This window comes from Nonomuraea sp. KM90 (genome assembly GCF_052246675.1).
Lineage (GTDB): Bacteria > Actinomycetota > Actinomycetes > Streptosporangiales > Streptosporangiaceae > Nonomuraea.
Genome location: NZ_JBQQCB010000068.1, coordinates 1 through 56889, shown reverse-complemented (window position 1 = coordinate 56889; position 56889 = coordinate 1). Strand labels below are relative to the sequence as shown.

The following is a 56889-nucleotide window of genomic DNA, read 5'->3' as shown; positions in this document are numbered from 1 at the left end:
CATGTGTGAGCCACACCGCGCCGAGCGGCGGCACCCGCAGCGTCGTCGAGTACGGGAGCCCGTGCCACGGCTCGTCCCCGGCCACGACCGCCCCCATGTTGCCCACGCCGCTGCCCCAGTAGTCGTAGGCGTCGGTGTTGACGGTCTCCGTCCACTGGCCCGCGTAGGGCAGCCCGAGCCGGTAGTTCTCGTGCGGCCCGCCGCTGAAGTTGACCACGCACGCCACCGCGGACCCGTCGTTCGCGTAGCGGACGAAGGAGAACGTGTTCCCCGAGGCGTCGTCGGCGTCGATCCACCGGAACCCCTCGGGCCGGGCGTCCTGGTCCCACAGGGCGGGCGTCTCGCGGTAGATCCGGTTCAGGTCGCGTACCAGCCGCTGCACGCCCTGGTGCCCGTCGAACTCCAGCACCCACCAGTCCAGCCCGCGCTCCTCCGACCACTCCGAGCCCTGGCCGAACTCGCCGCCCATGAACAGCAGCTGCTTGCCCGGATGCGCCCACATGAACGCCAGCAGCGCCCGCAACTGCGCGAACCGCTGCCATTCGTCGCCCGGCATCTTGCCCAGCAGCGACCCCTTGCCGTGCACGACCTCGTCGTGGGACAGCGGCAGCACGTAGTTCTCGGAGTAGGCGTACAGCAGCGAGAACGTCAGCTGATGGTGGTGGTACTGGCGGAAGACCGGCTCGTGGCGCAGGTATTCGAGCGTGTCGTGCATCCAGCCCATGTTCCACTTGAAGCCGAACCCCAGCCCGCCGAGGTGCACCGGCCGCGACACCCCGGGCCAGGCGGTCGACTCCTCGGCCACGGTGATGATGCCGGGCGCCTCGCGGTAGCAGACCGAGTTCATCTCCTTGAGGAACTCGACCGCGTCGAGGTTCTCCCTGCCGCCGTAGACGTTGGGCGTCCACTCGCCCTCGCGCCGCGAGTAGTCCAGGTAGAGCATCGAGGCCACCGCGTCCACCCGCAGCCCGTCGATGTGGAACTCCTTCAGCCAGAACAGCGCGTTGGCGACCAGGAAGTTCCGCACCTCCCTGCGGCCGAAGTCGAAGACGTACGTCCCCCAGTCCGGGTGCTCGCCCCTGGCCGGGTCGGCGTGCTCGTAGAGCGGGGTGCCGTCGAAGCGGGCCAGCGCCCAGTCGTCCATCGGGAAGTGGGCCGGCACCCAGTCCAGCAGCACGCCGATGCCGCGCTGGTGCAGGCGGTCCACGAAGTGGCGGAACTCGTCGGGCGTGCCGAACCTCGCCGTCGGCGCGTAGTAGGACGTCACCTGGTAGCCCCACGACCCGCCGAACGGGTGCTCGGCCACCGGCAGCAGCTCGACGTGGGTGAAGCCCATGTCCGCGACGTACTCGGACAGCTCGTCGGCCAGCTCCACGTACGACAGCCCCGGCCGCCAGGAGCCCAGGTGCACCTCGTAGACGCTCATCGGCCCGGTCTGCGGCTGCTGCTCGCGCCGCTCGACCATCCAGGCGTCGTCCTGCCAGCTGTAGTCGGACTTGTCGATCACCGAGGCCGTCATCGGCGGCACCTCGGTCCGCCGCGCCATCGGGTCGGCCTTGTCCCGCCACACGCCGTCGGCGCCCAGCACCTGGTACTTGTACCGCTGGCCCGCCCCCAGCCCCGGCACGAACAGCTCCCACACCCCCGACCGGCCCAGCGACCGCATCGGGTAGGCGGTGCCGTCCCAGTGGTTGAAGTCGCCGACGACCCTGATGCCGCGCGCGTTCGGCGCCCAGACGGCGAACGCGGTGCCCTGGACGTCCTCGTGCTCCATCACGCGCGCGCCGAGCGCCTCCCACAGCCGCTCGTGCCGCCCCTCGCCGATGAGGTGCAGGTCCACCTCGCCGAGCGTGGGCCAGTGCCGGTAGGGGTCACGCACCTCGTACGGGTCCGCCCCGGCGTATTTGACGCTCAACGTGTAGCCGGGCACCTTGTCCAGGCCCGGAACCGTCACCTCGAACACCCCGTGTGCCTGGTGTTTCATGTCATGGGCAGAGCCGTCCTCCAGCACCACCCGCACCCGTTCGGCGAGCGGGCGCAGCGTGCGGAAGATCACCCCGCCGGAGCCGGGGTGCGCTCCGAGCACGGAGTGCGGATCGTGATGTGCCCCGCCCGCAAGGCGGTCGAGCTCTGTCCTCATCGGCATGCTCCCAACACTGCCCTATGATGCGCGTCCATCCCAGGCACTGCCCGCTTTCACCGCGACAATCACCGGATGTGCAAAATCCCGGGTTTATCACAAGAAGATGCCGGGGTGGCCAACAGATCCTTTCCGGGTTCTTGGCTCGCCATACTGGTTCGCTGCTCGCGTCCCCCTCCGGAAAGGCCCGCGCCGCCGCCGCCGTCGGCGTCGTCGCGGCGGTGATCGACCTCCGGTACGCGGGACTCGTCGACCGCATGATCACCGACATCGACTCCGTGTCCGAGGCGGAGATCGGCACCGGCGACCTCGTCTACGGCCTGTCCGGCGAAGCAGATCGTGGACGACATCTGGTCCGCCTCCACGCGCACCGGCGGCTCGACGGGCCTGATCAACGCCTGGTGGGCGGCCTGGCTCGTGGGCAGCACGGTGTCGAACGTGGCCGGGCGGCTGCTGTTCAACGCCGAGGAGCTGGACAGCCTGGCGGCGGCCGCGCGGTTCGACGTGGTGAGTATCGCGCTGATGCTGGTCGCGGCCGTGCTGGCGATCGGCGTCGTACGCAGGATCACCGACGTCCAGGAACAGCAGCGCTCGCTCCCGGCCCCGGTGCCGGGCGTCCCGGGCGGCTACCCGGCGTACTGACCGGTACTCGGCGAGGGCTGCCCGGCATCCCGCACGGCGTCCTCCAGCGGTCGCGCCGCCCCGTCGGCCATGGCCGCTGCCAGGGCATCCTCGCCCAGAGCGCGGGTCACCGACGCCGCGATCCGGTCCACGTCGCCCCGCTCGCCCGATGGCAGCGGGGCGCCCGCCGACTCCCTGAGGGCGGCGGCCCGGCCCAGCAGGCGTCCCGCCTCCTCGTGCCGCGCGTCGAGGGCGAGCGCGCCCGCCAGGCCCTCCAGCGCGAGCGCCGTCGCCCGGGGGTCGCCCACCTTGCGGGCCACCGCCAGCCCCTGGCGCTGCAGCTCCAGCGCGCCCGCGGCGTCGCCGCGCAGCTCGGCCACGAACCCCAGCTCGGCCAGGATCAGTGCCGCGCCCGGGTCGCCCGCCACGTCCTTGACCCAGTCCAGCCAGGCCCGCAGCCGCCGCTCCGCCTCGTCCAGCCGGCCCTGCCTGCGGGCCCCCAGCGCCAGGCCGAGCTCGGCGAACTCCTCGGCGGGGCGGTTCGACTGCGCCACCGCCAGCCGCCTGGCCCGCTCGTGGTAGTCGTCGGCCCGCGCGTGGTCGCCGGTCAGCATGGCGATACGGCCCAGGCGGGACAGCGCGTCGGAGACCGAGCTCCACAGGCCCAGCTCCTCGGCCATCCCCAGGACCTCAGTGCGCAGCGCCGCCGCCCGCTCGTAGTCGCCGGTGATCTCGGCCAGCGTGCCCAGGTTCTCCGTCGCCCGCAGCTCGCCCCACCGGTCGCCGATCCGCCCGAACAGGGTCAGGCTCTCCTCGGCGTGCTCGCGCAGGGTGGTCAGGTCGCCGCGCATGGCGGCGTACCGGCCCAGCACGGTGAGCGCGGCGGCCGTGCCCCACGTGTCCCCGAGCGCGCGGAACTCCGCCAGCGCCGTCGAGATCAGGTCCCTGCTCGCCGACAGGTCGTCGTACCCGAACAGCGCGAACCCGGCGAACCACCGAGCCCGCGCCCTCGTCCGCGGGTCCTCGATGGCCTCGAACAGCCCGCCGTCCAGCTCCACGAGCCGCCCGGCCAGCAGGGTGAGCCCGTGCAGCCACACCTGGGCCTCCGCCGCGCCCGGGGTCGAGGCGTCGGCGACGGACAGGGCGGACTCCAGCGCGCGGCGGCCCTCGCCCAGCCTGCCGCGCAGCACCCAGTACCAGGCCATGGCGTTGACCAGCCGGAGCGCCTCGCCCGGCGCCCGCTCGGCCACGGCCGTCTCCAGGGCCGTGCGCAGGTTGGCGTGCTCGGCGTCGAGGAGGGCGAGGGCGCCGCGCTGCCCGTGCCCGCGGAGGCCGGGCTCCACCCGCTCGGCCAGTCCGGCGTAGTGGCGGACGTGCCGGAGCCGCACCCCGGCCAGCTCGCCCGCCTCGGCCAGCCGCTCCTGGCAGTAGGCGGCGACCGACTCCAGCAGCCGGTATCGGGGCGCCGGCCGGCCTCCGGGGGCGGGGGCGCGTACCGGCGTGCGTACCACCAGGGAGCGGTCGACCAGGCGGGCCAGCAGGTCGAGCACGTCCAGGCCGGGTTCGGCGCAGACCTCCTCGGCCGCCTCCAGCGTGCAGCCGTCGGCGTGCACGGCCAGGCGCCGCAGCACCACCCGCTCGGCGTCCGTCAGCAGCTCCCAGCTCCAGTCGATCATCGCCCGCAACGTCTGCTGCCGGGCCGGCGCGCCGCGCAGCCCGGAGGCGAGCAGGCGGAAGCGGTCGTCGAGGCGCTCGGCCAGCTGCCTCGGGGTCAGCGCCCGCATCCTCGTGGCGGCCAGCTCCAGCGCGAGCGGGATGCCGTCCAGCCGCGCGCAGATCTCCTCGACGTCGGCGTCGGGCGCGATGCCCGCCCGCGCCGCGAACAGCTCCACGGCCGCCTCCCGCCCCAGCGGCGGCACGCTCCACAGCGCCTCGCCCTCGATCCGCAGCGACTCCTGGCTCGTGGCCAGGACACGCAGCTCGGGGGCGGCCCGCAGGAGCTGACCGGCCAGCGTGGCCACCTGCTCCACCACGTGCTCGCAGTTGTCCAGCACGAGCAGCGTCGGCTTGGCCCGCAGCACGCTGGGCAGGCGCTCCATGATGCAGCCCGGCGAGTCGTCACGCAGGCCCAGCACGCCCGCGATCGCCTCGGCCACCTCGACCGCCTGCGCCCCGGCGCCGAGCGAGGCCAGCTCCACCAGCCACACCCCGCCCTCGAAGCCCTCCGTCACAAGGGGCGCAGAGGCCGCGGCGAGGGCCAGGCGGGTCTTGCCCACGCCGCCGGGGCCCGTGAGGGTGACCAGGCGGTCGGTACGCAGCAGCGCCCGCACCTCGGCCACCGCCTCGTCCCGCCCGACGAGGGGTGTCAGCGGGGCGGGCAGGTTCGTACGGGGCCGAGCCGCCGGCGCGTCCAGGGCCGGGTCCTGCTCCAGGATCGCCTGGTGCAGCGCCGCCAGCTCCGGCCCGGGATCCAGCCCGAGCTCGTCCGCCAGCCGCCGCCGCAGCTCCCCGTAGCTGGCCAGCGCCTCGCTCTGCCGCCCCGCCCGGTAGAGAGCCCGTACGTGCACACCTCGCAGCCGCTCCCGCAGCGGATGCTCGGCCACCAGGTCCGCCAGCTCGGCCGCGAGCAGCCCGTGCTCGCCCAGCCCGAGCCGGGCCTCGGCCAGCTCCTCCACCGCCATCAGCCGCTGCTCGTCCAGCCGGGCCACCGCCGCCCGCGCGAACGGCTCGTCGGCGAACTCCGCGTACGCGCTCCCGCGCCAGAGACCGAGCGCCTCGCGCAGCAGCGAGGCGCGCGCCTGGAGGTCGTCGGCGCGCTGGGCCCGCCCGAGCAGCGCCTCGAACACCCCGGCGTCCACGGACCCGGGCTCGGCCCGCAGCACGTACCCGGGCGCCCGGTACGCCACCAGCTCCCGATCGCCCAGCGCCCTGCGCAGTTGCGACACCTTCACCCGCAGCGCGGCGGGCGCGTCGGCGGGCGGCCGGTGACCCCAGAGGTCCTCGATCAGCCGGTCGGCGGAGACCGGCCGCCCGGCGTGGATCAGCAGGCCGGCGAGCAGCGCCCGGACCTTGACCTCGATCACCTGGACCGGCTGCCCGTCGGGCGTCCACACCGCGATCGGCCCCAGCACCCCGAACCGCATCTGCCCATCCCCGCCCATAACCGACTCCGAACCAGACCATAACCGCCCACGGAGAAGGTGGACGCATCATCCTCCTGCACCAAGGAACACCAACAATGAACGCTGAAATGCCGGAAAACATCTCCGTTCTCGGCCTCGGGCTCATGGGCTCCGCGCTCGCCGGCAGCCTCCTGGCGGCCGGGCACCGCGTGACCGTGTGGAACCGTACGCCGGCCAAGGCCGAACCCCTGGTCGCCAAGGGTGCCACGCTCGCGGACACCCCGGCGCGGGCCGTCGAGGCGAGCTCCCTGGTCATCGTGTGCCTGCTCGACTACCCGTCCGTCGAGGGGGTGCTGGAGCAGGCGTCGCTGGAGGGGCGGGTCATCGCGAACCTCACCACCGGCCGGCCCGCCGAGGCCCGTGAGACGGCGTCGTGGGTGGCCGGGCGCGGTGGCGACTACCTCGACGGCGGCATCATGGCGGTGCCCCCGATGATCGCCCAGCCGGGCGCCCTCATCCTCTACAGCGGCTCCCAGCGGGCCTTCGACCGGTACGAGCCCGCGCTGGCCGCCATGGCCGAGCCCCGCTTCACCGGCGACGACCCCGGGATGGCGCCGCTGCTGGACCTGGCCATGCTGACCGGCATGTACGGCCAGATCGCCGGCCTCCTGGAGGCGGCGGCCCTGGTGACGTCGGCGAAGTTCCCGCTCGGGGAGTTCGTCGAGTCGCTGCTGGTCCCGTGGCTGAACGCGATGGCCGCCCAGCAGCCGGCCTGGGCCGCGAAGATGGAGTCCGGTGACCACAGCACGGAGGTCTCCAACCTGGAGGTCAACCGGGCGGGCCTGGAGAACCTGGTCCGCACGTTCCGCGAGCAGGGCGTCAAGCCGGACCTGCTGCTGCCCATGAAGGCCATCGTCGACCAGCGCACAGCTCGCGGTCTCGGCCACGAGGGCCTGTCCGGCCTCGTCGAGGAACTGCTCTGACCGTCCTCGCGGATGTGCCGCCGGGGGTCAGGCGGGGCGGGGGCGGAAGGCGGCCAGGGGGATCGGGAGCCAGGTGGGCCGGTTGCGGGCCTCGTAGACGACCTCGTAGACGGCCTTCGACAGCTCGAACGCCCGCAGCAGCGCCGCGTCCGCCCGCGTGATCACCCCGCCGCCCTCGGTGTACCCGTCGAGGAAGGCGGCCCGGTTGCGGTCGGCCCACTCCTGCGCCCGGGGCTCCAGCTCCGCGGCCTGGGAGTGGCCGGCCAGCAGGTGCCTGGCCGCGTAGTCGAACGAGCGCAGCATTCCCGCCACGTCCCGCAGCGGCGACGACAGCGCCCGCCGCTCGGCCAGCGGCTGCCCCGGCTCGCCCTCGAAGTCGAGCACCACCCAGTCCGTCGGCGTGCGCATCACCTGGCCGAGGTGGTAATCGCCGTGAACCCTTTGCACGGGCACCTCGTTGGTGAGCAGCTCCACCTGGTGGTAGGCGTCCTCGATGGCGTTCACGTGCTGCCGTAGCTCGGGCACCTCCGCCACGGCCCGGCCCAGCCGCCGCCTGAAGGACTCGGCCATCCGCTTGAGCTCGTGGATCTCGATGACGTCGGTGGGGAAGGCGGCGGCCAGCTCGTGGTGCACGCGGGCGGTGGCGCCGCCCAGCCGCAGCGCCTCGGCCGCGAAGTCCCCGCCCGCGTCGGACGCCGGCAGCTCGGGCAGCGAGGCGTACAGATCGCGCACGCTGGCCAGGGCGAGGTCCCAGCCGTCGTTCGCGGGGGTCAGGAACTCCTGCATGATCGCGAGCGTGGTGTCCGTGCCGTCGAGGTCGGTCTCGATCCACCCGTACGGCTGCGCGATGTGCGGCGCGTTCCTGGCGGCCAGGGCGGTGATGATCTCCAGCTCGGGGTTGACGCCCGGGATGAGCCGGCGGAAGAGCTTGCAGATGTACGCGTCCCCGAACACGATCGAGGTGTTGGACTGCTCCGCGCCGAGCACCAGGCTGCGCGGGGAGGTGTCGATGGTTACCCCGGGCACGTGGCGCATGCGCAGGCCGCTGCGTGTCTCGTCGTGGGCCATGCCGTCCAGGAGCCAGCTCGCGCGGTCGGAGTCGTGGACGGCGTCGTAGAGATAGGTGTCGCCGACCGTGCCGATGAGGGCGTGCGTCAGCCGGTCGGGGATCTCGTGTCGCTCGCCCAGCAGGACCTGGTACCGGTCACGCGAGCCCTCCTGCCAGACGGCGACGATCAGGTGTCTGAGACCGGGCGTCAGCTCGACGTCCGAATCGACCGACAGAGCGTCGATCGGGCGCCCCTTGCCACCGAACCAACGCTGGCGGCCGATCCACGTGGCAAGGAGCTCGTCAAGCACGTCCTACTCCTCCTGGATGATGGCCGGCGGGAGTGTGAACCAATAGAACCCATGCCCGGGAAGCGTCAAAAGATACGGAAGTTCGCCAATTGCCGGGAATGGTACGCCTCCCATGGTTTCCACGGGGGAGACGCCGACGAATCTGCGCAGGTCGAGCTCGACCGGCTGCGGGAAGCGTGACAGGTTGTTCACGCAGAGCATCCGGTCGTCGCCCAGTTCCCTGACGAACGCGAGCACGCTGGGGTTGGAGGAGTTGAGCTCCGCGTAACCGCCCAGCCCGAAGACCGGGTGCCGCTTGCGGATCTCGATCATGCGCCGGGTCCAGTGCAGCAGCGAGCCGGCGTTCTTCTGCTGGGCCTCGACGTTGATGCCCTGGTAGCCGTAGATCGGGTCCATGATGACCGGCAGGTAGAGCCGGCCGGGGTCGCAGTCGGAGAACCCGGCGTTGCGGTCGGGGTCCCACTGCATGGGCGTGCGGACGCCGTCACGGTCGCCGAGCCAGATGTTGTCGCCCATGCCGATCTCGTCGCCGTAGTACAGCACGGGGGAGCCGGGCAGCGACAGGAGCAGGGCGGTGAACAGCTCGATCTGGTTGCGGTCGTTCTCGAGCAGGGGCGCCAGGCGGCGGCGGATGCCGACGTTCGCCCGCATGCGGGGGTCCTTGGCGTACTCGGTGTACATGTAGTCGCGCTCTTCGTCCGTGACCATCTCGAGCGTGAGCTCGTCGTGGTTGCGGAGGAAGATGCCCCATTGGCAATGCTCCGGAATTTTCGGCGTTTGCGCCAAAATTTCGGAAATGGGGTAGCGCGATTCCCTGCGGACGGCCATGAAGATGCGGGGCATCAGTGGGAAATGGAAGGCCATATGGCATTCGTCCCCACCGCCGACCGGGTCGCCGAAATACTCCACCACGTCGGACGGCCACTGGTTCGCCTCGGCCAGCAGCACGCGGTCGGGGAACAGCCGGTCCACCTCGGTCCGGATCCGCTTCAGGTATTCGTGCGTCCTCGGCAGGTTCTCGCAGTTGGTGCCCTCTTCCTCGAAGAGGTAGGGCACCGCGTCCAGCCGGAACCCGTCGATGCCCAGGTCCAGCCAGAATCGCAGGACCTCGAGCATGGCCTCCTGCACCGCCGGGTTCTCGTAGTTGAGGTCCGGCTGGTGGTGGAAGAAACGGTGCCAGTAGTACTGGCCGCGCACGGGGTCGTAGGTCCAGTTGGACGTTTCCGTGTCGATGAAGATGATCCGGGCGTCCTGGTACTTCTCATCCGTGGACGACCAGACGTAGAAGTCGCCGAACGGCCCCTCGGGGTCGTGCCGGGACGCCTGGAACCAGGGGTGGGCGTCGCTGGTGTGGTTCATGACCAGGTCGGCGATGACGCGCATGCCCCGTTTGTGTGCCTCGTCCACGAGTTTCACGAAGTCTCCGAGATCCCCGAACTCGGGCAGGATCTTCATGAAGTCCGCGATGTCGTAGCCGCCGTCACGCAGTGGCGACTCGTACAGCGGCAGCAGCCAGAGGCAGTCGACGCCCAGCCATTGCAGGTAGTCGAGCTTGCTGATGAGACCTCTGATGTCGCCGGTCCCGTCGCCGTTGGAGTCGGCGAATCCCCTGATCAGGACCTCGTAGAAAACCGCCCGCTTGTACCAGTAGGGATCGCGCGGCTTTTCCTCGTCAAAGGTGTTGGGAATGGGTGTGGAGCTCATGAGCCGCCCCGCTGGGGGCTCATGAGGGAGGCGCTTTCACACACGTTGAAGACTCCCCGCTGAATTCAGTTCTACCGTGGCGCGGCTCGTACGGTGAGAATGTGGGCAGGCTGGATGTGGGGGTCGAGGCGTACATAGTTGCTCTGCCTCCAGCGGTACGATTCGCCTGACAATTCGTCGTCCACGACGAACTCCGCGGTCCAGTCGAGACCGATTGCAGGCAGGTCCAGATCAACAGTCGCCTCGTGGGTGTGGTGTGGATCCAGGTTGATGACCGCCAGAACGACGTCGCCCAGTCCGTGCCTTCGTGTGGCCGGGTCATAGGCGCCCGGGAGCCGTTTCGAGAAGCAAACGATGTCCGGTTGGTCGACCCTGTGGAACCGTAGATTACGCAATTCCTGCAGCGCAGGATGCGCTCTTCGGAACAAATTCAGGTGGGTGAGGAAGGGAGCCAGGCTCCTTCCTTCACGTTCGGCCGTAACCCAATCGCGAGGTTTGTACTGATATTTCTCACTATCTAGGTATTCCTCACTGCCGGGGCGTACTGGCACGTTCTCTCCGAGCTCGTAGCCGGAGTAGACGCCCCAGGTCGGCGAGGCGAGCGCGGCCAGGACCGCCCTGATCTTGAACGCCGGCACGCCGCCGTGCTGCAGGTACTCGTGCAGGATGTCGGGCGTGTTCACGAACAGGTTCGGTCGCAGGTAACAGGAAGTCTCCTGGGAGAGCTCCGTGAGGTAGGTCTCCACATCACCTTTGGAGTTCTTCCAGGTGTAGTACGTGTATGACTGATGGAAGCCGGTCTTGGCCAGCGTGCGCATCATCGCCGGCCTGGTGAACGCCTCCGACAGGAAGATCACGTCGGGGTCGGTCCGGTGGATGTCGGCCAGCAGCCGCTCCCAGAACGCCACCGGCTTGGTGTGCGGGTTGTCCACCCGGAAGATGCGCACCCCGTGGTCCATCCAGTGCCGCAGCACCCGCCTGACCTCGATGTAGATCCCCTCGGGATCCCGGTCGAAGTTGATCGGGTAGATGTCCTGGTATTTCTTGGGCGGGTTCTCGGCGTACGCGATCGACCCGTCGGCCCTGATCGTGAACCACTCGGGGTGTTCCTTCACCCACGGGTGGTCGGGAGAGCACTGCAGGGCGAAGTCGAGCGCGATCTCCATCCCCAGCGCTTTGGTCCGCTCGACGAACACGTCGAAGTCGTCCAGGGTGCCCAGATCGGGGTGCACGGCGTCGTGGCCGCCGTCCTCCGAGCCGATGGCCCACGGCGAGCCGGGCTCGTCGGGCTCGGGGCTGAGCGTGTTGTTGCGCCCCTTGCGGTAGGTGGTGCCGATCGGATGGATCGGTGGCAGGTAGACGACGTCGAAGCCCATCTTGGCGATGGCGGGCAGCCGCTTGGCAGCAGTCTGGAAATTTCCGGACTTGGAGATGCCCAGCTCGTTGACGATCGCGCCTTCGGACCTCGGGAAGAACTCGTACCAGGAGCCGTACAGCGCCCGGCGCCGGTCCACCCTGACCTTGTGCGACTTGGACCTGGTCACCAGCTCGCGGAACGGATGGGAGTCCAGCAGCGCGGCGGTCTCGGGAAGCTGGGCGATCGACAGCCGGGCCCGCGGGTCCAGGTCCTCGTCACGCAGCGTGGCCGAGATCGACAGCAGCGCCGCCCGGTGGCCGCAGGCGCTGTCGCCGTTGCCGTTGCCGGTGCCGTTCTGCTTGGACCTGCCGTTCTTGGCGCCGGTTTTCGCGCCGTTCTTCGCGGGCTGGCCGTTCGGGCAGTCCGCCGGGCGCACGGCCTTGGCCGCGCGCTCGAACAGCCGGGCGCCCTCCTCGCACATGAGATCGACGTCCATGCCGCGCGGGATCTTGATCTCGGCGTCGTGCAGCCACGTGCTGATCGGGTCGCTCCATGCCTCCACTCGGAACAGCCAGTCACCTTCGGCCGGCAGGCACACGTCCACGCCCCAGCGGTCAGTGCCGGGGGCGAGCTCGCGCATCGGTCTCAGGCGCCCGCGCTGCCCGTCGGGCGCGGTGAGCACCACGCCCGCGGCCACGGCGTCGTGGCCCTCTCTGAAGACGGTCGCCGAGACCTGGAAGGTCTCGCCGGCGACCGCCTTGGCGGGCCACTGCCCGCAGTCGACGACGGGGGAGATGTCCGTGATGGGAATTCGTCCGATCATCGCATTCAAGGGTTTGCGGCGGCACTCCCGGTGCCGCCGGAGGCTTTCCCTGGCAGGAACGATCCTTGCATGTAAATTGTGGACAGCAGCGGATAGACCTCCCGAGAGTGTCTGCGGGAGAGCCCAACAATGAGGAAAGTTGCCCCAATAGTCCCTCTTCATGCTTGTTCCCGGAAGGGGTTTGAAGGGGCTTCGTGGGGGTGAAGGACTCAGAGGTCCCTCCTAGCCCGTAGGGTGCAGAAACGTGAGAGCTATCCGCCGGTTTACCGTCCGCACCGTCCTGCCCGCGGAGCTGGCCGCCCTCGGCGAGCTCGTCCACAATCTCCGCTGGTCATGGCACCCGGAGACGATGGACCTCTTCGCGGAGGTCGACGCCGACCTCTGGGAGCAGGTCGGACACGACCCCGTGGCGCTGCTCGGCGCCGTCACGCCGGCCAGGCTGGCCGAGCTGGCGGCCGACCGCCGCTTCCTGCGGCGGCTCGCCGACGCCGCCGACGACCTGCGCGAATACATGACCTCGCCGCGGTGGTACCAGACGCTGCCCGACGGCGCGCGCGCCATCGCCTACTTCTCGCCCGAGTTCGGCATCGCCACGGCACTGCCGCAATACTCGGGCGGCCTGGGCATCCTCGCGGGCGACCACCTCAAGGCGGCCAGCGACCTAGGCGTGCCCATCCTGGCCGTCGGCCTGCTCTACCGGCACGGCTACTTCACCCAGTCGCTCTCGCCGGAGGGCTGGCAGCTGGAGCACTACCCGTCGCTCGACGCGGGCGGGCTGCCGCTGAGCCTGCTCAAGGACGCCGAGGGCACGCCCGTCAAGATCCGCCTGGCCCTGCCCGAGGAGCGCGTGCTGCACGCGCAGGTGTGGGTGGCACAGGTCGGACGGGTGCCGCTGCTCCTGCTCGACTCCGACGTGGCCGACAACGACACTGCCGCCAGAGACGTCACCGACCGGCTCTACGGCGGGGGCACCGACCACCGGCTCATGCAGGAGCTCCTGCTGGGGGTCGGCGGCGTACGCGCGATCAGGGCCTACTGCAAGATCACCGGCCACGCCGACCCGGAGGTCTTCCACACCAACGAGGGCCACGCCGGCTTCCTCGGCCTGGAGCGGATCCGGGAGCTGACCGAGGCGCGGATGTCGTTCGACGAGGCGCTGGAGGCGGTGCGGGCCGGCACGGTGTTCACCACGCACACCCCCGTTCCCGCGGGCATCGACCGCTTCCCGGTGGACATGATCGAGCGCCACTTCGGCGGCGCGAACGCCTGGCCGACCGTGCCGGTGGAGCGGATCCTCGCGCTGGGCGCGGAGTCCGACCCGCACCGGTTCAACATGGCCGTCATGGGCATGCGGCTGGCCCAGCGCGTCAACGGCGTGTCCAAGCTGCACGGCGAGGTCAGCCGGGAGATGTTCAAAAATCTCTGGCCGGGATTTGACCTGGACGAGGTGCCGATCGGGTCGATCACCAACGGCGTGCACGCGCCGACCTGGGTCGGCAGGGAGCTCATGGAGCTGGCCGGGCGCGAGCTGCCCTCGCTGCTGGAGCGGGCCCGCGGCTGGGAGGGCATCCAGAAGATCTCCGACGCCGACATCTGGCAGATCCGCGGCACGCTGCGCAAGCGGCTGGTCGACGGCGCCCGCGTACGCCTGCGCAGGTCCTGGCGCGAGCGCGGGGCCTCCGACGCCGAGCTGGGCTGGATCGACGACGCGCTCGACCCCGACGTGCTGACGATCGGGTTCGCGCGGCGCGTGCCGTCGTACAAGCGGCTCACGCTCATGCTGCGCGACCCCGAGCGGCTGACCGAGCTGCTGCTGTCGCCGGACAAACCGGTGCAGATCGTGATCGCCGGCAAGGCCCACCCCGCCGACGAGGGCGGCAAGAAGCTGATCCAGCAGATCGTCAAGTTCGCCGACCAGCAGAACGTCCGGCACCGCATCGTCTTCCTGCCCGACTACGACATGGCGCTCGGGCAGCTCATGGTCCAGGGCTGTGACGTCTGGCTGAACAACCCGCTGCGCCCGCTGGAGGCGTCCGGCACGTCGGGGATGAAGTCCGCGCTGAACGGCGGCCTCAACCTGTCGATCCGCGACGGCTGGTGGGACGAGTGGTACGACGGCACCAACGGCTGGGCCATCCCCACCGCCGACGGGGTGACCAACGCCGACCGGCGCGACGAGCTGGAGGCCGCCGCCCTCTACGACCTGATCGAGCACGAGGTGTCCGACCGGTTCTACGACCGCGCGATCGACGGCCTGCCGCGGCGCTGGATGGAGATGGTCAAGCACACACTAGCCTCGCTCGGGCCCAAGGTGCTGGCCGGGCGCATGCTGCGCGACTACGTGGTCACCCTGTACAACCCGGCCGCCGCCTCCGCCCGCGCGCTGAGCGCCGAGTCCTACGCGCCGGCCAAGGGGTTCGCCGCCTGGCGGGTCCGGGTGACCAGGGCCTGGCCGGGGGTGCGCGTCGAGCACGTCGAGGCGGCCGGCGTGGGGGACATGCCGGAGGTCGGGGCGGCCATCGAGCTGCACGCCACGATCGCGCTGGGCGACCTGGAGCCGGACGACGTGCTGGTCGAGGTCGCGTACGGCAAGGTCGGGCCGCACGACGAGCTGGTGCACCCGGCGTACGCCAAGCTGTTGGCGCAGTCGGTGGACGACGACCGGCGGGCACACTACACGGGCACGGTCCCGCTCGACCGCACGGGTGCCTTCGGCTACACCGTGCGGGTCGTCCCGTACCACCCGCTCCTCGCCACGCCCGCGGAGCTCGGGCTCATAGCCGTCCCCGAGGAACCTGCGGGTATGACGAACGGAACTCTGCGGTAAACAACCGGGCATAATCAGGGGGTGGACGACAGCGGGAACGGCCTGCGGGCTGACACTCTGGTGGCCACGGTCCGAGGTGTGCTGCCGTCCCTGACGCCGGCTGCCCAGACCGTCGCACGCCTCATCCTGGAGGACCCCGCGACGGTGGCCCGGAGCACCATCACGGAGCTCTCCGCCGCCTCAGGCACCAGCGAGGCCACGATCGTACGCACCGCCAGGCTGCTCGGCTTCGCGGGATACCCGCAGCTCAGGCTGGCCTTAGCCGCGGCCGCCGCGCAGCCTGACCGGCTGGTGCCCGGCGACCTGGCCCCCGACGACCCCCTGTCGGAGGTCATCCAGAAGGTGGCGCGGGCCGAGTCGGAGGCGATCAACGACACCATCGCCCAGCTCACCTCCGAGCGCCTCGGGCTGGTGGTGGACGCCATCGTCGGCGCCCGGCGGATCGACGCCTACGGAGTGAGCGCCTCCGGGCTGGTGGCCGAGGACGTCGCGCAGAAGCTGATGCGCATCGGCCTGTCCAGCCACGCCTTCCAGGACGCGCACCTGGCGCTGACCAGCGCGGTGCTGCTGAGGGCGGGCGACGTCGCCATCGGCATCAGCACCTCCGGCGAGACCCCCGACGTGATCGAGCCGCTGCGCCGGGCCAAGGAGGCCGGGGCCACCACGGTCGCGATCACCAACAACCCCCGCTCGTCCATCGCGGAGCTGGCCGAACACGTGCTGATCTCCGCCGGGCGCGAGACGGAGTTCCGTCCCGGCGCCCTGGCCAGCCGGATCAGCCAGCTCCTCGTCGTCGACTGCGTGTTCGTCGGCGTCGCCCAGCGCACGTTCGACGCCTCTCAGGAGGCGCTCGCGAGCACCAGGCGCGCCGTCAGGGAGTTCACCCGGAGAACGTCACCTGCACGTCGTCAGCCTTGACGAACATCACGCGGTGGCCGAACTGGATCTCCAGGTATCTGGTCTTGCCCCGCACCACCTTGTGGTCCTCCAGGTTGAAGGTGACCGCGCGGTAGTACTCGGTGGCGGCCGGACCCGCGAGGGTGTACTTCTCCCCGGCCGAGAACGTGTACTGCAGCGGGGTCACCGCCTGGTACGGGATCCCCTCCGGGTAGGCCTCCTGCTCCGGGTACGCCCGCCCGTACACCGGGACGGTCGCCTTGCCCGGCTTCGGGGTGACCACGAGCCCCATGGACGGGACGGCGGTCGGGGCGTCGGCCGGGTTGTGGAACCAGGCCTTCTGGCCGAGATACCAGATGGCCGTCCAGTCGCCCTGGCGGTCGGCCACGGCGAAGCGCTGTCCGGTGCTCGCGCGGGCGCTGTGGTCGTACACGCTGTAGAGGGAGTCGCCGGTCGGGTGCTTGCCGATGTCCTTGACCAGCGGCGCGTCCGGCCGCGGCTCCGTGCGGAGCCAGACGGTGCCGGAGGGGAGCGGCGGGCAGGCGGCTGACGGGTTCTTGCGGTCGCAGCCGTAGAAGTACGGCTTGTTCGTGGCGAAGTCCGGCTTTATCATGACCGATCCCGCCTGAGGCCCGCCGAACTGGTGCAGGGGCGCCCCCATGAGCTGGAAGTAGTGCGCCCAGTCCCAGAACGGCCCCGGGTCCTCGTGCATGCCGCGCACGGTCGTCGGGAGCGTGCCCGGGACGTTGTCGTGGCCCAGGATGTGGGCGCGGTCCAGCGGCACGCCGTGCTTGAGCGCCAGGTAGCGCACCAGGCGGGCCGACGAGCGGTACATCGCCTCGGTGTACCAGGTGCTGCCCTCGGCCAGGAAGCCCTCGTGCTCGAGACCGATGGACTTGGCGTTGACGTACCAGTTGCCGGCCTGCCAGCCGACGTCCTTGGTCTTGATGTGCTGGGCGATGTGGCCGTCGGAGGAGCGGATGGAGTAGTGCCAGCTCGCGCCGTAGTTGGGGTCCTGGTTGAGGCGGATGGAGGGCAGGAAATATCCCTCCATGTCATGGATGATGATGTAGTCGACCTTCTGGCTGAACGGCCGGTTCGCCAGGTCGTAGTGGCCGTAGTCGTTGTCCGGCAGCTCCTGGTAGGCGGCCGGGATCCACTCGCAGGAGATCGAGGCCGGGCACTCCACGCCGTCGGGGCGGGTGGGCCGCAGGCCGAGCTTCTCCAGCCACTTCTCGATCTTCTCCAGGCCGGGCACGGCCGTCAGGGCGACCCGCTCGCCGTCGTCCGTCGTCCGTGCGGCCCCTTCCTTGATCGTCGCGAAGACCTCGTCGGCGAAGAACTTGGCGGCCCCGGCCTCCTCGGCCCCGGAGTACCTGGCCACGGCCCCGTACCACTCGCCGGGGTCGTCGCTGAGCGGCGCGCCGAGCGCCTTCTGGTAGTCGGCCAGCAGCGCCGCGCCGCCCCGGATGTTGGCGGCGTCGTCCGTACGCAGCCGCTCGTGGCTCTCGCCGGTCAGCGCGGCGGCCCGCTCCATGGTGCGCAGCGAGGCCGGGATGTCCGTGGGCGCGGGCTGCTCGGCGGGCGGGGGCAGGGGGCGTCCGTCGTCGCCGCGGGCGTCCTCCTCGCCCTCGCTGTGGTGGTTGGCGGAGGTGAAGGCGGCGGCGTCGGTCAGGTGCATGGGGCCGAACCCGGCGTCGCTGGAGGGTTGGCCCGCGTGGGCGTCCCAGCGGGACTCGAGGTAGGAGACGCCCAGCAACACGCTCGCGGGCACCTGGAACTCCTCGGCGGCGGCCGCGAAGGCCTGCTGCCGGTCGGCGGGTTCCTGGGCGTGAGCTGCGCTCACATAGCTTAAGGGCAGCAGGGCGACCAGAGAGATCGCCAGCAGTCTGCGCATGAACCACTCCTCGGACTGGGGGGTGCGTCGTGCAGTTCAGCGTCTCAACATTTTCCTTCGCTGGCGAGATCTTTGCGAAGATATTCTTCACCCTTGGCGATCGGGTCGCGGCCGGTCCCCGTGCCACGAATGCCAGAGGTCCGCGTACCCGCCGCCGGCCGCGACCAGGTCCTCGTGCGTGCCCAGCTCGGTGATCCGCCCGTCCCGCATGACCGCCACCCGGTCCGCGTCGTGCGCCGTCTGGAGGCGGTGGGCGATGGCGATGACGGTACGCCCGCCGAGGACGGCGGCCAGGGCGCGCTCCGTGTGGCGGGCCGTTCCCGGGTCCAGCAGGGCGGTGGCCTCGTCGAGGATCAGAGTGTGGGGGTCGGCCAGCACGACCCGCGCCAGGGCCAGCTGCTGGGCCTGCGCGCCGTCCGGGCGGTGGGCGCCGTGGCCCAGGTCGGTGTCCAGGCCGTCCGGGAGGTCGTCGATCCAGTCGGCGCCCACGGCGGTCAGGGCCGCGCGCTGGTCCGCGTCGGTGGCGGCGGGGGCGGCGATCCGCAGGTTGTCGCGTACCGTGCCGAGGAACACGTGGTGCTCCTGGGTGACGAGGACGACGCGCTCGCGCAGCCGGTCGGGGTCGAGGCCGGCCACGGGGACGCCGCCGACCGTGACGGAGCCGGTCCGCGGGGCGTCCACGCCCGCCAGCAGCCTGCCCAGCGTCGTCTTGCCCGCGCCGGAGGGGCCGACGATCGCCAGCCGCTCGCCGGGGCGTACGCACAGGTCCACCCCGTGCAGCACGTCCGGGCCGCCGTCGTAGGCGAAGCGCACGCCGCGGACCTCCAGCCGGTCGCCGGCCGGCTCCGGGGAAGCGGCCGGCGTGCTCCGGGGAGCCGTGGCGAGGCCCTCCACGCGGGAGAAGGAGGCGATGCTGCTCTGCAGGCGCTCCAGCTGCTCCAGGACGGTGTTCAGCGGCTGTTCGAGCCGGCGCAGGTAGAGGGCCGCGGCGACCACCGTGCCCAGCGTCACGGCGCCCGGCTGCCGCGTCATCAGCGCGCCGCCGAGCAGCAGGACGGTGGCGACGGGGATGGCGTACGAGACGTCCACCACCGGGAAGAGCACGCTGCGCAGGAACAACGTCCTGGTACGGGTGCGGCGGCACTCGTCGATGGCCCGCCGGGCGGCCGTGATGCGGCGGTGCTCGAGCCTGAGCGCCTCCACCGTACGGGCGCCGCCGGTGGTGGCGGCGAGCTCCTCGGCGAGGGCCGAGTTGGCGGCGCCCTCGGCCAGGTACGCCCCGACCGCCCGGCGCAGGTACCACCGGGAGGCGAACCAGATGCCGGTGAGGCCGAGCACCCCGCACGCGCCCAGGAGCGGGTCGAGCGCGAAGACGGCGGCCAGGATGAAGACGGCCTGGACGGCGGCGATGGCCACGTCGGGACCGGCGTCGCGGAGCGTGGCGCCGACCGAGGCGACATCCGTGGTGCCCCGGGTCGTCAGGTCGCCGGTCCCGGCGCGCTCGACCACGGAGGCGGGCAGGGCGAGCGTGCGCTCGGTGTACTCCTCCCGGACGCGGGCCAGCGTGCGCTCGCCGAACCGGTGGCCGACGAAGCTCGCGTAGCGGGACAGCAGGAGCTGGGCCACCCCGCAGACGAGGATGGCCAGGGCCAGCCGGTCCACGGCGGCGACGGTCGCGCCGGACTTGACCTCGTCGACGATGCGGCCGAGCAGCCACGGGGCGGCCAGCCCCGCGCCGGCGGCCAGGGCGTTGAGCGCGAGCATGGCGGCGAAGGCGCGGCCGTCCAGGCGGACGAGCCGCCACGCGGCCCGGCGCGTCCGCCCCGGCTCGGCGACCGGCAACCGGCCGTCGTCGGCGGAATCGGGGGTGGCGGTCATCGGGCGAGTTCCTGAGGCGGGACGCCGGTCCCATCGGCCGGCCCGTCGTCCTCCTCGCCACGGGACACCAGCAGGCGGTAGCCGGGCTCGTCGCGCAGCAGGCCGGGGTGCTCGCCCGTGGCCGCCACCACGCCGTCCACCAGGTAGTACACCGTGTCCGCCCGATCCAGCACGAGAGGCGAGGTGGTGGTGACGACGGTGGTGCGGCCGGCCCGCGCGGCGCGCAGCCGGTCCGCGACGGCCGCCTCGGTGTGGGCGTCCAGGGCCGAGGTGGGCTCGGCCGCCAGGAGGACCTCCGGGTCGGCGAGCAGCGCACGGGCCAGGCGGACGCGCTGCCGCTGCCCGCCGGACAGGTTGCGGCCCTGGGCCGAGATCACCGAGTCCAGCCCGTACGGGAGCGCCCGCACGATGTCCTCGCCCATGGCCGCGCGCACGGCGCGGAGGAGTGCCTCGTCGTCCGGGTCCCGGCTGCCCGCGATGACCTCGCGCAACGCCCCCGCGAACACGTCTGCCTCGTTGTCCGCCACCAGGATCCGGTCACGTACCCGCTCCCGGCCGAGGTCGCGGAGGCGGACCCCGCCCCAGGTGGCGGCCGACTCGGTGAAGCCGCCCAGGCGGTCGAGGACGGCCGCCGCCTCCGCCGGTCGCGCGCCGACCAGCGCGGTCAGCCGCCCCGGCGCGATCTCCACGCCGGACGCGGGGTCGCGCAGCGTGGCCGGCGACCCGGGTGCCTCGGTGTCCCCGCCCTCGGCGGCAGGCTCCAGGTTCAGGAAGTGGACCACCCGGCGGGCGGCGACCAGACCGCGGCTGAGGTCGTAGCCGCCCTCGGTGAAGAACGCGACGGGCACCACCAGCACGGCGGCGTACCCGTACACCGCCACCAGCTCCCCGACCGTGATGTCCCCCTGCACGGCCATCCGGGCCGCCAGCCACGTCACCGCGCCCAGGAACAGCGTGGGCAGGCCGACCCCGAGGGCGTGGATCCAGCTCGTCACCGCCCCGACCCGGTACCCCTGCTCGCGCAGCTCCTGCGAGCCGCGCCGGTAACGTTCCGCGTACACGTCCTTGCCGCCGATGCCGTTCAGCACCCGCAGCCCTCCGGCGATGTCCGCGAACCGCGCGGCGAGCTCCCCCTGCCGCACCCGGTAGGCCGTCTCGGCCCCACGCAGCCGCCCCAGCAGCGGGCCGAGCAGCACCGCGAGCAGCGGCACGCCCAGCAGCACCACGGCGGCCAGCGGCGGCGAGACGGACAGCAGCAGCCCGGCCACGACGAGGTAGGCCAGGACCGCGCCGACGCCCGGGCCGGTGATGGTGAGCGTCTGGGCCAGCATGGCGGCGTCGCCGAACCCGATCGTGACCACCTCCCCGGCCGTCACCTTGCGCGGCAGCGCCGCTCCCAGGCGCGTCGCGTGCAGGACCACCACCTCCACGGTCCGGAACGCGGCGTCCATGCGCACCCTCGTCATGGTCCGGTGGCGCATGATGGCCAGCCACGCGTTCAGCACGCCGGTGCCGAGCACGGCGGCGACCCACCAGGCCAGCACGGGCAGGCGTCCCGTCGCCAGGCCGTCGTCGATGGCGCGGGACAGGAAGTACGGCGGCAGCGTCAGGCACACCATCCAGGCCGTGGCCAGGAACGCGCCGAGCAGGACCCGGCCGCGCTGCCGCGTGACCAGCCACCACAGGTACCGTCCCGCGCCACGGCAGTCGGGGGTTCCGGGATCCATGATCCGCTCTGCCATGTCCAGCACACTAACGACCCGGCCGCGGTGGACCGGGAAGGGGGTCCCTAGGGCACGAGGACGACCTTGCCCGTCGTCCGCCTGGTCTCCAGCGCGGCGTGGGCGGCCGCCGCCTCGGAGAGCGGGAACGCCTGCACCGCCGGGACGAGCGTGCCGTCGGCGGCCGCCGCCAGCGCCCTGGCCTCGTACGCGGGCCGTTCCTCCGGCCGCCCGAGCAGGAGCAGCAGGGCGTTGGTCGCGGTCAGGCCGCGCTCCTTGAGCTCCTCCGGGTCCGGCGTGAAGTCCTGCTGGGAGGCGTTGCCGATGGTGACGTACCGGCCGCCGTCGGCCAGGAGCTCGAACGCCGCCCGCGCCCTGTCCCCGCCCACCCCGTCGAGCAGGGCGGTGACCGTCCGGCCGCCGAGCCGGTCGGCGACGGCCCGCTGCCAGGAGGGCTCGTCGTAGTCCACGGCGAGGTCCGCGCCCAGCTCGCGGACGGCCGCCACCTTGGCGGGACCGCCGGCCGCGCCGACCACCGTCGCGCCGAGGCGGCGCGCGTACTGGACGACCAGCCGGCCGATGCCGCCCGCCGCCGAGGTCACCAGGACCACGTCGGAGGAGGTCAGCTCGGCCGCGTCCAGGAACTGCAGCGCGGTGCAGCCGGTGACGATCATGGCGACGGCCGTCTCGTGGCCGAGCCCGGTGGGGATGCGGTGCAGGGCTGCCACGTCGGCCACCGCCAGCTCCGCGTACCCGCCCGGGCGGCCGGCCGACGTCACCACGTCGCGGCCGATCCAGGCGGGGTCCACCCCGGGGCCCGCGGCGGTGACGACTCCCGCCACCTCGCCGCCGAAGATCGACGGGAGCTCGGGCAGGGGCGGCGTCGACCCGCCGGACAGGCCGGCCCGCATCATCGTCTCGACCAGGTGCACGCCGGCCGCGTGCACGGCGATGCGCACCTGGCCGGGACCGGGCTCGGGGTCTGGGACGATCTCGTAGCTGAGGTTCTCGGCGGGGCCGAAGGTGTGCAGGACGACGGCGTGCATGGCTCTCTCCCGAAGGTCGCGTACTCCGCGCCTGCAACCTCGACCATGCTTGAGGTCAACCCTCTCAGATTCGCGTCGAGCTCGCCCGCGCCGAGGCGCCTATCGAGCTGGGCGGTTCGGCCCGAACAGGTGCCTCCAGCGCTCGGCCGCCCGGATCATGTCCTGGTTGGTCTGGTGCAGGAACCTGGCCACGGTCTCCATCCGGGCGCCCACCGGGGTGGTCGCCCCGAAGACCTGCGCCCCGTCGCGGGCGGCCTCCGCGAGCCGGGCGTTGCGCTCCACGCTGGCCAGGTAGGACCGGTACCAGACGTCGTCGTCCACCACGTAACGGTCACGCCGCCGCCGGGGATCGCGCTCGCGCCTGATCAGCTCCTGCTCCTCCAGAAAGGCGACGGCGGTCGAGATCGAGGCCGGGCTGACCTGCAGGCGCTCGACCAGCTCCCGGGCCGTGAGCGCCCCGGTGTCGGTGGTGGACAGGCAGGTGAGGACCCGGGCCGTCATCCGCGGCAGCCCCGTCAGCATCAGGACCTCGGTCATCCGCTCCTCGAACGCCCGCACCGCCCTGGGGTCACGCCCGTAGGCCGTCGGAGTGGCCCGCCGGGCGGGCGGCGGGGCCGGCTTGCCACGCCGGGCGCGCCGGCCGGTCGCCTGCTGGGCACGATCGGCCCGGTAGTCCTGGGGGCCGCCGTTGCGCAGCACCTCACGGCTGACGGTGGAGGTCGGCCGGTCGAGCCGCCTGGCGATCTCGGCGTAGCCGAGCCCTTCTGCCAGGCCCGCCGCGATCTGCCGCCGGTCCTCGTGGGTCAGCCTGCCTCCCGGCATCGTCGCCCGCCTCCCACTCGCTCGATCGTTCCCGGCCAGTATTGCGTTCGAACCCACTCCATTGCAACTTTCTCCATTGCGTTCGCCCCTAGACCCATTGCAATCTTCACCTCAATCTACCTGCTGATACGCCACTCGTGCCGCCGAAGGCAGATTGACGACAAGTATGAATGCAACGTAGCTTTTGGACTTGTCCGAACACGTAGTATCGCGAAGCAGGGGAGACGCGAATGAGTAACGCAGTGCAGAAGGTGCTCGACGGGGCCGTGGCCGACGGCGGGGTGCCGGGGATCCTCGCGGACGTGCGCGACGGGCGCGAGAGCTGGTTCGGTACGGCGGGAGTGGCCGACATCGAGACCGGCCGCGAGCGCCGCCCGCAGGACCGGTTCAGGATCGGCAGCCTCACCAAGGCGTTCACCGCGACCGTGGTGCTGCAACTCGCCGCCGATGGCGCGCTGAGCCTCGACGACACCGTGGAACGATGGCTGCCGGGCGCGATCCCCAACGGGGGCGGGATCACGGTCAGGCGGCTGCTCAACCAGACCAGCGGGATCTTCAACTACACCATGGACGAGAAGATCATGGGCCAGTACGTCGGCCCGGCCGTCCTGGAGCGCCGCTTCGACCGCATGCGGCCCGAGGAGCTGGTCAAGATCGCCACGAGTCACGCTCCCGCGTTCGCGCCGGGTGAGGGCTGGGGCTACTCCAACACCAACTTCGTGCTCGCCGGGCTGATCATCGAGAGGGTCGCCGGCCGGACGTACGCGGAGGAGGTCGAGCGGCGCATCGCCCGCCCGCTCGGCCTGGCCGGCACGTACGTCCCCGGCGACGACACCGAGCTGCGCGGCCCCCACTCCCGCCACTACTCCAAGCTCATGCTCGCCGAGCCCGACGCCGAGATCCACGACGTCACCGAGCTGAACGCCTCCGGCGCCTGGGCAGCCGGCGGCATGGTGTCGACGGCCGACGACCTGCACCGGTTCCTCGGCGCCCTCCTGGGCGGCCGGCTGCTCCCGCCCGCGCTGCAGGAGGAGATGTTCACCGGCGTCTCCACCGAGGGCTCCGAGTGGATCCCGAACACCACGTACGGGCTGGGCGTCTTCTGGCAGGAGCTGCCCGGCGGGGCGACCGTCTGGGGCGGCGGCGGCGCGATCAACGGCTCCTGGACGTACGCGATGGGCAGCCGCGACGGCGAGCACCTGGTCGTCAGCAACGTCAACGGCGACTGGGGCAACTTGATCGCCACGTTCGCCGAGCTGCTCCAGGCCGAGTTCTGCCCCGGTGACACCCGTTGACGAAGGTTAACTCAACGTACTAGATATCAAATTGTCTCCACCAGGGAGCTGGCGGCGGCGCTCGGCACAGCGCCGCCGACGGCTACCAAGATCGTGCAGAGCCTCGCCAGGGCGGGGCTCATCGAGACCCGCGAGGGTGCCAAGGGCGGCATCAGGCCGGCCAGGCCGTCCGAGAAGATCACGCTGCTGGACGTGCTCCAGGCGAGCGAGCAGGAACGCCCGCTGTTCAGGACGGACATCGACCACGCGCTGACCGGCGGGCGGCCCGACGTGATCCGCCGGCGCGTCGCGGACAACCTGCGGCAGGCCGAGGACGCCATGAAGGCCACCCTGGCCGCGACCACCATCGCCGACCTCCACCGGGACAGCTGATCTCACCCGGTCGCGTGGGATCCGGGCCTGACCGGTCCGTACGCGCCCAACGACCGGCCGGCCGGGGTCGTCCGCCTGGCTCGGGGCAGGGTGGTATCTGGGCACCGAGACCGGCGACGCGGTCGGACGGGTCGAACGGGGCTAGGGGACGAGCTTCAGGGAGGGCCGCTGGTCGGGCAGGCCGATCAGCTCGCGCACCCGGGCGATGGGCCAGGCCAGCTCTTGAGCCAGGGTCGCGGCGCTCAGGCCGCTCCCGCCGCTCGCCAGCTCGAAGGCGTGCGCCAGCAGGACGGGCTGCTCGCCCGGATAGCCGGAGACCGGCTCGTTGGTGAAGCCGGGCTGCTCGCGCAGCGCGTTGAGGCGCTGGTAGGCCCGGCCGGCGGCCGAGTCGGACAGCAACCCCGTCTCCCGGCAGCGGTAGAGCAGCGAGTCGACCGACACCCCCCAGGTCTGCCGCAGCTCCGCCAGCCTGCGCAGGTCGGCGCGCGGCGGGAGCTGGGGCAGGATGCTGTCGCGGGGCGTGAGGAACTCGGCGGCGAAGGCGTCGGCCTCGCGCTCCTGCTGGGTGTCGCCCGCGGCGGTGTCGCCGTGCAGGATGAGGTGGCCCAGCTCGTGGGCGGCGGTGAAGCGGTGGCGGTAGATGTCGTCGAACCTGTTGGGGGTCAGCACCACGATCGGCCGGGGCAGGCTGGAGGTGGAGAAGGCGTCGACGGTGACCGCGTCGGGGTCGTGGCGGGGGAAGGCCACCACGATGCCGTGCGCCTCCATGCGGCGCACCAGGTGGCTGATCGGGCCGGTGCCCAGCCCCCAGTGGGCGCGCAGCGCGCGAGCCGCGCCCGCCGGGTCGCGCGGCAGCGCCGAGTGCATCTCGCCGCCCGCGAAGCCGGGCAGGTCGACGGCGGGGAGCTGGACCCGCTTCTCCAGGGCGTAGGCCAGCTCCCACACCTGCTCGACGAAGGCCACGGCCTTGGCCCGCTGGTAGGCGCGGGTGGAGCGCAGGCTGCGGAAATGGGCCATGGAGCCGTCGAGCTTGCCGTGCGGGCGCCCCGGCAGGAAGAACGCCATCGGCACCGACAGCACCTCGGACAGCAGCGGGATCAGATCGGGCCGCGGCCGGGTGACGCCGGCCTCGTACTGCCCGACCGCCGCGGGGGAGACGCCGAGGTGCTCGGCGACCTCCTTCTTGGTGAGCGCGGCCAGATGGCGGGCCTGGGTGAGGCGCGTGGCGTCGAAGGCGTCGGCGACGGCCTGCGGAGTCAGCCCGCCCGGCCGGGAATCACGCACCGCTTGCGGCTTCTGGCCTGATCGGGGTGGCCTCGCTGACAGGCGCCGCGAGCCGGGCGGCGCCGGTGCGCGGATTGAGCTCGGGCGCGGGCAGGACACCCTGGTCGAACGCCGCCGCGCTGTCGCCGCGGGCGGGCGAATGGGCCTCCTGCAGCAGCGGGATCTCCTCGCAGTGGTGCCAGCGCAGGCTGCCGAGGCGGTCGAGCAGCTCGGCCTCGCCCCACCAGGCGTCCAGCAGCCCGGCGTGCGCGTTGCAGGCATAGGCGATCAGCACCAGCCTGGTGTCCTCGGGCAGGTCGCCCAGCGCCTCGGCGACCGGGACCGCGTGCGGCGCGACGTCGTGCAGGGCCAGCTGCCGCATCCGCGGCTCCGGCCCGAACCGGTTGAACAGCGCCTGCACCAGCGCCGACGGCCGCCCGTCGCCGATGCGGGCGCTCATCACGCTCACCGAGCGGTCCTTGGCGTAGCGGAACGGGAACAGCAGCTTGCCGTTCACCACCACCAGCTCGTGCTGGGAGCCGCCGGGCTTCACGATCCGCACGTCGCCCTGGTCGCCGAACGCCTCGGCCAGCGCCTCGAACTTGCGCGACATGAGCGTGAACCCGAACGGGTGCAGGTGGTCGGTCTGCGCGACCTTCTGGGCGTCGCGGGCGTTTTCCAGCGCGACCGACAGCGCCTCCGCGACACCCTGCCTGATCAGGGGGACGCGCTGCCCGAACGTCTCGTGAGCCCACTGGGACACCCGCATGCCCGACCCTCCCGCCGCTTTATTTTCCAACATCATAGACCCGCTCCGGCTTCATGATGCCCGTGCGACACACCCGTGACTTGTCCACTTCGCACATCTGTATGACAATGCGCCTCGACCAGGCCCAGGGTGCCTGCGCGAACGATCGGAAGAGGCCCGCGCGTGACCAGGTGGACCGTCAACTGCTCCATCCTCTACACGGACCTGCCACTGCTGGAGCGGCCGGCCGCGGCGGCGGCCGACGGGTTCACGGCGGTCGAGTTCTGGTGGCCGTGGCCGGTGGCGGTGCCCGGTGACCGGGAGGTGGAGGGGTTCGTCCGCGCCGTCGAGGACGCGGGCGTAAGGCTCACGGGGCTCAACTTCTTCGCGGGCGACATGCCGGCCGGCGAGCGCGGCCTGGTGTCGTGGCCCGGCCGCACGCGCGAGCTGCTCGACAACATCCCGGTTGTGGCGGCCATCGGCGAGCGGCTCGGCTGCCGCGCGTTCAACGCCCTCTACGGCAACCGGATCGACGGGGCCGACCCCAAGGAGCAGGACGACCTGGCGGTGGAGCTGCTGACGGCCTGCGCGCGGGGCGTACGGGGCACCGTGCTGCTCGAACCGGTCAGCGGCGCGCCCCGCTACCCCCTGCTGACCGCCGCCGACGCCGTCGCCGTGCTCGACCGGCTGGGCGAGGTGCCCGATGTGGGGCTGCTCGCCGACTTCTACCACCTTGCCGTCAACGGCGACGACGTGCCCGCCGCCATCGAGCGGTACGCCGGGCGCATCGCCCACGTGCAGATCGCCGACGCCCCGGGAAGGGGTGCCCCCGGTGAGGGCGAGCTGCCGCTCCGGCAGTGGATCGACGACGTGCGCGCCGCCGGATATGACGGGTACATCGGCCTCGAATACCGCTCGGATGGCCCGGACGCGTTCGCCTGGCTCCCCCGCGAGGCCCGCGCCGCAGACCCGGAAGGACCTCCGGCGTGACCGACTTCGCCCGCAGCTCGGAAGGATCATCGACGTGACCGCCATCGCCTTCATCGGCCTCGGCATCATGGGCAGCCCCATGGCCGTGCACCTGGTCAGGGCCGGGCACGCCGTGGCCGGCTACAACCGCACGCCGGACAAGGCCCGACCGCTGGCCGAGGCCGGCGGGCGGGTGGCGGGGTCGATCGCCGACGCCGTGACCGGCGCGGAGGTCGTCGCGCTCATGGTGCCCGACTCGGCCGACGTCCAGGACGTGCTGACCGGTGCGGACGGCGTCTTCGCGCACGCCGCGCCCGGCACGCTGATCGTCGACTTCTCCTCGATCCGCCCCGACGTCACGCGCGAGCTGGCCGAGCAGGCAGGGGAGCGGGGCCTGCGCTACCTCGACGCCCCGGTCTCGGGCGGCGAGGCGGGCGCCAGGAACGCGGCCCTGTCGATCATGGTGGGCGGCGAGGCCGACGCCTTCGAGGTCGCCAGGCCGATCTTCGACGCGGTCGGCAAGACCGTCGTGCACGTCGGGCCGAGCGGCTCGGGCCAGACGGTCAAGGCCGCCAACCAGCTGATCGTCGCCGCCAACATCGAGGCGCTGGCCGAGGCCGTGGTGTTCCTGCGGGCGTACGGGGTGGACCTGGAGGCGGCGCTGAAGGTGCTCGGGGGCGGCCTGGCAGGGTCCGCCGTGCTGGCGCAGAAGGGCGCCAACATGGTCGCCCACTCCTTCGAGCCCGGGTTCCGCATCGCCCTGCACCACAAGGACATGGGCATCGTCACCTCGGCGGCCCGCGAGGCGGGCGTGGTGCTGCCGCTGGGGGCGCTGGTGGCCCAGCTGGTGGCCTCGGCGAACGCCACCGGCGACGGCGCGCTGGACCATTCGGCGCTGCTGCGCGGCGTGGAGCGGCTCTCGGGGACCGAGTAAAGGGAGTGCCAGATCCGTCACTTTAAGTGACAAGTATGATTACGTAGAGTAATCATCGCTGTTAGTTGTTGGCCATGTTCTCATTTGGATCATGGCCCTCCCGGGCGGCGACCGCCGCGACCGCGGCCTTCCTCGCCCTGGTTCCGGCCGCCGGCGCGAGCGCCGCTCCCGCCGAACTCCCGCCTCCCCTGTCCGTCCCGGCCGCGTACGCGGAGCTCCAGCAGCTCGTCGTCGCCGAGCCGCGCCCGATGGCCGGCTACAGCCGCGCCCGCTTCCCGCACTGGGCACGGCAGGGCTACTCCTGCGACACCCGCGAGACGGTGCTCGCCCGCGACGGCGTGGACGTCAAGCAGGACGAGAGCTGCCGCGCCATCTCGGGCACCTGGTACAGCGAGTACGACGGCAAGGAGTTCACCAGCTCCTCCGCCCTCGACATCGACCACATGGTGCCGCTGGCCCAGGCGTGGCGCTCGGGCGCGAACGCCTGGACCGACGCGCAGCGCAAGCGGTTCGCCAACGACCTGGACGGGCCCCAGCTCATCGCGGTCTCGGCCGCCTCGAACCGGTCCAAGGGCGACCAGTCCCCCGACCAGTGGCGGCCGCCGCTGCGCAGCTACTGGTGCACGTACAGCCGGGCCTGGATCGACATCAAGGCCCGCTACCAGCTCACCATCACCGACGCCGAGCGGGACGCGCTCCTGGAGATGGTGTCGACCTGCCACGAGGATGGAGGCGCGTGAGTGGCGCCGAAACGTACGAGAGCAGCGTCCTCGCCGGTCCCGGCGGGGTGATGACGGATGAGGTCGGCGTCATCACCGGCGAGGTGACCGTGCGCACGGAGGTGGCCGGCGACCAGGTGACGGTACGCATCCAGTACCTGGACGCCGACGAGTGGTACGAGATCGAGGGCAGCCCCCTGGGCCCCGCCGCCGATCCAGGACCGCACCTCCACAAGGAGATCGTCCAGGCCGTCGAGCGCGGCATGCCCAACGGCCTCGCCGACCTCCGCCCGGCCACCTGAACGGCCCGGTACCGGAAAGCCAGCCCCGGTGGCCCGAAAGCGCCCCGGCCGGCTGAAGACGGCCCCGGCGACCCCGTGTCGCCGGGGCCCTCGCAGCTCAGCTCCCGGCCTTCTCCTTCTCCGAGAGGCGCCGGATCAGCTCCTCGGCGGTCATCGCCTCGCCGGGCGGCGCCGGCGCCGGATGGACGCGCATGCCGGCCAGCACCAGCCGCACCGCCCGCTCCCGCAGCTCCTCGCCCAGGTCGGCGGGCAGCGTGGGCAGGCCCCGGATGAGCAGCCCGACCACCCCCATGACGTCTCCCGCTCCGACGTCGGGACGCAGCGCCCCCTCGGCGTGGGCGGCGTTCACGACCCGGTCGAGGGCCTCCAGCAGGCGGGTGCGGCTCGCGTCGATCTCGGGCGTGGCGGCCACGTCCGGCACCTGCGCGCCGGCGACCGAAACGAGCAGGTCCAGCCGCAGCCCGGCGCAGCCGCGCACGAACCGGCTGAGCGCGTCCCAGGCCCACGTCTCCTCCGCCCGCGCCTCCTCCGCCAGGGCGATCATGCGGTCCAGGCCGTCGGCGAGTACGGCGTGGATCAGGCTGTCGCGGTCGGGGAAGTGCCGGTAGAGCGTGCCGGCGCCCACGCCGGCCAGCCGCGCTATCTCGTCCATCGTCGCGCCGGGGCCCTGCTCGGCGAACACCCCCCGGGCCGTGTCGACGATCAGCTCTCGATTCCTTCTGGCGTCCGCTCTCAGTTGGCCCGGCGCGCCCATGCGGTCAGCCGCCTCTCGCTCGACTTCACTTCTCGCTGCAGCCTAACGTCAGAAACCGGAGAGATTTTCTCCGCTTACTGATTGACTGAAGGGTGATCACTATGAAAGCCCTGGTCGCGCGGGCGTACGGACCGCCCGAGGATTTCACCCGTCTTCGCCGGCTCCCATGCTCCTGCCGCCGAGGCCCTAGGGCCCGGTGGAGCTGGTGGCGTTCGACGGGCACCTACCGGCGTGGGGCACGGCCCGGCGATTGTCGGTGGCGTGGCGTTGAATCGCCCTCATGGAAACCCGACAAGGCCCGTTCTGGGACGTGCTCGCCGGAAGGGTCCCGCAGCCCCCGGCCGCCACGACGCTGGGCTGGGAGTTGCTCAGCGTCGACCCCGACCAGGGGACGATCGAGGTGGCCTTCAAGGCGGGCGAGAGCTTCACCAACCCTGTCGGCGCGATCCAGGGCGGGTTCCTGGCCGCGATGCTCGACGACACGCTCGGCCCGGCGCTGGTCGCCACGCTGCCGCCGGGCCACTTCGCCCCGACGCTCGACCTGCACGTCCAGTTCCTGCGTCCGGCCCGTCCCGGCAGGCTCGTCGGCCGGGGCCGGGTCGTGCGCCGGGGCCGCCAGGTCTGCTTCATGTCCGGTGAGCTGCTCGGACCCGACGGCGAGCCGGTGGCCGTGGCGACCGCGACGGCACACATCCAGCCGACCAAGCAGGACTGAGCGCGGGCCTTCCCGCGCACGCACGCCGCCACCGACGGCCGACCTGCCCCATGACCGGCCGGTCTCACCTCATGACTAGGAGGTCAGGCGCCCCCGGTAGACCTTCCTGGCCCGCTCGTACAGGTCGAGGTGGTCGCCGAGCTGCTCGGCCGTCTCGAAGGTGCCGAACTCCCGCAGCACCACCTCCAGCCGGTCCAGCCACGCCAGGCACCACCGCACGTCCGCCTCCCTGGCCACGTGCCCGCCCGCGACGTTCACGTACACCGGGCTGGTGTGGGCGTAGGCGCCGCGGTGCATGGTGCGCGGGTGCGGCCCGCCGGTGGCCACGGCCACCACGTACGTCGGCTCGCCCGCCACCGTCGTGGCCACCAGCCGCCCGGGAGGCCCCTGCGCCAGCACGCCGTCCGCGGTGCGGATCTCCAGCGACTCCACCTCCGGCCCGATCGAGGAGACGACGATCTCCACCCGCTGCCCCGGGGCCAGCTCCAGCGTGTCGCCCGGCCCGTACCCGTTGACCGTGAGCTCCAGCCACGGCCCGGTGGTGGCGAACGTGCGCCCGAGCAGGATCGCCTCGGCGTAGGACTCGGCCGTCAGCGGGCCCGCGACGTTCGCGTACACCCGCTCCCAGCCGGGCGGGCCGGAGGCGGTGCCGCGGCGGCAGAACGACAGCACGGCGTCGGTCCCGGCGGTGACGGCGAGCCGGTTCCCGGCGCCGATCAGGCGGCGGTAGACGGCGGCGGTGGCCGCGATGGAGGAGTGGTTGAGCACGTCGAGGGTGTCGATCAGGCCCAGCGCCGCGTCGGCCACGATCTCCCTGGCCGAGCACGAGCGCCCGCGGTCGAGCACCACGTCCGGCGGGTCGTCGTCGCCGAACGGCGTGTGGAACGGATGCCCGTAACCGGTGATCCCGCCCAGCGCCCGCAACTCCTCCAGCGCCACGGAGTTGGGCGGCCAGTCCGCCGTCCCCTGGAAGCCCGTGTGGTAGCGCCGCGGCGGCTCGCGCAGCCCGAACGCGGTCAGGTGCCCGATGAGGTCGTTGCGATATTCGACGCCGAGCCTGGCCAGGTGCCGGTCGTCGGACCACGGCAGGTCCTTGCCCGCCCAGTGCCTCAGCGCCTCCACGTCGTAGACGCGCTCGCTCGCCACGTTGCCCGCCACCAGGTTGAGCACGTGCAGGTCCTCGCCGTGCTGCGCGGCGGCGGCCAGGGCGGGCGCGGCCGGCTCCTCGCCCATCCAGTTGAGGTGGACGTGCAGGTCACCGCCGTACCAGCCGCGGGCGGCCGCGTCGTAGAGCCGCTCGGGCGCCAGCTCGACCAGCGTCTCGGCGCCGGCCTCCGGGGTCACGGTCACCTCGGCGAAGGTGTACTCCATCCCCCTGGTCACGGCCACGGTGACCGGCTCCGCGGGTACGGCGACCACGAGGTCGTCCCCATGGAAGTACGGCCGCCGGAGCCCGTCGATCTTCGGCGGGGCGCCCTCCGGATACCAGCCCTGCCCGTTGGCCCCCGTGACGCTCCACCGGCACGGGAACCCGGCCCGCACCCGGACCGTGGCCGCCGGGGCCCGCCTGCTCAGCGGGGACAGATCGACCGGCTCCCCGCCCACCAGGACGGACTCGCCCACCTCGACGACCTTGGCCCCGCGCGGCGCCACCACGTACGGCGTGCCGTCCACGACCACCGTCACCGGCTTGTCCCGGCTCGAATCCAGCAGCAACGCCGTACGGAACGGCCCGTCGCCCAGCACCACCCGCGTGCCGGCCTCCAGGGCGCACCCCTTGGGGGTGAGGCGCAGCGCGGGCAGGTTGTCCGGCACGTCGCCGGCGAGCGCGTCGCGCACGACCCGATCGGGGTCCACCTCGCCGAGGTGGTCCTCGAGCTCGGCCGCGGGCAGGTCGGGGTGGCGCTCGGCGACCTGGCGCAGGGCGGTGGCCCAGTAGCCGTGGTGGCCGGACAGGAAGACGGTGGCCCAGGCCTGGACGACGTACGACAGGGGCGGCTCACCCCAGCGGGCGTCGTTGGCGTCACGCAACGCGCGGTACTCGGCCAGCGCGGCGGCCACGGGGGCGGGAAGCAGCGGATCGTCACACATCGGACACTCCCTGGAATTGGACGCGCCGTCATCGTGACACGAATCGTCCGCTGCGTCCCTCATCTCGGGGTACGGGGAGGTCATGACGCACATCATCGATCGCGAAGCCGTACAGGACCTGCTCGCCACCCGCGACGCACAGCTCGTCGAGGTGCTGCCCGAGCGTGAATACGCGTGGGCGCACCTGCCACAGGCGGTCAACCTGCCCTTGCGCGGCCTCGACCGGTCCGCCGGCACGCTGGACCGGGAGCGCCCGGTCATCGTCTACTGCCACGACTGGCTCTGCGACCTGAGCCCGCGCGCCGCCCACCGCCTCGAACGGCTGGGGTTTCGCGAGGTGTACGACTACGGCGTGGGCAAGATGGACTGGTTGTCCGCCGACCTGCCGTACGACGGCCACGCCGCCCTGGTGTCCCAGAACGTGCGCCGGGACCCGGTGACCGCCGTGCTGGACGACCCGCTGGGCTCGCTCACCGAGCGCATCATCGCCGACCCGGCCGGGCTGGCCGTCGTGGTGGACGAGGACGACGTCGTCCAGGGGATCATCGGCTCGCGCGAGCTCAAGGGCGCCGACCTCGACGACACCGCCGAGAGCGCCATGCGGCTCGGCACCACCACCGTACGCCCGAGCGAGGAGCTCGAACCGCTGGTCCAGCGCATGGACCGGGCGAAGGTGGACCACGTCGTGGTGACCCAGGCGGACGGGACGCTGGTGGGCCTGTTCGGCCTCGGCGACTCCCGCCCGCCCGAGAACGAGTCCGACCGGGGCTGAGGCCCGCTCAGCCCCGGTCCCGATCGGGACGGAACGGCCGGCAGGCGCGCTCAGCCTCGCCGGTCCAGCCGGAACATCGGGTGCCCAGGGCTGCCCGGCTGGGCGTCCAGCGACTTGTCGTCGAGGATCGGCACCGCGTCCTCGGCGACGAACACGCGCACGTCCTCCTTCTCGACCACCTGGTCTCCCGCCTGCGGCGTGCTCGCCAGGGAGACCTCCAGAGTCCCGGCCTCGTCCGCCTTCGGGGCGATGCGCAGCCCCGCGTCGGCGGGTACGTCCTCTCCGACCATGAGGTCACGGATGGCGACGACGGCGTTGTCGGTCAATGTCAGCACGACCTGCTCCTTTGTCCGGTGGAACCCTCCGCCTCCCCCCGGCCTCATGGCCCAAACACCGGCCCGAACACCGGCCCGAACACCGGCCCGAACACCGGCCCGAACACCGGCCCGAACACCGGCCCGAACACCGGCCCGAACACCGGCCCGAACACCGGCCGGAATGCCGGGGTGACTCCCGGGTAGCGGAGGCCGCATGGGTAAGACCGATGGAGCCGTACTGGACGCCCTGCTCGACCGCTACGGCCGCACGTTCGCCCGCGAGGCGGGCATCAAGCTGTCCGACCAGCCGAAACCGCTCTACCAGCTGCTCGTCCTGGCCACCCTGCTCAGCGCGCGCATCTCGGCGGAGGTCGCCGTCGCCGCGGCCAGGGAGCTGTTCGCCGCCGGGTACGCCACGCCCAAGGGCATGCGCGAGGCGAGCTGGCAGGACCGGGTGGACGCGCTGGGCCGTGGCCACTACCGCCGCTACGACGAGCGCACCGCCACGATGCTCGGCGACGGCGCCGACCTGCTCATCGACCGGTGGAAGGGCGACCTGCGCCGCCTGCGCGACGAGGTCAAGGGCGACGACCGGCGGATCGCGTCGCTGCTGATGGAGTTCCCGGGCATCGGGCCGACGGGGGCCGACATCTTCCTGCGCGAGGTCCAGGCCGTCTGGCCGCAGGTCGCGCCGCACCTGGACAAGCGGGTGCTGGACGGCGCGGGCAAGCTCGGGCTGCCGCGCCAGGCCGGACCGCTGGCGAAGCTGACCCACTCCGGCGACGAGCTGGCACGCCTGTCCGCCGCCCTCGTCCGGGTCTCGCGCAGCAAGAAGTCCGTGGACGAGGTCAAGTCGGCGGCGGCGCGCTGACCATGAAACGGACGGGCTGTTAGGTTCGGGCACATGGGTGAGTTTGTGAGCGTCGAGGTGGCCGACCAGATTGCCACGATCCGTCTTGACCGTCCGAAGATGAACGCCCTCAGCGGGCAGGTACAGCTGGAGATCGCCGAGGCCGGCGCCATCGTGGACGCGGATCCGCAGGTGCAGGCGGTGATCCTGTACGGCGGGGAGCGGGTGTTCGCGGCCGGCGTGGACATCAAGGAGATGGCGGACATGTCGTACGCCGACATGTCCGCCCACTCCCGCACCCTCCAGGACTGCTTCGCCGCGATCGCCCGCATCGGCAAGCCCGTCATCGCCGCCATCACCGGCTACGCCCTGGGCGGCGGCTGCGAGCTCGCCCTCTGCGCCGACTTCAGGGTCGCGGGGGAGTCGGCCAAGCTGGGGCAGCCGGAGATCCTGCTCGGCCTCATCCCCGGCGCGGGCGGCACCCAGCGACTGCCCCGTCTGATCGGCCCGGCCCGCGCCAAGGACCTCATCTTCACCGGTCGCCACGTCCCCGCCCCGGAGGCCCTCGCGATGGGCCTGGTGGACCGGGTGGTGCCCGACGAGCAGGTCTACACCGCCGCCCTCGAATGGGCGGCCACCTTCGTGGGCGGCCCGACGGTCGCCCTGCGGGCCGCCAAGCAGGCCGTGGACCAGGGCCTGGAGACCGACCTCGACACGGGGCTGGAGATCGAGCGGCTGCAGTTCGCCGGCCTGTTCGCCACGGACGACGCCAAGATCGGAATGCGGGCGTTCGCGGAGAAGTCCAAGGCCAAGTTCACCGGCCGGTAGGACCACGCCCGGGCGGCGCCGGCAACCTGCAACGAGAAGTCAACACATTCGGTAAGGCTCGTCCTTACCGATGTTGGTTTGCCACTATGGTGGCGTTTCATGATGCGCGTCCTGGTCCCCGCGCGGCTCCGCACGGCCGTGCGCACGTGGTTCGACTCCCGTTACATCTCCATCGCCGACCACCGCCAGGACATCAGGGACGCGCTCTGGGAGGTCCAGACCCTGAGGCGCGAGGTGGCGACCCTGCAGAGCGAGGTGGAGCGGCTGCGGAAGGCCCGGCCGCCGGCGCCCGGGCCCGTGGTCGACAAGGCGAAGATCGACGACACCCACCGGCTCGCGCAGGAGACGGCCAAGGCCCTGGACGGGGTTCTGCAGAACGAGGTCCTGGTCTGGCAGGCCATCGACGAGCTGCGCGCCGGTCGCGGGGAGCCGGGCCGTCCCGAGGAGCAGCCGTGCGCGTGACCTGGACCGGCGGCGCGAACCTGGACTTCCGCCTCGACCCGGAGGACGGGATCACCGGCAAGGCGTCCGACGAGCACCCGATCAAGCTGGCGATCAACTCCTGCTCCGTCGGCGGGGTCCCGGGCGACGCCCACCCCGACCTGTACGCCGTGGCCGCCTGGACGGTCGTGGCCCCGTGGACCAGGAAGCGGATCACGTTCGACCGGGCCGTCTCGGCGGAGGTGGCCCAGGCCCTGCACGCGGGGTGGGGCGTCGACGCCGGCCCGGTGGGGGCCGAGCCGCGCCGGCCCGGGGCCAGGCTCGCGATCTCGTACAGCGGCGGGGCGGACTCGGTGGCGGCGGCCACGATCTTCCCCGAGGCCCCGTTCGTGCACTTCCGCCGGGTCGCCCACCCGCGCGTGCCCAACCGCTGGCCCCACTACCGCTCCGACGTCCTGGCCAAGCTGGCCGCCAAGACCGGCCGCGAGCTGAGCACGGTCACCTCCGACCTGGAGTACACGCTCGCCGAGCCCCGCCCCGGCTACCCCGAGCACCACGCGGTGGCGGCGGGCGCGCTGCTCCTCGCCGACCAGCTCGACCTGGGCGGCCTGGGCTTCGGCTACGAGCTGGGCTCCCGCTGGCTGGGCGGCGGCCGCTACCTGTGGCGCTTCACCCCCGACAACCCGATGTGGTCGCCGCACGGCAGGTGGGGCCGCCTGTTCGCGGCCGCCGGCGTGCACATCGTGCTGCCCGTCGGCGGGGTGAGCGAGGCGGTCACCATGCGCCTGGCCCTGAGCTCGCCCCTGAAGGAGCAGGTCCGCTGGTGCCTGCGCGGCACCGACGGCCCGTGCCGCAACTGCGGCAAGTGCCTGTACAAGGAGCTCATCCAGGCGGCCGTGGAGCGCCGCCCGCTCGACACCCCGATCACCGCCGACCGCGCCGTGGCCCGCAAATACCTCAAGAAGCCGCCGTACGGGGGCCAGGAGATGATCCAGTACGGGCTGGCGCGCGTCCCGGGGATCGAGAACACGCTGTTCGCCCCCGTGCTCGACTACTTCGACGTCACGGAGGAGTCGACGAGCTGGCTGGATCACTGCTACCCGCCGGCCCTGGAGGAGATCCCCGAGCGGTGGCGGGCCGAGGCGCGCGCGTTCGTCGAGGCGAACGTCGGGCTGATGAGCGGGGACGAGGTGCGCAAGGTGGAGTCGTGGGGCGCCTGATCTGCCGACGGGCGAGAAATGGAGTGGCGGCGTGAAGGTCTATCTGTCGGTGGACATGGAGGGCGTGACGGGGCTGACGGACCCCGAGGAGATGCACGCCGGCAAGCGGGGTTACGAGCGCGGCTGCGAGCTGATGACCGCCGACGCCAACGCCGCGATCGAGGGCGCGTTCGCGGCCGGGGCGAGCGGCGTGCTGGTCAACGACGCCCACGGGTCCACCAAGAACCTCCGGATCGACCTGCTGGACCCCCGGGCGAGCCTGATCAGGGGCCCCGGCAAGGCGCAGCGGATGGCCCAGGGGCTCGACGGGTCGTTCCAGGCGGCGTGCTTCGTCGGCTACCACGCCCGCGCGGGCGTGCCGCACGGCGTGCTCAACCACACCTGGATGGGCAAGGAGATCCAGAACGTCTACCTCAACGGCGAGCTGTGCGGCGAGACCCGGCTCGTCGCCGCGTGCGCCGGGTTCCACGGGGTGCCGGTCGTGGTGGTCACCGGGGACGAGGCCGTCGGCGACGAGGCCCGGGAGCTGCTCGGGGACGTGGAGACGGTGGCGGTCAAGAAGGGCATCGACAAGTTCTCGGCCGAGCTGCTGCCGCCGATCGTGGCCCAGGCCCGCATCCGTGAGGCCATGCAGCGGGGGCTCGGCCGGTTGACCGACTTCACGCCGTACGTGGTGCCGGCGCCGTACACGCTGGGGGTGGAGTGGAACTCCACCGCCATCGCCGCCGCCGTGTCGCTGGTTCCCGGGGTGAAGTCGGCGGGATCGCGGCACACGGAGTTCACGACCGACGACTTCACCCAGATCATGGCCCTGTTCGGCATCTTCGCCACGATCGGCGGCCAGGTGGCGTGCGGCAGCGGCCCCTATGGCTGACCGGGCGACCCTGACCCGGCGGGGGCTGCTCGTCGGGATCGGCGCGGCCGGCGGCGCGGGCGCGATGTACGCCGCCATGGGCGCGCTCGGCCTGGCCCCCGCCGACCAGGACAAGGAGTTCACACCCCCGCGGCCGGGCGACTTCACGCTGCGCGGCAAGGGCACGGCCAAGGTGGTGATCCTCGGCGCGGGCGTGGCCGGGCTGACGGCCGCGTACGAGCTGGGCAAGGCCGGTTACGACTGCACGCTGCTCGAGGCCAGGCAGAAGGCGGGCGGCCGGAACCTCACGCTGCGCGGCGGCGACCGCCTGACCGAGCTGAACGGCCCCGCACAGGACGTGACGTTCGGCGAGGGCGTCTACTTCAACGCGGGCCCCGGCCGGATCGCCCCCTGGATGGTGACCCTCGACTACTGCCGCGAGCTGGGCGTCCCCATCGAGACCTTCATCAACAACAACGCCGCCGCCTACGTCCACACCAACGGCCAGACGGTCAGGGCCCGGACGGCCCGAGCCGACATGTACGGCTACGTCGCCGAACTCCTGGCCAAGGCCACGAACCTCGGAGCCCTGGACAAGGCCGTCACCGAGGACGACCAGGACCGGCTCCTGGAGTTCCTGCGGCGGTTCGGCGACCTCGGCCCGAAGCTCGAGTACGAGGGCTCCCCGAGACGCGGTTTCACCAAATTTCCGGCCATCGACACCGGCATCCCCGTCCCCGCCCCCGGCACCCTCCACCAGATCCTCGCCGCCGGCACCGGCCGCGCCATCACCAACGACTTCGGCTACGAGCAGGCCACCCCCATGTTCCAGCCCGTCGGCGGCATGGACGCGATCGTCGCCAAGCTCCAGGAGGCCGTCGGCCAGGACCGGATCACGACCGGCGCCAAGGTCACCAAGATCACCACGCTGGCCGACGGGGTCGAGGTCGCCTACACCGGCGGGACCGTCAAGGCCGACTACTGCATCGCCACCCTCCCGCCCCACCTCCTCGCCAGGATCCCGCACAACCTCGGCGCCCCGGTCACCGCCGCCCTGGCCACCCCGGTCCCGGCGGCCGCCGGCAAGATCGGCTTAGAGTACGGCCGCCGCTGGTGGGAGCTGGAGGACCGCATCTACGGCGGCATCACCGAGACCGACCTCGACATCGCCCACATCTGGTACCCCTCCCACGGCTACCACTCCGAGCGCGGCCTCCTCGTCGGCTACTACAACACCGAGCGCGACGCCGAGCTGTACGCGGCCCTCACCCCGGAGGACAGAAGGCGCCGGGCGCTCACCCAGGGCAAGAAGATCCACGGCGAGAAGTACCGCCAGAACCTCCTGTCCAGCACCTCCATCGCCTGGGAACGCCAGGAGCACATCCAGGGGGCATGGGTGCGCTGGCCGTCCTTTGATTCGTCCTTCACTCTTCTGCAACGCCCCGCCGGGAGGGTGTACTTCGCGGGCGACTGGCTCACCCATCTGATCGCCTGGCAGGCGGGGGCCATGGAGTCCGCCCGCGGCGCCGTCACCCAGCTGCATCAGCGAGTGTTGCAGTCTCCGTGACGTCGCCCGCTGCTCCCATGACGGCAATTAGGCTCGTGGGAGAAGCGATCGAGGAGATGGGATGACGTTGCACTGGGTGCCCGCGACCGAACGGATCGACCTGCTGGCCGATCCGGTGGCCCGTGCCGTACCGAACCTGGAGGGCGTCGAGGTGGCCGAGATCGACCCGGATCTGGCCGACACGGCGGCGTTCTGCGAGAAGTACGGCGTGACTCTCGACGAGTCGGCCAACTGCGTCGTCGTGGCGGCCAAACGGGGCGGCGAGACGCGCTACGCGGCGTGCATGGTGCTCGCGACGATGCGAGTGGACGTGAACGGCGTGATACGCAAACACCTCGACGCCCGCAAGGCCAGTTTCGCGCCGATGGCCGACGCGGTCGAGCTCACCGGCATGGAATACGGCGGCATCACGCCCCTCGGCCTGCCCGAGGAGTGGCCGGTCCTGGTGGACACGCACGTCGCGGAGCACCCGAGGGTGGTGATCGGAAGTGGCCTGCGCAGGTCGAAGCTCGCCGTCTCCGGTGCCACGCTGGCCGGGCTGAAGAGGGCCGAGGTCCTCTCCTTGACCGGTTGAGGCAAAACTGAAGCCGATTCGAGACCGTTGGATGGGAAACCGATGAGGCCGTTCTGGACGTTGTACGAGTGGGAATGTGGCCTCATGGTTCATCTCGTGGGCGGGGATTAAGCCGGTATGGTGCTTCATGCCATGAACGATGACCGACTAGGCCCTTACCGGCTGCTCAGGCGGCTCGGTGAAGGCGGGATGGGCGTTGTCCACCTCGCTGTCGACCCGCAGGGTCGGCAGGTGGCGGTCAAGGTCCTGCGCGGAGAGGTCGCCGGTGACGAGGTCGCCAGGCGGCGGCTTTCGCGTGAGGTCGAGACCATGCGCAGGGTGCGCAGCAAATACATCGCCGAGGTGCTCGACGCCGACGTGACCGGTCATCGCCCGTACATCGTCACGCGTTACGTCCCCGGCCGCGGTCTCGACGAGATCGTCAAGGACGACGGGCCGCTCGACCTGCCCGCGCTGGTCAGGGTCGCGCACGGCGTGGCCTCCGCGCTGGCCGTCGTGCACTCCGTGGGCGTGATCCACCGCGACCTCAAGCCCGGCAACGTGCTGATCCTCGACGGCGAGCCCGTCCTGATCGACTTCGGCATCGCCCAGGCGGTCGACGCGACGCGGCTCACGCAGACCGGCATGTTCATCGGCACGCCCGGCTACCTCGCGCCCGAGATCATCGAGGGCCAGGAGGCGGGGCCCGAGGTCGACATCCACGCGTGGGCGGGCACGCTGCTCTACGCGGGCACGGGCCAGCCGCCCTTCGGCAAGGGCACGCTGGAGATGATCTTCTACAACATCACCGCGGGCAAGGCCGACATCAGCGCCGCCCCCGCGGAGCTGCAGCCGCTGCTGAAGGCGGCCTTCCAGCGCAACCCGGCCAAGCGGCCCAAGGCCGCCGATCTGGCCGAACGGGCCGCCAGGCTGCTGCCCAAGCCGGTGGCGGGCGCGAGCTCCTCGCCCGACGAGGTCTCGACGGTGCCGCGTCCCGACGCGCCGCCGCCGGCCGCCCTGCCGACCCCGCCGCGGCTGGCCGACAAGCCGTCCTACGACGTCTCCACGCCGCCGGTGACGCCCAAGCGGCTGCTGGAGAGCCAGGAGCAGCCCGCCCCACCACCGAAGGACCAGCAGTACGTCTCGCTGCTGCCCAACCAGCCCGACCCGTGGCCGACCCGCAGGGTGCCGCCGGAGGAGCTGCGGCAGATCCAGCGCGAGGCGTTCGGCTACCCGCCGCCGGCGGCCGGCAACGGCCCCGCGGTCCCGCCGCACCCCGAGGCCGACGTGCCCACGAGGCGGGTGCGCCCCGACTCGCCCGACTACCGCAGGGTCAACCCGCCGCAGCAGCAGACCCCCAACTCCGGCCGGCCAGGCGCGGGCTCCGACCTGCCCGACTACGGCCGCCCGGGTGCTGGTCCCGACCTGCCCGACTACGGCCGGCCCAACCCGATCCCGGTGCAGCCGCCCCCTTACATCCCGGCCCAGCAGCAATACCCGCAGCCGGACCTGTCGACCAAGCGCGAGCCCTACATCCCGAGCGTCCAGCCGGGCAAGGTGCTGCAGCGTTCCAGGGCGTACGGCGTGGCGAGCGCGATGCTGCTGATCCTGATGATCGTGGCGGCCGTGCAGGCGCCGGTGCTCGTGGCGGTCGTCGCGGTCCCGCTCGCGATCCTGCTGCGCGCGGCCGACCTGGCCCAGCCGCAGCTCACGGCCCGCAGGGCGGCGGGTGCCGCGGCGCTCGACGTGCTGAGGGTGTTCGCCTACCCGGCGGCGCTGGCCAAATCGGCCGGCATCACGCTGGCGCTCGTGCTCTACGCGCTCATCCTCGGTCTCCCGGTGACGTTGCTGCTCACCGTGGTGGCGCGGATGGACCCGTCCAACGCCCTGGCCTGGGGTGCCGCGATCGCGCTCTGGACCGTCTGCGCAGGCCCCGGCGTGGAGGGTCCCGGCAAACAGATGCGCAGAACGCTCTCATCGCTCGTACCCTCGAGAACAGCGGCGATGGTGATGGCGGGAATCCTCGCGGCGGGTGCCGCGCTCTCGCTGATCCTCGCTTACGGCACGTTCGGGGACAAGCCTAAGGGGGAGGCCGTATGGACTCCGCTGAACGTCGATCCAGTGGTCGAGCAACTGAAAGGTCTGAGGGGGAATTCCGGGGGATGACGCGGGGAAGGTGGCGATGAGCACCCAAGCACCAGAACGTCTGGGCCCGTACCGTCTGGTCAGGAAGATCGGCGAAGGTGGCATGGGGGTCGTCCACCTCGGTCTCGACGGCGAGGGCCGCGAGGTCGCCATCAAGGTGTTGCACCCGCACGTGGCCGCCGACCTCAAGGCGCGCGACCGGCTCACCCGCGAGGTCGAGACCATGCGCAGGGTGCGCAGCCCGCACGTCGCCGAGGTGATCGACGCCGAGCTCGTGGGCGGGCAGCCGTACGTGGTGACCCGCTTCGCGCCCGGCCGCACGCTGGAGGACACCGTCCTGGCCGAGGGCGCGCTGGAGGCGCGCGACCTCATCAGGCTCGCCCAGGGGCTCTGCCAGGCGCTGGTGGCCATCCACGCGGCCGACGTGATCCACCGCGACTTCAAGCCGTCCAACGTCATGCTCGTCGACGGCGAGCCGCTGGTCATCGACTTCGGCATCGCCCACCTGGTGAACGCCACCAGGCTGACGCAGACGGGGATGTTCGTCGGCACGCCGGGCTATCTGGCGCCCGAGATCATCCGCGACTCGGAGATCACCCAGGCGGCCGACGTGCACGCGCTGGCCTCGACGGTGTTCTTCGCCGCGACCGGGGCGCCGCCGTTCGGCACGGGCACGTTCGAGGCGGTCTGCTTCAACATCATGGAAGGCCGGGCGCAGCTCGACAAGGCGCCCGCGTGGCTGCGCGGCTGGCTCAACCGGGCCCTGCAGGTCGAGCCGTCGGTCCGGCCCGGCGCCCAGGAGTTGCTCCGGATGGCCAGGGCGCTCGACCCGTCGGTGACGACGTTCAACGAGGCGTCCTTCGAGGGGCCGACGGGGACCAAGCGGCTGGCCGACCGCACGCGGACCATGGACACGTTCTCCGACCTGCTGCCGCCGGTCGAATACCGCAAGCCGGCGCCCCCGCCGGCGCCGCCGCGCCGCGAGGCGCGCACCGCGCCGCCGCGTAGGGAGGAGCGGCCGCCACCCTACGTGCCCGCGCCGATGCCCGCCAGGCCGCCGATGCCGCGCCCGGACCAGCGGGTGGCCGGCTACCCGGCACCGCAGCCCACCTCGCCGTCCCAGGTCAGGCCCTACACCCCGCCGTCCCAGTACAGTCCGCCGTCCGAGCGCAAGAGATACCTGTTCGGCAGCCAGGTCGTCGGCCTGCTCCTGCTGGTCACGCTGGTGGCGCTGACCGTGGCCAGGCCCGTCATGGCGGGCGCGGTGGCCGTGGCGCTCGCTCTGGTGCTGCGCCTCGGCGAATACCTCTTCGGTGACATGGTCAAGCGGCGTCAGGTGCGCGGGAGCAGCGCGGCCGATCCGCTGCTCATCGTGGTCGGCACGCCGTGGGCGCTGGTCAAGTCAGCCCTCGTGACGCTGGTGCACGTGCCGCTGGCGCTGCTGTTCGGGATCTGCGTCTGGGGCTTCCTCTACTGGGCGGGCCAGGCGGGCGTCAACGAGGCGGCCGCCTACGCGGCGGGCGCCTTCGCCGCCGGACTGTTCGTGCTGCCCGGCGGCGGCGCGCCGCGCAAGGCCGTCACGCGCACGTTCACCGGGGTGCTGCGCAGCCCGGGCGCGGCGCTGGTCGCCGTCGTGCTGGTGGGCACCGCCGCGCTGTTCGCGGTCATGTACGCGCTGAGCCAGGACCCGGTGTGGGCGCCGTGGCAGGAGCCGGAGACGGTGATCAACGATCTGGCCGGCGATGCCAGGCAGAGCACGATCGGCCTGATCACCGGGCTGATCGGCAGCCTGCTGGACGGTCTGGGGCTGGGGTTCCTGAATCCCTGGTCCTGAGTGTCCCCGCCGCCGCTCGGGGGGAGAGATGAAGGTATGAGCGAGCACCTCGGCCCGTACGAGCTTCTCTCCCGTCTCGGGGCCGGTGGATTCGGCGAGGTGCACCTGGCGCTGGACCCCGAGGGGCGCACGGTGGCGGTCAAGGTGCTGCACCCGCACGTCGCGGCCGACGGCATGGCCCTGGCCCGGCTGGCGCGCGAGGTGGAGACCATGCGCATGGTCGGCGGGCCGCACGTGGCGGAGGTGCTGGACGCCTCGCTGGAGGGCGCCAGGCCCTACCTCGTGACCCGCTACGTGCAGGGCCGGCCGCTCAGCTCCGTCCCCGTGCCCGTCGCCGACCTGCGGCGGCTCGCCGCCGGCCTGGCCGACGCGCTGCTGGCCATGCACGAGTCGGGGGTGGTGCACCGCGATCTCAAGCCGGCCAACGTGATGATGACCGAGGGCGAGCCGGTCGTCATCGACTTCGGCATCGCCAGCGCGCTCGACTCGCTGTCCGTCACGGCCTCGGGCGCGGTGGTGGGCACGCCCGGCTACCTGGCTCCCGAGGTGCTCGAGGGGCGGCCCGTGGGCATGGAGGCCGACGTGTTCTCGTTCGGGGCGACGCTGGCGTACGCGGCCACCGGGCGGCAGCCGTACGGGCAGGGGCCCGCGTCCGCGGTCGCCTACCGGGTCGTGCACCACCCGCCCGACCTCGAGGGTGCGCCGGAGTGGCTGCAGCCGCTGTTACGCGAGTGCCTGTCCACCGACCCCGCCGCGCGGCCGACGGCGGCGCAGATCTGCGCCAGGCTGGAGGTCGCGCCCGTCTCCCACGTGCCTCACCTGAGCGCTCCGGTCGTACGCCCGCGGTCGGCGGCCGACGACATGAGCACCAGGGAGTGGCGGCCCGGCAAGGAGCAGCATCGGCGCTCGGTGGCGGAGTCGCGGGCCAGGCACCGGGAGAAGGTGCGCCGGCGCTGGCTGATCGGCTCGGGCCTGTTCGTGTCGCTGCTGGCGGCCGCCGCCCGCGAGCCGCTGCCCGAGGTGTCGTTGTTCCTGCTGGCGGCGTACGCGCTGGCCCTGGTCTCCGACGCGGGGGTGGCGCTGTTCTCCCGCGGCCCGTACAAACGCAGCCGCCTGATCACGGACGCGGTCTGCGTGGCGGGGGCGGCCGGGCTGTGCTTCGGGCTGGCAGCGCTGTTCAGCACGTTCACACTGGCCTTGTTCGCGGGTACGGCACTGGTGCTGGGAGTCGTTTTCCTGCTGTCGGCGTAGCCCCCGCAGCTGACGACCGAATAAAGTTCGGTATGGTAGAGAGGGTGGTAGTGGTTTCCGTGCCAATCGCACTGGCTGCCGGTTTGCGCGTAAGCTACCCACGGGTAACATAACCGCTGAACCACGGCAGACCCTCTGTCGGGGGCCCGCAGGGCACCTGGCAGTCTGGACAGATGCATTCGGCGCCCACCGCCAGCGTGGCGGGGGCGCACGCGAACTACGGGAGGTCGGCCACCGGCCATGAACATCGTCGTCTGCGTGAAGCAGGTCCCCGACACGGCGACCGAGCGCAAGCTGCGGTCCGATGACAACACGCTCGACCGCGACGCCGCTGACGGCGTGGTCAACGAGCTTGACGAATACGCGGTCGAAGAGGCGCTGAAGCTCAAGGAGGCCCATGGCGGTGAGGTGACCGTCCTGACCATGGGTCCCGGCAAGGCCACCGACACCATCCGCAAGGCGCTGGCCATGGGCGCCGACAAGGCCGTCCACCTCAGCGACGACGCGCTGCACGGCTCCGACGCCCTGTCGACCTCGTACGCGATGGCCCAGGTGCTCAAGAAGATCGGGTTCGACCTGGTCATCCTGGGTTCGGAGTCCACCGACGCGCGCACCGGGATGCTCGCCGCCATGCTCGCCGAGCGGCTCGGCACGCCCCAGCTCACGCTGGCCAACAAGGTCGAGGTCGAGGGCACCTCGATCAAGGTCCAGCGGCTGGCCGACTACGGTTTCGACCGGGTCGAGGCGTCGCTGCCGGCCGTCGTGTCCGTGGTCGAGAAGATCAACGAGCCCCGCTACCCGTCGTTCAAGGGCATCATGGCGGCGAAGAAGAAGCCGGTCGAGACGCTGGCCATCGGCGACGCCTCCATCGACGCCGCGCAGGTGGGCCTGGCCGCCGCCTGGTCCGAGGTCGTCGACTTCGCCCCGGCCCCGCCGCGGGCGGCCGGCACGATCGTCAAGGACGAGGGCGACGGTGGCGTGAGCGCCGCCGAGTTCCTGGCGTCCAAGAAGTTCATCTGAGAACGGGGGTTTTACGGAAATGTCGGAGATTCTCGTTCTCGTTGAGCAGGCCGAAGGCGAGGTCAAGAAGGTCACGCTCGAACTGCTGACCCTGGCCCGCACCCTCGGCACCCCCGCCGCCGTCTGGGCCGGCCCCGGCATCTCGGCCGAGGCCAAGGGCCGGCTGGCCGAGTACGGCGCGGAGAAGATCTACGTCGCCGGCTCCAGCGACATCGTGGACCACGTGGTCGCCCCCAAGGCCGAGCTGCTCGCCCAGCTCGTGGCCTCCGCCTCGGCGGCCGCCGTCCTGGTGGCGGCCACGGCCGAGGGCAAGGAGATCGCCGGCCGCCTGGCCATCAAGACGGACTCCGGCGTCATCACCGACGCCGTGGGCCTGAGCGAGGGCTTCGTGGCCGACCAGTCCATCTTCGGCGGCGGCGTCAACGTGCACTCCAAGGTGCGCAAGGGCACGCCCATCATCGCCGTACGCCCCAACTCCACCGCCCCCGTGGCGGCCGCGGGCGCCGGGGTCGAGGAGGAGGTTTCGGTCACCCTGTCCGACGCCGCCAAGGCCACCCGAGTCGTGGAGCGGGTCAAGCAGGAGAAGGGCGCCCGGCCGGAGCTGACGGAGGCCGCGATCGTGGTCTCCGGCGGGCGCGGCGTGGGTTCGGCGGAGAACTTCTCGGTCATCGAGACCCTCGCCGACTCCCTGGGCGCGGCCGTGGGCGCCTCCCGCGCCGCCACGGACGCGGGCTGGTACCCGCACCAGTTCCAGGTGGGCCAGACGGGCAAGACGGTGTCGCCGCAGCTGTACATCGCGGCCGGGATCTCGGGGGCCATCCAGCACCGGGCCGGCATGCAGACGGCCAAGACGATCGTCGCCATCAACAAGGACCCGGAGGCCCCGATCTTCGAGCTGGCGGACTACGGCGTGGTCGGCGACCTCCACCAGGTCCTGCCCCAGCTCACCGAAGAGATCGACAAGCGCAAGTAGGCCGGCCGGGGAGCACGGTCTCCGCTCTCGGCGCTCTCCGCGCGGGGAGCTCAGGCAGTGACGTCTGGGGGGGCACCGCCCCCCAGACGTCCTCGACAAGCCTGGGCGGGAGCCGAGGGTCGGTCAGCGGTCGGTGATGGGAAGCCTGATCTGGAAGCAAGCGCCCTCACCCGGGGACGAGCGCAGCTCCACGCGCCCCCCGTGAGCGGCCACGATGGACCGGACGATGGCCAGCCCCAGCCCAGCCCCGCCCGTGGCGCGGGCACGGGAGCCGTCCGCGCGGTAGAAGCGGTCGAACACGCGCGCCGCCTCCTCCGCCCCCAACCCCGGCCCCTCGTCCTCGATGACCAGCACCGACTCCCCGCCGTCCGTGCCCACGCCGATCCTGACCGGGGTGCCGGCGGGTGTGTGGGTGACGGCGTTGCCGACGAGGTTGCTGACGACCTGTCTCAGCCGGGCCTCGTCGCCCAGGACCGGGGCGGTGGCCGCCGGACCGCCGGACGGGCCGGTGAAGGCGATGGGCCGGGTCGGGTCGAGGGCGGTGAAGTCGTGGCGGGCGTCGGCGGCGAGGGTACGCAGGTCCATCGGGGTCAGCTCCAGCCCCGGGCCGTCGCTCTCGTCGAGGCCGGCGAGCAGGAGCAGGTCGTCCACCAGCTTGGCCAGGCGGCCCGACTCGCTCTCGATGCGGGCCAGCGCGGGCCCGGCCTCCGTGCCTCCCATGCGGTACAGCTCCGAGAAGCCCTTGATGCCGAACAGCGGGGTGCGCAGCTCGTGGCTGACGTCGGCGACGAACCGGCGCATGCGGGCCTCAGACTCCACCTTCGCCGCGACCCCCTGCTCGATCTGGGCGAGCATCTTGTTGAGCGAGCGTGCCAGGCGCCCGACCTCCGTGCCCGGCGGGGCCGGCTCGGGCACGCGGCGGGTGAGGTCGCCGTCCGCGATGGCCGCCGCCGTCTCCTCCACCCGGCGCAACGGCGCCAGACCGGCCCTGATCGCGAACCCGCCCACCAGCGCCAGCACGGCCAGCAGCAACGATCCGGCCACGAGGCAGGCGGCGCGCATCCGGTTGACGGTCGTGTGCATGGCCTCCAGCGACACCGCCGCCACCACGCTGGAGTGCGCGAACTCCGTGCTCGTGCGCTTGGCGGGCAGCGCCACGGCGCGCCACTCCTCGCCGTCCGCCCCCTCCACGGTGAACGGCCGCCCGCCGCGGGCCGCGACGGTGGCGGTGTCGAGGCGGGGCAGGCCGGGCCCGGGCATGTCGCCGTACGCGCGCAGCACGGCGCCGCCGGGCGACAGGTACGCCGCGTACCCCTTGGTGACGAGGTCGGGCTCGCCCAGCACGAGCGGGGCCTGGCTCGCCCGCTTCTCCAGCATGGCCGCCAGCGCGGTGGCCAGCTCGGGCGGCACCGACGACAGCGCCGTGCCCATCGGGCTGAGCTGGGCGTCCACGCGGGCCCTGAGTTGGGTCTCCAGCTGCCGGACGAGGACCGAGCTGATCATCGCCAGGCCGGCGACGAGCAGGGCGACCGTGATCGCCAGCAGCCGGGCGCGCAACGACAGCCCCCTGCCGATGCGCGGCAGCCGGGCACACCCGCCGCCGGGTCGTGGCAGGCGGCTGGTCATGGTTTCGGCTTGCGGAGCAGGTAGCCGACGCCGTGCACGGTGTGGATCAGCCGGGGTGACTCGCCGGTGTCCAGCTTGCGCCGCAGATAGCTCACGTACGTGTCCACGATGCTCGTGTCACCGGCGAAGTCGTAGCGCCACACGGTCTCCAGGATCTGCGACTTGGGCAGCACCCGCCCGGCGTTGAGCACCAGGTGGTGCAGGAGCCGGAACTCCGTCGGCGACAGGCGCACCGGGCGGCCCGCCCTGGTCACCTGGTGGCCGTCGGGATCGACCTCCAGGTCTCCCACGACCAGCGTGTGGTCGTCGGGGATCGCGCCCGTGCGCCGCAGGATGGCCCTGATGCGGGCCAGCAGCTCCTCCAGGTCGAACGGCTTGGTCACGTAGTCGTCGCCGCCCAGCCGGAGACCGTTGATCTTGTCGGCCGTGGTGTCGCGGGCCGTCAGGAACAGTACGGGCACCGGCCCCGGCCGCCCGCCGGCCCTGGGCAGGCCGCGCAGGCGGCGCAGCACCTCGAAGCCGTCCAGGTCGGGCAGCATGACGTCGAGCAGCACCAGGTCGGGCGGGTCACGCCGGGCCTCCTCCAGCGCCTGGGTGCCGTTGTCGGCGGAGCTCACGGTGAAGCCCGCGAACCGCAACGTCGCCGACAGCAGCTCCTTGACGGTGGGCTCGTCGTCGACCACCAGCAGCCGTTCGCCCATGTGAGCCACGTGAGGCACCTCCCGAGGTCCAGGGTAGTCAGGCGTCCCGGTTCTTGAACTGGACGAACGCCGCGACCAGCAGCACCGCGACGAACCCGACGAGCACCCCGAAAGCCACCACGGGCGGCAGCTCGGACGTCCCTGAGACGGCCTGGAAGGCGGCCGTGTTCGGCCAGTAGGTGTGCATGAACTCCCGCAGGCCGCCGGGCGCGCTCGAGGCCAGGACGGGGATCAGGAGGAAGGCCGTGCTGACGTTCACGGCGGAGGCCGTGCCGCGCAGCAGGAAGCCCAGGGCGAGCCCGAACAGTGCCAGCAGCGTGAACACGACCGGCCCGAGCAGGAGCAGGACCAGCGCGCCCGGCTCGCCCGGCATGACGTACGGAGCGCCGTTCGCCGCGAGGACGGTCTGGCCGGTGGTGTACATCAGCCACACCCCGGCCACGCTCACCGGCAGGGCGGTCAGCACGGTCATGCCGGCCTTGGCGGCCATCAGGTGACCGCGCCGGCCCACGGCGGCCACGCTCGCGCGCATCGTGCCGGAGCCGTACTCGGAGGTGGCGACCAGCACCCCCAGCGCCGAGACCAGGAGCTGGACCACGAACAGCCCGCGCATGCCCATGTCCAGCGGCTGGAAGTCCAGCCGCTCCTGCGCCGTGGCCGTGGCGTAGTCGCCGGCCGACGCGTTGCCGAACAGCCATCCGAACAGCCCGGACACGACGACGATCGCCAGCGACAGCACCATGGTGGCCCTGATGCTGCTGAACTTCGTCCACTCCGCCCTGAGCACGCCCGCCTCGATCATCGTGCCCCTCCGTACTCCACGGCGTCGCGGGTCAGCTCCATGAACGCCTCCTCCAGGGACGCGGGCCGCAGGGTCAGCTCGTGCAGCGTGACGCCCTCGGCCGCCGCCAGCCGCCCCACGTCGGGCGCGCTCATGCCGGTGACCAGCAGCTCGTCGCCGGAACCGGCCCGTACGCGGGCGCCCGACAGCTCCAGGCGCCGGGCGAAGGAGCCGGCCTCGGGCGTGCGGACGAGGACGGGAGCCCCGGCGCCGGTGAACTCGCCGATCTCGGCCTCGGTGATGAGCCGGCCCTTCCCGATGATCACCAGCCGGTCCGCGGTCAGCGCCATCTCGCTCATCAGGTGGCTGGAGAGCAGCACCGTACGCCCCTCGGCGGCCAGCTCCCGGACGAGCGTGCGGATCCACAGGACGCCCTCCGGGTCCAGCCCGTTGACCGGCTCGTCCAGCAGCAGCACCGGCGGATCCCCCAGCAGCGCGGCGGCCAGGCCCAGCCGCTGGCTCATCCCCAGCGAGAACCCGCCCGCCTTCCTGCCCGCCGCGTCCGTCAGCCCGACCAGGTCGAGCACCGCCTCGACGCGGGAGACCGGGAGGCGGTTGGTCTGGGCGAGGTAGAGCAGGTGCTTGTACGCGGTGCGCTGCGGGTGCACGGCCTGCGAGTCCAGCATCGAGCCGATCACGCGCAGCGGGTGCGGCAGGTCGTGGGGGCCACGGCCGTTGATCGTGACCGTGCCGGAGGTGGGCAGGTCGAGGCCGAGGATCATGCGCATGGTCGTGGTCTTGCCGGCGCCGTTCGGGCCGAGGAAGCCGGTGACGAGGCCCGGCCGTACCGTGAAGGAGAGGTCGTCCACGGCGAGCCGCTCGCCGTAGCGTTTGGACAGTCCGTTGAGCTGGATCATGGGTCCAGCGTGGGGTGGCTCGTTGGAGGCGTTCTGAGGGGTTCTGTGAGGTCTCTGTGAGCGGGATGGCGCCACGTGGGGTCGCGCCGCGCCGCCCGCGCCGATCCACAGGGAACTCTCAGGCCAGGGCCGCCCGCAGGCGGGCGGCCAGCTCCTCGGCCTGGGCCTGGCTCCAGGAGATCGTGCCGTTCTCGGACATGAGCGCGTGGAACTGCTGCTTCCGGTACGGGGTGCCCGGCGGGAGCGGGGCCACGTGCCAGTGCAGGTGGGCGTTGCCCTGCCGGCTGCCGAGGGACAGCAGGTAGGTGCGCTCCGACGGCACCACCGCCTCTACGGCCAATGCCACCTTCCTGACCACTCCCATGATCGCGTGGTAGTCGTCCTCGTCGAGGTCGCGCACGACGTGCTCGACGTGCCGCTTCGGGCTGACCAGGACGTACCCCGGCATCGTGGGGTAGCGGGCCAGGAAGGCGAGGTGCCGGTCGTCCTCGTAGACGATCTGCTCGAGGGCGTAGTCGGGGTCGCCGGCCACGATCGCGCAGATGAAGCACGGGCGGGACCGCACCCGCGCTTCATACGCCTCGACGTCGAAGAGTACGTTTCGTTCGAGATCCATCCCGCGATGGTCTCAGGCGGCGGCCTTGGCGGGCTCCCTCGCGGGGAGGGGGCTCACCCGGGCCGGCTCGCCGCGCGGGAGCAGGCGGGCGGCCAGGGCGATCAGCACGCCCAGGACGACGCCGATGCCCAGCGCCGTACGCAGGGAGGTGGCGTCCGACAGGAAGCCGATCACCACGGGGCCGAGCAGCAGGCCCGCGTACCCCATGGCGCCCGCCTGGGCGATCGCGGGACCCGGCGCGTCGGTGGCGGTGCCCGCGAGCGACAGTGTCAGCGGCGAGATCGTCGCCACCCCGAGCCCGACGAAGAACATCGCCGCCACCGCCACCAGCGCCGCCGGCGCCAGCAGCACGACCGCGAAGAAGCCGGCCGTGGCCACCCCGGACACGGTCAGCATCCCGCGCACCCCGAACCTGACCCGCAGCCGGTCACCGGTGAGCCGGGCGATCAGCATGCCGGCCTCGAACACCGGGTATCCGAGCGCCGCCAGGGCCTCGGGGGCGCCGAGCTCGTCGCGCATGTACAGGCCGTTCCAGTCGGCGACCGTGCCCTCGACCATGAAGGCGAAGAACATGATCGCGCCGAGCAGGTAGACGATCGGCGGCATGCGGCGCCGCCCGGCGGTCGCGGTGGCCGCCGCCGGGGGCTCCGGCAGGTACGTACGGCCGAGCAGCACCATGACCGGCAGCGAGACCAGCGCGATCAGCGTCACGTGCAGCGTGAACGGCAGGTCGGCGGCGATGGCCAGGCTGCCCAGCCCGCCCGCCGAGATGGCGCCCACGCACCAGCCGGCGTGCATGCCGTTCATCAGCGGCCGCTTGTAGGCCTGCTCGACGGCCGAACCCTGGGCGTTCATGGCGACGTCCACGGTGCCGAAGGCCATGCCGAAGAGCGCCACGGCCACCAGGAGCAGCGGGAGGTCGGGGGCGACGGCCACGCCGAGGAGGCTGAGCGCCGTCAGTGGACCGCCTGCCCGCAGTACCGCCCGGCTGCCCACGCGCGCCATGACGCGCCGCATGGACTGCATCGTCACCAGAGCGCCCAGGCCCCACACCAGCAGGATCGCCCCGACCGTGGCCTCGGTCAGGCCGAGTTTGTCGGTCAGGGCCGGGATGCGCACGGTCATCGTGCCCACCATCAGGCCGGCAAGGACAAAGGTGAGGACCGCCCCGTAACGGGCACTCCTCAGCTCGCGGGTCATAAGGCCACACCTCTCACAAGTTCGTATTCTTCGCGTTGAATCCGGGCATGCCGGGGCGCCCCCGCCGACCGCAGCGGACGGCACAGGGCAACGCAGGACAGCGCGCGCGGCGGCGCGGGCCCGGCGTGGTGTCGGGGGGTTCGGGGGGAGTCAGAAGTGGCCCCCGGCGCGTGGCGCGGAGGGCGAAAAGGGATGGAATCAGGCGGGGGCGGGCGAGATGAGCGCCCTGAGGCGGAGCTCCAGAGCCTGGAGGTCGTCCTCCGAGTTGAGCTCCGGGTCGTGACTCGCCACGTCCCAGAGCCCCTCACACGCCAGCCGTACGATCTGCGCGGCCACCGGGTCCGGCTCCTCGCTCAGCCCTTCGCGGTGCCAGCGGGCCATCGCCTCGCGCAGCGGTGCGAGCAGGAAGAGGTTGCCCGACGCCCCGGTGACGACGGCCCATCGTCGCAGGCGGCCGGATCGGACGGCGGCCAGCGTCGCGCCCAGGTAGCGCTCGGTGTAGGTCTCGCCCGGCTGCCCGGCCACCAGCACGTCGAAGTCTTCGATCAACCGCTCCACCATGCCCTTGATCAGGGCCTCTTTGGAGCCGTAGTGATAGAGCAGGCCGCCCTTGCTCACGCCCGCCCGGTCCGCCACGGCGGCCAGGGTGAGCGCGCCCGAGCCCAGGTCGCAGAGGAGATCCTCCGCCGCGTCCAAAAGCTCGTCCCTTCGCATACGATCAACTGTACCGTCCGGACGGTACAGTTGCAAACGAGATACCCTGAGCACGTGACCAGACCGTCGGCCTACCTTGATCATGCGGCGACCACCCCCATGCTGCCCGAAGCGATCGAGGCCATGACGGAGCAACTCAAACGCGTCGGCAATGCTTCCTCGCTGCACGCGGCCGGCCGTCAGGTGCGCAGGGTGGTCGAGGAGTCACGCGAGACGATCGCCGACTCGCTCGGCGCTCGGCCCAGCGAGGTCGTGTTCACCTCGGGCGGCACCGAGGCCGACAACCTGGCGATCAAGGGCCTCTACTGGGCGCGCCGCCCACGCAAGCGGGTGCTGATCAGCTCCGTGGAGCACCACGCCGCGCTCGACCCGGCCCAGTGGCTGGCCGACAGCCAGGGCGCCGAGGTGGAGCTGCTGGAGGTGGACGAGCACGGCCGCGTGCACCCCGACACGCTGCGCGCCGCCATCGAGCGCGACCCCGGCGACGTGGCCATGATCAGCATCATGTGGGCCAACAACGAGGTCGGCACCATCCAGCCGATCCACGTGCTGGCCGCCATCGCGCACGACCACGGCATCCCGTTCCACACCGACGCGGTGCAGGCGATCGGGCAGTTGCCGGTGTCGTTCAGCGGCTCGGGGGCCGACGCGCTCACGCTGACCGGCCACAAGGTCGGCGGCCCGATGGGGGTCGGCGCGCTGCTGCTGACCAGGGGGCTCACGCCGGTCTCCGTGCAGCACGGCGGGGGCCAGGAGCGCGACGTGCGCTCGGGCACGCTCGACGCGCCCGCCATCGCGGGGCTCGCCGCCGCCGTCAGCACCGCCGTACGCGAGCAGGAGACCCTCGGCCGCCACCTGGCGTCGCTGCGCGACGAGCTCATCCACCGCGTACGCGAGGCCGTTCCCGACGTGGTGCTCAACGGCGACCCCGGCAACCGGCTGCCCGGCAACGCTCACTTCTCCTTCCCCGGCTGCGAGGGCGACGCGCTGCTCATGCTGCTCGACGCCAAGGGCGTGGAGTGCTCGACCGGCTCGGCCTGCTCGGCGGGCGTGGCGCAGCCGTCCCACGTGCTGCTGGCTATGGGCGCGGACGCGGCGGCGGCGCGCGGGTCGCTGCGGTTCACGCTGGGCCACACCTCGACGCGCGACGACGTGGACCGCCTGATCGAGGTGCTCCCGGCCGCCGTCGAGCGCGCCCGCCGCGCCGGCCTCGGCTGACCCCGGGCCGCCAGGAGGCTGAGCCCAGACCGCAGAAGGCCCGGCTCACCCGCGACAGGCCAGTGAGCTGAGCGGCCTCAGGTCGGGAGGCCGGGCTCAGGTGAGGAAGGGGGCGACGGCGGTCCAGGCGGGATCGGCGGAGACGTCGACCCTCGGCTCGCCCTCCTCCCAGCCCACGATCAGCTCCTTGGCGTGGATCGCGGCGTCACCGGTCGGGTCGGCGTACACGTGGATGACGCGATGCCCCTGGGAGCTCAGATGCGCCGCCAGCACGGCGTCGTCGCGCAGCTTGAGCAGGCGGGCGGCCAGGCGCTCCTCGAAGTCGCGCAGCGCGGCCAGCGAGTCGCCGACCGGCAGGCCGTTCTCGTCGCGGTGCGCGTAGGGGAGCGTGATCTGGATGTGCTGGTCGAACAGCGGATGGTCGACCGGCCGCAGCGGATGGCGGGCCGTGGCGACCAGCGGCGCGCCGCCGGCGGTCTGACCCTCCAGCAGCAGCCACTCCTCCTCGGTGTAGCCCGAGGCCACGTCGGCGACCACGGCCGGCAGGTGCACCGCCGCCACGGAGTCGATCGGCTCGAACGTGACCGCCGTGATCTCGCCCACCCACCTGGCCACGTCGTCCTCGCCCAGCAGCCAGTCGAGGGCCAGCAGCGTGGCCTCCAGCCTGGACTCCTCGTCGAGCTCGCCGAAGATCGGGTGGTAGGCGGCCACGTCGACCCGGGGCTGGTTGCGCGGCACGCGCAGGCCGAGCTGCAACTTGTCGAGCGCGAACTCGAAGCCGCCCACGTCGAGGGTGAGCTCCATCGCCATCGGGTTGGCCTGACGGGACGGGTGGAACTCCCACAGCAGGTCGGACGAGGGCGCGGCCTTGGCCCAGCGGTGCGCGAGCGAGCGCAGCTCGGCGTCGCCCGCGGCGGTCACCACCAGGGCGTGCGCGGCCTCCTTGCCGGGGGCCACCTCATAGGCCAGGCCGGGGTCGATCGCGGCGACCGCGGGGGTGAGCCGCTCCTCCAGCCCCTCGGGCTCGCCCGCGGCCACCATCGAGTCGAGTTGCGGCCTGGTCTCCTGCCACCACGCCCAGAAACCGGCGATGGCCTCGTCAGGCCCTTCGGCCCCTTCGTCTGCGTCCTTGC

Annotated in this window: 48 protein-coding genes and 1 pseudogene (1 of these 49 only partly in view); 25 read left to right on the top strand and 24 right to left on the bottom strand. The window is 72.1% G+C overall.

Annotated features, from left to right (window positions below; genetic code table 11):
* Positions 1 to 2140, bottom strand: partial view of a 1,4-alpha-glucan branching protein GlgB gene (gene glgB / locus ACTWPW_RS41425; protein ID WP_375111473.1) — the 5' portion only. The gene continues 23 nt to the left of window position 1, outside the view; 2140 of the gene's 2163 nt are visible here — the first part of the coding sequence; the start codon lies at positions 2138 to 2140; its stop codon lies off the left edge, out of view.
* A 68-nt stretch (positions 2141 to 2208) separates the two neighbouring features.
* Positions 2209 to 2490: a hypothetical protein gene (locus ACTWPW_RS41420; protein ID WP_443171886.1), complete on the bottom strand. Its 282-nt coding sequence runs from the start codon at positions 2488 to 2490 to the stop codon at positions 2209 to 2211.
* Here ACTWPW_RS41420 and ACTWPW_RS41415 point away from each other — a divergent pair.
* A complete protein-coding gene (locus ACTWPW_RS41415) occupies positions 2480 to 2782 on the top strand; it encodes a DUF4328 domain-containing protein (protein WP_375111471.1) in 303 nt (100 codons plus the stop codon). The two genes, ACTWPW_RS41420 and ACTWPW_RS41415, sit on opposite strands and share 11 nt — an antisense overlap.
* Here the strand turns inward: ACTWPW_RS41415 and ACTWPW_RS41410 are convergent.
* Positions 2767 to 5922 (bottom strand): BTAD domain-containing putative transcriptional regulator, encoded by a 3156-nt coding sequence (locus ACTWPW_RS41410; RefSeq protein WP_443171885.1) that lies wholly within the window; start codon positions 5920 to 5922, stop codon positions 2767 to 2769. The two genes, ACTWPW_RS41415 and ACTWPW_RS41410, sit on opposite strands and share 16 nt — an antisense overlap.
* A gap of 77 nt (positions 5923 to 5999) precedes the next feature.
* On the opposite strand from ACTWPW_RS41410, the gene ACTWPW_RS41405 reads away from it, so the two are divergent.
* The gene (locus ACTWPW_RS41405; RefSeq protein WP_443171884.1) at positions 6000 to 6866 is read left to right on the top strand and encodes an NAD(P)-dependent oxidoreductase; all 867 of its coding nucleotides are present in this window, start codon (positions 6000 to 6002) and stop codon (positions 6864 to 6866) included.
* A gap of 27 nt (positions 6867 to 6893) precedes the next feature.
* Here ACTWPW_RS41405 and ACTWPW_RS41400 read toward each other — a convergent pair whose 3' ends face one another.
* From ACTWPW_RS41400 to ACTWPW_RS41390, 3 genes are all read right to left on the bottom strand, one after another.
* On the bottom strand, positions 6894 to 8225 hold the full coding sequence (locus tag ACTWPW_RS41400) for a maltokinase N-terminal cap-like domain-containing protein (protein WP_375111468.1): 1332 nt from the start codon (positions 8223 to 8225) through the stop codon (positions 6894 to 6896).
* A 3-nt stretch (positions 8226 to 8228) separates the two neighbouring features.
* Positions 8229 to 9929 (bottom strand): maltose alpha-D-glucosyltransferase, encoded by a 1701-nt coding sequence (gene treS, locus ACTWPW_RS41395; protein WP_375111467.1) that lies wholly within the window; start codon positions 9927 to 9929, stop codon positions 8229 to 8231.
* 71 nt (positions 9930 to 10000) lie between these two features.
* Complete coding sequence (locus tag ACTWPW_RS41390; RefSeq protein WP_375111466.1) at positions 10001 to 12109, bottom strand: alpha-1,4-glucan--maltose-1-phosphate maltosyltransferase; 2109 nt, start codon at positions 12107 to 12109, stop codon at positions 10001 to 10003.
* Positions 12110 to 12353: 244 nt separating this feature from the next.
* On the opposite strand from ACTWPW_RS41390, the gene glgP reads away from it, so the two are divergent.
* Both glgP and ACTWPW_RS41380 read left to right on the top strand, forming a co-directional pair.
* Entirely contained in the window at positions 12354 to 14936 is a 2583-nt protein-coding gene (gene glgP / locus ACTWPW_RS41385; RefSeq protein ID WP_375111465.1) for an alpha-glucan family phosphorylase, read from the top strand.
* A gap of 21 nt (positions 14937 to 14957) precedes the next feature.
* On the top strand, positions 14958 to 15854 hold the full coding sequence (locus ACTWPW_RS41380) for a MurR/RpiR family transcriptional regulator (protein ID WP_375111464.1): 897 nt from the start codon (positions 14958 to 14960) through the stop codon (positions 15852 to 15854).
* Here the strand turns inward: ACTWPW_RS41380 and ACTWPW_RS41375 are convergent.
* The 5 genes from ACTWPW_RS41375 to ACTWPW_RS41355 form a co-directional block, all read right to left on the bottom strand.
* Positions 15817 to 17730 (bottom strand): N-acetylmuramoyl-L-alanine amidase, encoded by a 1914-nt coding sequence (locus ACTWPW_RS41375; protein WP_443171883.1) that lies wholly within the window; start codon positions 17728 to 17730, stop codon positions 15817 to 15819. The genes ACTWPW_RS41380 and ACTWPW_RS41375 overlap by 38 nt on opposite strands.
* A gap of 87 nt (positions 17731 to 17817) precedes the next feature.
* The gene (locus ACTWPW_RS41370) at positions 17818 to 19608 is read right to left on the bottom strand and encodes an ABC transporter ATP-binding protein (protein WP_443171882.1); all 1791 of its coding nucleotides are present in this window, start codon (positions 19606 to 19608) and stop codon (positions 17818 to 17820) included.
* Positions 19605 to 21350, bottom strand: a complete 1746-nt coding sequence (locus tag ACTWPW_RS41365; protein WP_443171881.1) for an ABC transporter transmembrane domain-containing protein — start codon at positions 21348 to 21350, stop codon at positions 19605 to 19607. Before ACTWPW_RS41365 ends, ACTWPW_RS41370 begins: the two co-directional genes overlap by 4 nt.
* 47 nt (positions 21351 to 21397) lie before the next feature.
* The gene (locus ACTWPW_RS41360; RefSeq protein ID WP_375111460.1) at positions 21398 to 22375 is read right to left on the bottom strand and encodes a zinc-binding dehydrogenase; all 978 of its coding nucleotides are present in this window, start codon (positions 22373 to 22375) and stop codon (positions 21398 to 21400) included.
* Between the two features lie 99 nt (positions 22376 to 22474).
* Positions 22475 to 23197 carry a helix-turn-helix domain-containing protein gene (locus tag ACTWPW_RS41355; RefSeq protein WP_375111459.1) on the bottom strand — a complete coding sequence of 241 codons (723 nt, stop codon included), beginning with the start codon at positions 23195 to 23197 and terminating at the stop codon, positions 22475 to 22477.
* A 230-nt stretch (positions 23198 to 23427) separates the two neighbouring features.
* On the opposite strand from ACTWPW_RS41355, the gene ACTWPW_RS41350 reads away from it, so the two are divergent.
* Both ACTWPW_RS41350 and ACTWPW_RS41345 read left to right on the top strand, forming a co-directional pair.
* Positions 23428 to 24492 carry a serine hydrolase domain-containing protein gene (locus tag ACTWPW_RS41350; protein WP_375111458.1) on the top strand — a complete coding sequence of 355 codons (1065 nt, stop codon included), beginning with the start codon at positions 23428 to 23430 and terminating at the stop codon, positions 24490 to 24492.
* 18 nt (positions 24493 to 24510) lie between these two features.
* Positions 24511 to 24864: pseudogene (locus ACTWPW_RS41345) on the top strand (RrF2 family transcriptional regulator); the annotation flags it as partial.
* Positions 24865 to 25005: 141 nt separating this feature from the next.
* Here the strand turns inward: ACTWPW_RS41345 and ACTWPW_RS41340 are convergent.
* Positions 25006 to 26148, bottom strand: coding sequence for a helix-turn-helix domain-containing protein (locus tag ACTWPW_RS41340; RefSeq protein WP_443171880.1), 1143 nt, complete (start codon positions 26146 to 26148; stop codon positions 25006 to 25008).
* The gene (locus tag ACTWPW_RS41335; RefSeq protein WP_443171879.1) at positions 26141 to 26896 is read right to left on the bottom strand and encodes a hypothetical protein; all 756 of its coding nucleotides are present in this window, start codon (positions 26894 to 26896) and stop codon (positions 26141 to 26143) included. The genes ACTWPW_RS41340 and ACTWPW_RS41335 overlap by 8 nt, the downstream gene beginning before the upstream one ends.
* Before the next feature lie 162 nt (positions 26897 to 27058).
* Here ACTWPW_RS41335 and ACTWPW_RS41330 point away from each other — a divergent pair, with 162 nt between their 5' ends.
* The 4 genes from ACTWPW_RS41330 (at position 27059) to ACTWPW_RS41315 (ending at position 29799) form a co-directional block, all read left to right on the top strand.
* On the top strand, positions 27059 to 27865 hold the full coding sequence (locus tag ACTWPW_RS41330) for a hydroxypyruvate isomerase family protein (protein ID WP_375111456.1): 807 nt from the start codon (positions 27059 to 27061) through the stop codon (positions 27863 to 27865).
* 28 nt (positions 27866 to 27893) lie between these two features.
* On the top strand, positions 27894 to 28778 hold the full coding sequence (locus tag ACTWPW_RS41325) for a 2-hydroxy-3-oxopropionate reductase (RefSeq protein ID WP_443171888.1): 885 nt from the start codon (positions 27894 to 27896) through the stop codon (positions 28776 to 28778).
* A gap of 74 nt (positions 28779 to 28852) precedes the next feature.
* Positions 28853 to 29518: an HNH endonuclease family protein gene (locus tag ACTWPW_RS41320; protein ID WP_443171878.1), complete on the top strand. Its 666-nt coding sequence runs from the start codon at positions 28853 to 28855 to the stop codon at positions 29516 to 29518.
* A complete protein-coding gene (locus ACTWPW_RS41315; RefSeq protein WP_443171877.1) occupies positions 29515 to 29799 on the top strand; it encodes a hypothetical protein in 285 nt (94 codons plus the stop codon). Before ACTWPW_RS41320 ends, ACTWPW_RS41315 begins: the two co-directional genes overlap by 4 nt.
* A gap of 97 nt (positions 29800 to 29896) precedes the next feature.
* Here the strand turns inward: ACTWPW_RS41315 and ACTWPW_RS41310 are convergent, their stop codons facing one another.
* A complete protein-coding gene (locus ACTWPW_RS41310) occupies positions 29897 to 30553 on the bottom strand; it encodes a TetR/AcrR family transcriptional regulator (protein ID WP_375111453.1) in 657 nt (218 codons plus the stop codon).
* A 280-nt stretch (positions 30554 to 30833) separates the two neighbouring features.
* Between ACTWPW_RS41310 and ACTWPW_RS41305 the strand changes: the two genes are divergently transcribed.
* Positions 30834 to 31268: a PaaI family thioesterase gene (locus tag ACTWPW_RS41305; protein WP_375111452.1), complete on the top strand. Its 435-nt coding sequence runs from the start codon at positions 30834 to 30836 to the stop codon at positions 31266 to 31268.
* Between the two features lie 75 nt (positions 31269 to 31343).
* Here ACTWPW_RS41305 and ACTWPW_RS41300 read toward each other — a convergent pair whose 3' ends face one another.
* Positions 31344 to 33359, bottom strand: coding sequence for a CehA/McbA family metallohydrolase (locus ACTWPW_RS41300; protein WP_443171876.1), 2016 nt, complete (start codon positions 33357 to 33359; stop codon positions 31344 to 31346).
* 82 nt (positions 33360 to 33441) lie between these two features.
* Between ACTWPW_RS41300 and ACTWPW_RS41295 the strand changes: the two genes are divergently transcribed.
* Complete coding sequence (locus ACTWPW_RS41295; RefSeq protein ID WP_375111450.1) at positions 33442 to 34131, top strand: rhodanese-like domain-containing protein; 690 nt, start codon at positions 33442 to 33444, stop codon at positions 34129 to 34131.
* 50 nt (positions 34132 to 34181) lie between these two features.
* Here the strand turns inward: ACTWPW_RS41295 and ACTWPW_RS41290 are convergent, their stop codons facing one another.
* Positions 34182 to 34466 (bottom strand): Fe-S cluster assembly protein HesB, encoded by a 285-nt coding sequence (locus ACTWPW_RS41290; protein ID WP_364117798.1) that lies wholly within the window; start codon positions 34464 to 34466, stop codon positions 34182 to 34184.
* A 196-nt stretch (positions 34467 to 34662) separates the two neighbouring features.
* Here ACTWPW_RS41290 and ACTWPW_RS41285 point away from each other — a divergent pair, with 196 nt between their 5' ends.
* From ACTWPW_RS41285 to ACTWPW_RS41230, 12 genes are all read left to right on the top strand, one after another.
* Positions 34663 to 35319 (top strand): endonuclease, encoded by a 657-nt coding sequence (locus ACTWPW_RS41285; protein ID WP_443171875.1) that lies wholly within the window; start codon positions 34663 to 34665, stop codon positions 35317 to 35319.
* A 33-nt stretch (positions 35320 to 35352) separates the two neighbouring features.
* Positions 35353 to 36126 (top strand): enoyl-CoA hydratase/isomerase family protein, encoded by a 774-nt coding sequence (locus ACTWPW_RS41280; RefSeq protein WP_375111448.1) that lies wholly within the window; start codon positions 35353 to 35355, stop codon positions 36124 to 36126.
* Positions 36127 to 36225: 99 nt separating this feature from the next.
* Positions 36226 to 36588 carry a hypothetical protein gene (locus ACTWPW_RS41275; RefSeq protein WP_375111447.1) on the top strand — a complete coding sequence of 121 codons (363 nt, stop codon included), beginning with the start codon at positions 36226 to 36228 and terminating at the stop codon, positions 36586 to 36588.
* A complete protein-coding gene (locus tag ACTWPW_RS41270) occupies positions 36579 to 37787 on the top strand; it encodes a DUF6395 domain-containing protein (RefSeq protein WP_375111446.1) in 1209 nt (402 codons plus the stop codon). The genes ACTWPW_RS41275 and ACTWPW_RS41270 overlap by 10 nt, the downstream gene beginning before the upstream one ends.
* A gap of 31 nt (positions 37788 to 37818) precedes the next feature.
* Positions 37819 to 38661 carry a M55 family metallopeptidase gene (locus tag ACTWPW_RS41265; RefSeq protein WP_364117806.1) on the top strand — a complete coding sequence of 281 codons (843 nt, stop codon included), beginning with the start codon at positions 37819 to 37821 and terminating at the stop codon, positions 38659 to 38661.
* Positions 38654 to 40207 (top strand): flavin monoamine oxidase family protein, encoded by a 1554-nt coding sequence (locus ACTWPW_RS41260; protein WP_375111444.1) that lies wholly within the window; start codon positions 38654 to 38656, stop codon positions 40205 to 40207. Before ACTWPW_RS41265 ends, ACTWPW_RS41260 begins: the two co-directional genes overlap by 8 nt.
* A gap of 61 nt (positions 40208 to 40268) precedes the next feature.
* Entirely contained in the window at positions 40269 to 40781 is a 513-nt protein-coding gene (locus ACTWPW_RS41255) for a YbaK/EbsC family protein (RefSeq protein WP_443171874.1), read from the top strand.
* A 132-nt stretch (positions 40782 to 40913) separates the two neighbouring features.
* Positions 40914 to 42926 carry a protein kinase domain-containing protein gene (locus ACTWPW_RS41250; RefSeq protein WP_443171873.1) on the top strand — a complete coding sequence of 671 codons (2013 nt, stop codon included), beginning with the start codon at positions 40914 to 40916 and terminating at the stop codon, positions 42924 to 42926.
* A gap of 16 nt (positions 42927 to 42942) precedes the next feature.
* Entirely contained in the window at positions 42943 to 44739 is a 1797-nt protein-coding gene (locus ACTWPW_RS41245; protein ID WP_375111441.1) for a serine/threonine-protein kinase, read from the top strand.
* Between the two features lie 36 nt (positions 44740 to 44775).
* Complete coding sequence (locus ACTWPW_RS41240; RefSeq protein ID WP_443171872.1) at positions 44776 to 45990, top strand: serine/threonine-protein kinase; 1215 nt, start codon at positions 44776 to 44778, stop codon at positions 45988 to 45990.
* 240 nt (positions 45991 to 46230) lie between these two features.
* Positions 46231 to 47010 carry an electron transfer flavoprotein subunit beta/FixA family protein gene (locus ACTWPW_RS41235; protein ID WP_375111439.1) on the top strand — a complete coding sequence of 260 codons (780 nt, stop codon included), beginning with the start codon at positions 46231 to 46233 and terminating at the stop codon, positions 47008 to 47010.
* A gap of 19 nt (positions 47011 to 47029) precedes the next feature.
* On the top strand, positions 47030 to 47983 hold the full coding sequence (locus ACTWPW_RS41230; RefSeq protein WP_443171871.1) for an electron transfer flavoprotein subunit alpha/FixB family protein: 954 nt from the start codon (positions 47030 to 47032) through the stop codon (positions 47981 to 47983).
* A gap of 123 nt (positions 47984 to 48106) precedes the next feature.
* On the opposite strand, the gene ACTWPW_RS41225 is transcribed toward ACTWPW_RS41230, so the two are convergent.
* From ACTWPW_RS41225 to ACTWPW_RS41195, 7 genes are all read right to left on the bottom strand, one after another.
* Complete coding sequence (locus ACTWPW_RS41225) at positions 48107 to 49609, bottom strand: ATP-binding protein (protein WP_443171870.1); 1503 nt, start codon at positions 49607 to 49609, stop codon at positions 48107 to 48109.
* Complete coding sequence (locus tag ACTWPW_RS41220; protein ID WP_375111523.1) at positions 49606 to 50310, bottom strand: response regulator transcription factor; 705 nt, start codon at positions 50308 to 50310, stop codon at positions 49606 to 49608. The genes ACTWPW_RS41225 and ACTWPW_RS41220 overlap by 4 nt, the downstream gene beginning before the upstream one ends.
* 37 nt (positions 50311 to 50347) lie before the next feature.
* A complete protein-coding gene (locus ACTWPW_RS41215) occupies positions 50348 to 51112 on the bottom strand; it encodes a hypothetical protein (RefSeq protein WP_375111436.1) in 765 nt (254 codons plus the stop codon).
* A complete protein-coding gene (locus tag ACTWPW_RS41210; protein WP_443171869.1) occupies positions 51109 to 52008 on the bottom strand; it encodes an ABC transporter ATP-binding protein in 900 nt (299 codons plus the stop codon). Before ACTWPW_RS41210 ends, ACTWPW_RS41215 begins: the two co-directional genes overlap by 4 nt.
* Positions 52009 to 52126: 118 nt before the next feature.
* On the bottom strand, positions 52127 to 52624 hold the full coding sequence (locus tag ACTWPW_RS41205; protein ID WP_375111434.1) for an HIT family protein: 498 nt from the start codon (positions 52622 to 52624) through the stop codon (positions 52127 to 52129).
* Positions 52625 to 52636: 12 nt separating this feature from the next.
* Entirely contained in the window at positions 52637 to 53824 is a 1188-nt protein-coding gene (locus ACTWPW_RS41200; RefSeq protein WP_375111433.1) for an MFS transporter, read from the bottom strand.
* Positions 53825 to 54022: 198 nt separating this feature from the next.
* Positions 54023 to 54538, bottom strand: a complete 516-nt coding sequence (locus ACTWPW_RS41195; RefSeq protein WP_364117832.1) for a TetR/AcrR family transcriptional regulator — start codon at positions 54536 to 54538, stop codon at positions 54023 to 54025.
* Between the two features lie 54 nt (positions 54539 to 54592).
* Between ACTWPW_RS41195 and ACTWPW_RS41190 the strand changes: the two genes are divergently transcribed.
* Entirely contained in the window at positions 54593 to 55756 is a 1164-nt protein-coding gene (locus ACTWPW_RS41190) for a cysteine desulfurase family protein (protein WP_375111432.1), read from the top strand.
* Between the two features lie 96 nt (positions 55757 to 55852).
* On the opposite strand, the gene ACTWPW_RS41185 is transcribed toward ACTWPW_RS41190, so the two are convergent.
* Positions 55853 to 56889 (bottom strand): DUF695 domain-containing protein (locus tag ACTWPW_RS41185; protein ID WP_443171868.1); only part of this gene is annotated, 1037 nt, incomplete at its 5' end.

What these genes read in the sequence shown, in the direction of transcription:
- ACTWPW_RS41420 (WP_443171886.1), bottom strand. Translation starts at nt 2,490, where the DNA reads ATGTCGTCCACGATCTGCTTCGCCGGACAGGCCGTAGACGAGGTCGCC.
- ACTWPW_RS41410 (WP_443171885.1), bottom strand. Translation starts at nt 5,922, where the DNA reads ATGGGCGGGGATGGGCAGATGCGGTTCGGGGTGCTGGGGCCGATCGCG.
- ACTWPW_RS41405 (WP_443171884.1), top strand. Translation starts at nt 6,000, where the DNA reads ATGAACGCTGAAATGCCGGAAAACATCTCCGTTCTCGGCCTCGGGCTC.
- treS (WP_375111467.1), bottom strand. Translation starts at nt 9,929, where the DNA reads ATGAGCTCCACACCCATTCCCAACACCTTTGACGAGGAAAAGCCGCGC.
- ACTWPW_RS41390 (WP_375111466.1), bottom strand. Translation starts at nt 12,109, where the DNA reads ATGATCGGACGAATTCCCATCACGGACATCTCCCCCGTCGTCGACTGC.
- ACTWPW_RS41375 (WP_443171883.1), bottom strand. Translation starts at nt 17,730, where the DNA reads ATGCGCAGACTGCTGGCGATCTCTCTGGTCGCCCTGCTGCCCTTAAGC.
- ACTWPW_RS41370 (WP_443171882.1), bottom strand. Translation starts at nt 19,608, where the DNA reads ATGACCGCCACCCCCGATTCCGCCGACGACGGCCGGTTGCCGGTCGCC.
- ACTWPW_RS41365 (WP_443171881.1), bottom strand. Translation starts at nt 21,350, where the DNA reads ATGGCAGAGCGGATCATGGATCCCGGAACCCCCGACTGCCGTGGCGCG.
- ACTWPW_RS41360 (WP_375111460.1), bottom strand. Translation starts at nt 22,375, where the DNA reads ATGCACGCCGTCGTCCTGCACACCTTCGGCCCCGCCGAGAACCTCAGC.
- ACTWPW_RS41355 (WP_375111459.1), bottom strand. Translation starts at nt 23,197, where the DNA reads ATGCCGGGAGGCAGGCTGACCCACGAGGACCGGCGGCAGATCGCGGCG.
- ACTWPW_RS41350 (WP_375111458.1), top strand. Translation starts at nt 23,428, where the DNA reads ATGAGTAACGCAGTGCAGAAGGTGCTCGACGGGGCCGTGGCCGACGGC.
- ACTWPW_RS41335 (WP_443171879.1), bottom strand. Translation starts at nt 26,896, where the DNA reads ATGCGGGTGTCCCAGTGGGCTCACGAGACGTTCGGGCAGCGCGTCCCC.
- ACTWPW_RS41320 (WP_443171878.1), top strand. Translation starts at nt 28,853, where the DNA reads ATGTTCTCATTTGGATCATGGCCCTCCCGGGCGGCGACCGCCGCGACC.
- ACTWPW_RS41310 (WP_375111453.1), bottom strand. Translation starts at nt 30,553, where the DNA reads ATGGGCGCGCCGGGCCAACTGAGAGCGGACGCCAGAAGGAATCGAGAG.
- ACTWPW_RS41305 (WP_375111452.1), top strand. Translation starts at nt 30,834, where the DNA reads ATGGAAACCCGACAAGGCCCGTTCTGGGACGTGCTCGCCGGAAGGGTC.
- ACTWPW_RS41300 (WP_443171876.1), bottom strand. Translation starts at nt 33,359, where the DNA reads ATGTGTGACGATCCGCTGCTTCCCGCCCCCGTGGCCGCCGCGCTGGCC.
- ACTWPW_RS41295 (WP_375111450.1), top strand. Translation starts at nt 33,442, where the DNA reads ATGACGCACATCATCGATCGCGAAGCCGTACAGGACCTGCTCGCCACC.
- ACTWPW_RS41285 (WP_443171875.1), top strand. Translation starts at nt 34,663, where the DNA reads ATGGGTAAGACCGATGGAGCCGTACTGGACGCCCTGCTCGACCGCTAC.
- ACTWPW_RS41280 (WP_375111448.1), top strand. Translation starts at nt 35,353, where the DNA reads ATGGGTGAGTTTGTGAGCGTCGAGGTGGCCGACCAGATTGCCACGATC.
- ACTWPW_RS41275 (WP_375111447.1), top strand. Translation starts at nt 36,226, where the DNA reads ATGATGCGCGTCCTGGTCCCCGCGCGGCTCCGCACGGCCGTGCGCACG.
- ACTWPW_RS41260 (WP_375111444.1), top strand. Translation starts at nt 38,654, where the DNA reads ATGGCTGACCGGGCGACCCTGACCCGGCGGGGGCTGCTCGTCGGGATC.
- ACTWPW_RS41255 (WP_443171874.1), top strand. Translation starts at nt 40,269, where the DNA reads ATGACGTTGCACTGGGTGCCCGCGACCGAACGGATCGACCTGCTGGCC.
- ACTWPW_RS41250 (WP_443171873.1), top strand. Translation starts at nt 40,914, where the DNA reads ATGAACGATGACCGACTAGGCCCTTACCGGCTGCTCAGGCGGCTCGGT.
- ACTWPW_RS41245 (WP_375111441.1), top strand. Translation starts at nt 42,943, where the DNA reads ATGAGCACCCAAGCACCAGAACGTCTGGGCCCGTACCGTCTGGTCAGG.
- ACTWPW_RS41240 (WP_443171872.1), top strand. Translation starts at nt 44,776, where the DNA reads ATGAGCGAGCACCTCGGCCCGTACGAGCTTCTCTCCCGTCTCGGGGCC.
- ACTWPW_RS41235 (WP_375111439.1), top strand. Translation starts at nt 46,231, where the DNA reads ATGAACATCGTCGTCTGCGTGAAGCAGGTCCCCGACACGGCGACCGAG.
- ACTWPW_RS41230 (WP_443171871.1), top strand. Translation starts at nt 47,030, where the DNA reads ATGTCGGAGATTCTCGTTCTCGTTGAGCAGGCCGAAGGCGAGGTCAAG.
- ACTWPW_RS41225 (WP_443171870.1), bottom strand. Translation starts at nt 49,609, where the DNA reads ATGACCAGCCGCCTGCCACGACCCGGCGGCGGGTGTGCCCGGCTGCCG.
- ACTWPW_RS41220 (WP_375111523.1), bottom strand. Translation starts at nt 50,310, where the DNA reads ATGGGCGAACGGCTGCTGGTGGTCGACGACGAGCCCACCGTCAAGGAG.
- ACTWPW_RS41215 (WP_375111436.1), bottom strand. Translation starts at nt 51,112, where the DNA reads ATGATCGAGGCGGGCGTGCTCAGGGCGGAGTGGACGAAGTTCAGCAGC.
- ACTWPW_RS41210 (WP_443171869.1), bottom strand. Translation starts at nt 52,008, where the DNA reads ATGATCCAGCTCAACGGACTGTCCAAACGCTACGGCGAGCGGCTCGCC.
- ACTWPW_RS41205 (WP_375111434.1), bottom strand. Translation starts at nt 52,624, where the DNA reads ATGGATCTCGAACGAAACGTACTCTTCGACGTCGAGGCGTATGAAGCG.
- ACTWPW_RS41200 (WP_375111433.1), bottom strand. Translation starts at nt 53,824, where the DNA reads ATGACCCGCGAGCTGAGGAGTGCCCGTTACGGGGCGGTCCTCACCTTT.
- ACTWPW_RS41195 (WP_364117832.1), bottom strand. Translation starts at nt 54,538, where the DNA reads ATGCGAAGGGACGAGCTTTTGGACGCGGCGGAGGATCTCCTCTGCGAC.